The sequence below is a fragment of the Variovorax sp. GW821-FHT09B05 genome, from assembly GCF_059418265.1.
Genome location: NZ_JBWKPN010000009.1, coordinates 55,886 through 112,970, shown reverse-complemented (window position 1 = coordinate 112,970; position 57,085 = coordinate 55,886). Strand labels below are relative to the sequence as shown.

The 57,085-nt window shown below is 67.9% G+C and carries 49 protein-coding genes and 1 pseudogene (2 of these 50 cut by a window edge); 30 read left to right on the top strand and 20 right to left on the bottom strand.

What is annotated here, in order from left to right; all coding sequences use genetic code 11:
• The 5 genes in view from AC07RM_RS23335 to AC07RM_RS23315 are tightly spaced (at most 13 nt apart) and all read right to left on the bottom strand, a layout consistent with a single transcriptional unit that may run on beyond the window.
• Positions 1-123: the 5' end (the start) of a hypothetical protein gene (locus AC07RM_RS23335; protein WP_495336045.1), read on the bottom strand. The gene continues 231 nt to the left of window position 1, outside the view; 123 of the gene's 354 nt are visible here — the first part of the coding sequence; the start codon lies at positions 121-123; the stop codon falls past the left edge of the window.
• On the bottom strand, positions 123-494 hold the full coding sequence (locus tag AC07RM_RS23330; RefSeq protein ID WP_093345317.1) for a RidA family protein: 372 nt from the start codon (positions 492-494) through the stop codon (positions 123-125). Before AC07RM_RS23330 ends, AC07RM_RS23335 begins: the two co-directional genes overlap by 1 nt.
• Positions 491-1,993: an efflux transporter outer membrane subunit gene (locus tag AC07RM_RS23325; protein ID WP_495336044.1), complete on the bottom strand. Its 1,503-nt coding sequence runs from the start codon at positions 1,991-1,993 to the stop codon at positions 491-493. Before AC07RM_RS23325 ends, AC07RM_RS23330 begins: the two co-directional genes overlap by 4 nt.
• Positions 1,994-2,006: 13 nt before the next feature.
• On the bottom strand, positions 2,007-5,102 hold the full coding sequence (locus AC07RM_RS23320; protein WP_208513204.1) for an efflux RND transporter permease subunit: 3,096 nt from the start codon (positions 5,100-5,102) through the stop codon (positions 2,007-2,009).
• Entirely contained in the window at positions 5,095-6,234 is a 1,140-nt protein-coding gene (locus tag AC07RM_RS23315; protein WP_495336043.1) for an efflux RND transporter periplasmic adaptor subunit, read from the bottom strand. Before AC07RM_RS23315 ends, AC07RM_RS23320 begins: the two co-directional genes overlap by 8 nt.
• A 182-nt stretch (positions 6,235-6,416) precedes the next feature.
• Here AC07RM_RS23315 and AC07RM_RS23310 point away from each other — a divergent pair, with 182 nt between their 5' ends.
• The 7 genes from AC07RM_RS23310 to AC07RM_RS23280 all read left to right on the top strand — a co-directional run bounded on the left by AC07RM_RS23310 (position 6,417) and on the right by AC07RM_RS23280 (position 14,278).
• Positions 6,417-7,103, top strand: a complete 687-nt coding sequence (locus tag AC07RM_RS23310) for a response regulator transcription factor (protein ID WP_398495365.1) — start codon at positions 6,417-6,419, stop codon at positions 7,101-7,103.
• Positions 7,096-8,538 (top strand): sensor histidine kinase, encoded by a 1,443-nt coding sequence (locus tag AC07RM_RS23305; protein ID WP_398495364.1) that lies wholly within the window; start codon positions 7,096-7,098, stop codon positions 8,536-8,538. The genes AC07RM_RS23310 and AC07RM_RS23305 overlap by 8 nt, the downstream gene beginning before the upstream one ends.
• Positions 8,539-8,615: 77 nt before the next feature.
• Positions 8,616-9,614 (top strand): glycosyltransferase family 2 protein, encoded by a 999-nt coding sequence (locus tag AC07RM_RS23300; RefSeq protein WP_093345303.1) that lies wholly within the window; start codon positions 8,616-8,618, stop codon positions 9,612-9,614.
• The gene (locus AC07RM_RS23295; RefSeq protein ID WP_495336042.1) at positions 9,611-10,456 is read left to right on the top strand and encodes a ChbG/HpnK family deacetylase; all 846 of its coding nucleotides are present in this window, start codon (positions 9,611-9,613) and stop codon (positions 10,454-10,456) included. Before AC07RM_RS23300 ends, AC07RM_RS23295 begins: the two co-directional genes overlap by 4 nt.
• A 147-nt stretch (positions 10,457-10,603) precedes the next feature.
• Positions 10,604-12,169 (top strand): AMP-binding protein, encoded by a 1,566-nt coding sequence (locus AC07RM_RS23290; RefSeq protein WP_495336041.1) that lies wholly within the window; start codon positions 10,604-10,606, stop codon positions 12,167-12,169.
• A 13-nt stretch (positions 12,170-12,182) separates the two neighbouring features.
• Positions 12,183-13,163 carry a Bug family tripartite tricarboxylate transporter substrate binding protein gene (locus AC07RM_RS23285; protein ID WP_495336040.1) on the top strand — a complete coding sequence of 327 codons (981 nt, stop codon included), beginning with the start codon at positions 12,183-12,185 and terminating at the stop codon, positions 13,161-13,163.
• Between the two features lie 71 nt (positions 13,164-13,234).
• Complete coding sequence (locus AC07RM_RS23280; protein WP_495336039.1) at positions 13,235-14,278, top strand: AraC family transcriptional regulator; 1,044 nt, start codon at positions 13,235-13,237, stop codon at positions 14,276-14,278.
• Between the two features lie 2 nt (positions 14,279-14,280).
• Here the strand turns inward: AC07RM_RS23280 and AC07RM_RS23275 are convergent, their stop codons facing one another.
• Positions 14,281-15,402, bottom strand: coding sequence for a CaiB/BaiF CoA transferase family protein (locus tag AC07RM_RS23275; protein ID WP_495336038.1), 1,122 nt, complete (start codon positions 15,400-15,402; stop codon positions 14,281-14,283).
• A 152-nt stretch (positions 15,403-15,554) separates the two neighbouring features.
• On the opposite strand from AC07RM_RS23275, the gene AC07RM_RS23270 reads away from it, so the two are divergent.
• The gene (locus AC07RM_RS23270) at positions 15,555-16,550 is read left to right on the top strand and encodes an NADPH:quinone oxidoreductase family protein (RefSeq protein ID WP_495336037.1); all 996 of its coding nucleotides are present in this window, start codon (positions 15,555-15,557) and stop codon (positions 16,548-16,550) included.
• Between the two features lie 33 nt (positions 16,551-16,583).
• Here AC07RM_RS23270 and AC07RM_RS23265 read toward each other — a convergent pair whose 3' ends face one another.
• Positions 16,584-17,744 carry an acyl-CoA dehydrogenase family protein gene (locus AC07RM_RS23265; RefSeq protein ID WP_495336036.1) on the bottom strand — a complete coding sequence of 387 codons (1,161 nt, stop codon included), beginning with the start codon at positions 17,742-17,744 and terminating at the stop codon, positions 16,584-16,586.
• Between the two features lie 276 nt (positions 17,745-18,020).
• Between AC07RM_RS23265 and AC07RM_RS23260 the strand changes: the two genes are divergently transcribed.
• Complete coding sequence (locus AC07RM_RS23260) at positions 18,021-18,563, top strand: hypothetical protein (protein ID WP_495336035.1); 543 nt, start codon at positions 18,021-18,023, stop codon at positions 18,561-18,563.
• 77 nt (positions 18,564-18,640) lie between these two features.
• On the opposite strand, the gene AC07RM_RS23255 is transcribed toward AC07RM_RS23260, so the two are convergent.
• The gene (locus AC07RM_RS23255; RefSeq protein ID WP_495336034.1) at positions 18,641-19,921 is read right to left on the bottom strand and encodes a hypothetical protein; all 1,281 of its coding nucleotides are present in this window, start codon (positions 19,919-19,921) and stop codon (positions 18,641-18,643) included.
• A 556-nt stretch (positions 19,922-20,477) separates the two neighbouring features.
• On the opposite strand from AC07RM_RS23255, the gene AC07RM_RS23250 reads away from it, so the two are divergent.
• From AC07RM_RS23250 to AC07RM_RS23185, 14 genes and pseudogenes are all read left to right on the top strand, one after another.
• Positions 20,478-20,777 (top strand): hypothetical protein, encoded by a 300-nt coding sequence (locus tag AC07RM_RS23250; protein WP_495336033.1) that lies wholly within the window; start codon positions 20,478-20,480, stop codon positions 20,775-20,777.
• A 24-nt stretch (positions 20,778-20,801) separates the two neighbouring features.
• A complete protein-coding gene (locus AC07RM_RS23245; protein WP_495336032.1) occupies positions 20,802-21,464 on the top strand; it encodes a Crp/Fnr family transcriptional regulator in 663 nt (220 codons plus the stop codon).
• 158 nt (positions 21,465-21,622) lie between these two features.
• Positions 21,623-22,012, top strand: a complete 390-nt coding sequence (locus AC07RM_RS23240) for a hypothetical protein (RefSeq protein WP_495336031.1) — start codon at positions 21,623-21,625, stop codon at positions 22,010-22,012.
• A gap of 64 nt (positions 22,013-22,076) precedes the next feature.
• On the top strand, positions 22,077-23,576 hold the full coding sequence (locus tag AC07RM_RS23235; protein ID WP_495336030.1) for a GGDEF domain-containing protein: 1,500 nt from the start codon (positions 22,077-22,079) through the stop codon (positions 23,574-23,576).
• 91 nt (positions 23,577-23,667) lie between these two features.
• Positions 23,668-24,672, top strand: coding sequence for a helix-turn-helix domain-containing protein (locus tag AC07RM_RS23230; protein ID WP_495336029.1), 1,005 nt, complete (start codon positions 23,668-23,670; stop codon positions 24,670-24,672).
• A 197-nt stretch (positions 24,673-24,869) separates the two neighbouring features.
• Positions 24,870-25,808 (top strand): NAD(P)-dependent oxidoreductase, encoded by a 939-nt coding sequence (locus AC07RM_RS23225; RefSeq protein ID WP_495336028.1) that lies wholly within the window; start codon positions 24,870-24,872, stop codon positions 25,806-25,808.
• A gap of 9 nt (positions 25,809-25,817) precedes the next feature.
• Positions 25,818-27,176, top strand: a complete 1,359-nt coding sequence (locus AC07RM_RS23220; protein WP_495336027.1) for an MmgE/PrpD family protein — start codon at positions 25,818-25,820, stop codon at positions 27,174-27,176.
• On the top strand, positions 27,176-28,006 hold the full coding sequence (locus AC07RM_RS23215) for an NAD(P)-binding domain-containing protein (protein ID WP_495336026.1): 831 nt from the start codon (positions 27,176-27,178) through the stop codon (positions 28,004-28,006). The genes AC07RM_RS23220 and AC07RM_RS23215 overlap by 1 nt, the downstream gene beginning before the upstream one ends.
• Positions 28,003-29,166: pseudogene (locus AC07RM_RS23210) on the top strand (ABC transporter substrate-binding protein). Before AC07RM_RS23215 ends, AC07RM_RS23210 begins: the two are co-directional and overlap by 4 nt.
• A gap of 11 nt (positions 29,167-29,177) precedes the next feature.
• On the top strand, positions 29,178-30,050 hold the full coding sequence (locus AC07RM_RS23205) for a branched-chain amino acid ABC transporter permease (protein WP_093345272.1): 873 nt from the start codon (positions 29,178-29,180) through the stop codon (positions 30,048-30,050).
• On the top strand, positions 30,047-30,997 hold the full coding sequence (locus AC07RM_RS23200) for a branched-chain amino acid ABC transporter permease (RefSeq protein ID WP_495336025.1): 951 nt from the start codon (positions 30,047-30,049) through the stop codon (positions 30,995-30,997). Before AC07RM_RS23205 ends, AC07RM_RS23200 begins: the two co-directional genes overlap by 4 nt.
• A complete protein-coding gene (locus AC07RM_RS23195) occupies positions 30,994-31,779 on the top strand; it encodes an ABC transporter ATP-binding protein (protein WP_495336024.1) in 786 nt (261 codons plus the stop codon). Before AC07RM_RS23200 ends, AC07RM_RS23195 begins: the two co-directional genes overlap by 4 nt.
• Positions 31,766-32,467 carry an ABC transporter ATP-binding protein gene (locus tag AC07RM_RS23190; protein WP_093345264.1) on the top strand — a complete coding sequence of 234 codons (702 nt, stop codon included), beginning with the start codon at positions 31,766-31,768 and terminating at the stop codon, positions 32,465-32,467. The genes AC07RM_RS23195 and AC07RM_RS23190 overlap by 14 nt, the downstream gene beginning before the upstream one ends.
• Positions 32,468-32,489: 22 nt before the next feature.
• Positions 32,490-33,920, top strand: coding sequence for an aldehyde dehydrogenase family protein (locus tag AC07RM_RS23185; protein WP_495336023.1), 1,431 nt, complete (start codon positions 32,490-32,492; stop codon positions 33,918-33,920).
• Positions 33,921-34,045: 125 nt separating this feature from the next.
• Here the strand turns inward: AC07RM_RS23185 and AC07RM_RS23180 are convergent, their stop codons facing one another.
• On the bottom strand, positions 34,046-34,675 hold the full coding sequence (locus AC07RM_RS23180) for a TetR/AcrR family transcriptional regulator (RefSeq protein WP_296783919.1): 630 nt from the start codon (positions 34,673-34,675) through the stop codon (positions 34,046-34,048).
• Between the two features lie 84 nt (positions 34,676-34,759).
• Between AC07RM_RS23180 and AC07RM_RS23175 the strand changes: the two genes are divergently transcribed.
• Positions 34,760-35,731, top strand: coding sequence for an SDR family oxidoreductase (locus tag AC07RM_RS23175; RefSeq protein ID WP_495336022.1), 972 nt, complete (start codon positions 34,760-34,762; stop codon positions 35,729-35,731).
• Complete coding sequence (locus tag AC07RM_RS23170) at positions 35,728-36,825, top strand: alpha/beta hydrolase family protein (protein WP_495336021.1); 1,098 nt, start codon at positions 35,728-35,730, stop codon at positions 36,823-36,825. The genes AC07RM_RS23175 and AC07RM_RS23170 overlap by 4 nt, the downstream gene beginning before the upstream one ends.
• A gap of 21 nt (positions 36,826-36,846) precedes the next feature.
• Here AC07RM_RS23170 and AC07RM_RS23165 read toward each other — a convergent pair whose 3' ends face one another.
• Entirely contained in the window at positions 36,847-37,755 is a 909-nt protein-coding gene (locus AC07RM_RS23165) for a LysR family transcriptional regulator (protein ID WP_495336220.1), read from the bottom strand.
• A gap of 159 nt (positions 37,756-37,914) precedes the next feature.
• On the opposite strand from AC07RM_RS23165, the gene AC07RM_RS23160 reads away from it, so the two are divergent.
• The gene (locus AC07RM_RS23160) at positions 37,915-38,661 is read left to right on the top strand and encodes an SDR family NAD(P)-dependent oxidoreductase (protein WP_495319863.1); all 747 of its coding nucleotides are present in this window, start codon (positions 37,915-37,917) and stop codon (positions 38,659-38,661) included.
• A 127-nt stretch (positions 38,662-38,788) separates the two neighbouring features.
• Entirely contained in the window at positions 38,789-39,538 is a 750-nt protein-coding gene (locus AC07RM_RS23155) for an SDR family NAD(P)-dependent oxidoreductase (RefSeq protein WP_495336020.1), read from the top strand.
• Positions 39,539-39,730: 192 nt separating this feature from the next.
• Here AC07RM_RS23155 and AC07RM_RS23150 read toward each other — a convergent pair whose 3' ends face one another.
• The 9 genes from AC07RM_RS23150 to AC07RM_RS23110 form a co-directional block, all read right to left on the bottom strand.
• The gene (locus AC07RM_RS23150; RefSeq protein WP_495336019.1) at positions 39,731-41,026 is read right to left on the bottom strand and encodes an EAL domain-containing protein; all 1,296 of its coding nucleotides are present in this window, start codon (positions 41,024-41,026) and stop codon (positions 39,731-39,733) included.
• Positions 41,027-41,170: 144 nt separating this feature from the next.
• Complete coding sequence (locus AC07RM_RS23145) at positions 41,171-41,917, bottom strand: Crp/Fnr family transcriptional regulator (protein ID WP_093345249.1); 747 nt, start codon at positions 41,915-41,917, stop codon at positions 41,171-41,173.
• A 440-nt stretch (positions 41,918-42,357) separates the two neighbouring features.
• Complete coding sequence (locus tag AC07RM_RS23140; RefSeq protein ID WP_495336018.1) at positions 42,358-47,058, bottom strand: beta strand repeat-containing protein; 4,701 nt, start codon at positions 47,056-47,058, stop codon at positions 42,358-42,360.
• An 89-nt stretch (positions 47,059-47,147) separates the two neighbouring features.
• Positions 47,148-48,566 (bottom strand): CsgG/HfaB family protein, encoded by a 1,419-nt coding sequence (locus AC07RM_RS23135; RefSeq protein ID WP_495336017.1) that lies wholly within the window; start codon positions 48,564-48,566, stop codon positions 47,148-47,150.
• Positions 48,567-48,578: 12 nt separating this feature from the next.
• Positions 48,579-49,151 carry a hypothetical protein gene (locus AC07RM_RS23130; RefSeq protein ID WP_495336016.1) on the bottom strand — a complete coding sequence of 191 codons (573 nt, stop codon included), beginning with the start codon at positions 49,149-49,151 and terminating at the stop codon, positions 48,579-48,581.
• Positions 49,152-49,231: 80 nt separating this feature from the next.
• On the bottom strand, positions 49,232-50,008 hold the full coding sequence (locus AC07RM_RS23125) for a hypothetical protein (RefSeq protein WP_143129195.1): 777 nt from the start codon (positions 50,006-50,008) through the stop codon (positions 49,232-49,234).
• Positions 50,005-51,333 (bottom strand): EAL domain-containing protein, encoded by a 1,329-nt coding sequence (locus tag AC07RM_RS23120; RefSeq protein WP_495336015.1) that lies wholly within the window; start codon positions 51,331-51,333, stop codon positions 50,005-50,007. Before AC07RM_RS23120 ends, AC07RM_RS23125 begins: the two co-directional genes overlap by 4 nt.
• 535 nt (positions 51,334-51,868) lie before the next feature.
• Positions 51,869-52,072: a hypothetical protein gene (locus AC07RM_RS23115; RefSeq protein WP_490875650.1), complete on the bottom strand. Its 204-nt coding sequence runs from the start codon at positions 52,070-52,072 to the stop codon at positions 51,869-51,871.
• Complete coding sequence (locus AC07RM_RS23110; RefSeq protein WP_495336014.1) at positions 52,069-52,722, bottom strand: TetR/AcrR family transcriptional regulator; 654 nt, start codon at positions 52,720-52,722, stop codon at positions 52,069-52,071. The genes AC07RM_RS23115 and AC07RM_RS23110 overlap by 4 nt, the downstream gene beginning before the upstream one ends.
• Before the next feature lie 309 nt (positions 52,723-53,031).
• Here AC07RM_RS23110 and AC07RM_RS23105 point away from each other — a divergent pair, with 309 nt between their 5' ends.
• The 3 genes from AC07RM_RS23105 to AC07RM_RS23095 all read left to right on the top strand — a co-directional run bounded on the left by AC07RM_RS23105 (position 53,032) and on the right by AC07RM_RS23095 (position 55,455).
• Positions 53,032-54,090, top strand: coding sequence for an alpha/beta fold hydrolase (locus AC07RM_RS23105; protein ID WP_495336013.1), 1,059 nt, complete (start codon positions 53,032-53,034; stop codon positions 54,088-54,090).
• 156 nt (positions 54,091-54,246) lie between these two features.
• Complete coding sequence (locus AC07RM_RS23100) at positions 54,247-54,645, top strand: ester cyclase (RefSeq protein WP_495336012.1); 399 nt, start codon at positions 54,247-54,249, stop codon at positions 54,643-54,645.
• 60 nt (positions 54,646-54,705) lie between these two features.
• Positions 54,706-55,455, top strand: a complete 750-nt coding sequence (locus AC07RM_RS23095) for an SDR family NAD(P)-dependent oxidoreductase (RefSeq protein ID WP_495336011.1) — start codon at positions 54,706-54,708, stop codon at positions 55,453-55,455.
• 42 nt (positions 55,456-55,497) lie between these two features.
• On the opposite strand, the gene AC07RM_RS23090 is transcribed toward AC07RM_RS23095, so the two are convergent.
• Positions 55,498-57,085 carry the 3' portion of a prolyl oligopeptidase family serine peptidase gene (locus AC07RM_RS23090; RefSeq protein WP_495336010.1) on the bottom strand. The gene runs 461 nt beyond the window's last position, so 1,588 of the gene's 2,049 nt are visible here — the last part of the coding sequence; its start codon lies beyond the right edge, outside the window; it ends in the stop codon at positions 55,498-55,500.

Genomic DNA, 57,085 nt, shown 5'->3' with positions numbered 1-57,085 from the left:
GCCCAGGGCCTCGACGCGCCCGGTGCGCCAGCCGGCCACGAAGTCGGCATGGCTGGCCGCGAGCCCGGCGCAGCCGGCCAGCGCGAACAGGCACGCCGCCAGCGCGCCGCCGAGGCCGCGCATCAGCCGCGCGCTCCCACCGCGGCCGTGGCCTGGATCTCCACGCGGTACTCCGAATCGATCAGCCTGGCGCCCACGGTCGCGCGCGCCGGCGTGTGGCCCGCCGGCACCCATTCGTCCCACACCGCGTTCATCGCGGCGTAGTCGCCCACCGTGCGCAGGTAGATCGTGACGCTGACCAGGTTCTCGCGCGTGGCGCCCTCGAGGCCGAGCAGGTCGTCGATCTGGCGCAGGATCTGGCGCATCTGGCCGGTCACGTCGAGCGAGGGGTTCTCCGCCACCTGCCCCGACAGGTAGAGCAGGCGGGCGGCGCCGAGGTCGACGGTCACCATCTCGCTGAAGCGCGGGCCCATCTCGTGGCGGCTGATGTTCATGGCGTTGCGGTTGAAGAAGAAGAAGAAGCGACGGGAGCGGCCGCCGGCGGCCGTGGATCGGCGGGCGCGTTCCACCAGCCGCCGCCGAGCGCCTGGAACAGCGCGGCCGCGTCGGTGAGCCGCTGCGCGCGCGCCTGCACGAGGTTGATCTCGGCCTGCGCCTGCTGCTGCTGCGCGAGCAGCAGCGCCAGCGCACTGGCATCGCCCCACTGCAGCTGCGCGCGGGTGCGCGCGAGCGCCTGCGCGGCGGTGCGCTCGGCCCGCACCGATGCCTGCAGCGCGCGCGTGTCGGCATCGATGGCGGCCAGCGTGTTGGCCACGTCCTGGAAGGCCGAGAGCACGGTCGCGCGGTACTGCGCGGCCGCTTCGTCGAACGAGGCGCGCGCGGCCGCCTCGCGGTGGCCGAGCGCGCCGGCATCGAACAGCGGCTGCGCGACGCCGACCGCGACGGTCCAGAACATCGCGGGCGAACGGAACAGCTGCGACAAGGTGTAGGCCGAGGAACCGAGGTTCGCGCTCAGCGTCACGGCCGGCAGCCGCGCCGCCACCGCGACGCCGATGGCCGCGCTCGCGGCCTGCAGCTGGGCCTCGGCGGCGCGCACGTCGGGCCGGTGTTCGACCAGCAAGGCGGGCAGCGCGAGCGGCAGCTCGGTGGGCAATGCCAGCGTGTCGAGCTCGAAGCGCGCGGCCACCTCCTCGCTCGGGTAGTGGCCGCCGAGCACCGCCAGCTGGTTGCGCTGCTGCGCGAGCTGCTTGTCGAGCGCGGGCACGGCGGCCTCGGTCGCGGCCAGCAGCGCGGCCTGCGCCTCCACGTCGGCCTGCGCGACCTGCCCCAGCGCGAGCTGGCGGCGGTAGGCCTGCAGCGCCTGCGACTGGCTCTCGGCGATCGCCAGCGTGGCACGCCGCTGCGCGCGCAGCGAGGCCTCGGCGATCGCGGCCGCCACCACGTTGCTGCTGAGCGTGAGCCGCGCGGCGAGCAGCTGGAAGCGCTGCGCCTCGGTCTGCGCCTGCGCGCCCTCGACCTGCCGGCGCGTGGCGCCGAACACGTCGGGCGCATAGCTCACGTTGAGCTGCGCCGTGTGCAGCGTGTAGAGGCTCGCGTTCGACGACACCGGGCTCGCGACCGCATTCGCCACGCGCTGGCGCGTGGGCGCCAGCCCGGCCGTCAGCACGGGCCAGAAGGCCGCGCGCTGGGCCGCCTCGTTCTCGCGTGCCGCGCGCAGCGCCGCGTCGGCGGCCTCCACGCCGGGATTGCCGGCCAGGCTCTGCGCCACCAGCGCGTTCAGCGGCTCGTTGTGGAAGGCGGCCCACCACTGGGCCGGGATGTCGAGGCCGGGCGACAGCCGCGGCAGCGGCACGCCCTCGCCGGCCTCGGCCAGCGGCGGCGCGGCCGTGTAGCGCGCGGGCAGGTCCAGCGGCGGGCGCGCGTAGTCGGGACCGGCCGCGCAGCCGGCCAGGCACAGCGCGACGGCCAACGCGGCGGAGATGCTCTTGTTCATCGTTCTCTCCCCTTCAGCGATCGCGCCGCGAGCGCACGCCCCAGCCCTTGCGCTCGAACAGCCGCTCCATCGCGTAGTAGAAGGCCGGCAGGATGAACAGCGTGAGCAGGGTCGACACCACCAGGCCGCCGACCACCACCGTGGCCAGCCCGCGCTGCACGTCGGTGCCCACGCCCGTGGCCAGCGCCGCGGGCAGCATGCCGACCGAGGCCACCGAGGCCGTCATCAGCACCGGGCGCAGCCGCTCGGTCGCGCCCTCGAGCACCGAGGCCCGCAGCGCCAGCCCCTCGCCGCGCACGCGGCGGAAGTTCGCGACCATGATGATCCCGTTCTGTATCGACACGCCGAACAGCGCGATGAAGCCCACCGCGGTCGCCATGTTGAGCGTCTCGCCCGCGAGGTGGACCGCGATCAGCCCGCCGAGCGTGGCCATCGGCACCACGCCGAGGATCAGCGCCACGTGCCGGATCTTGCCGAACTGGAAGAACAGCAGCACCGCCATGATCGCGACCACGATCGCGAGCGATACGCCCAGGCGCGCCTGCGCGCGCTGCTGGTTCTCGAACTGGCCGGCCCACTGCAGCCGGAACTTCGCGGGATCGAAGGGCACTTCCTTGGCGATGCGCGCGCGCGCCTCCTCGAGGTAGGAGGCCAGGTCGCGGTCGCGGTTGTCCACGCGCACCGTGATCTGGCGCTCGTTCATCTCGTGCGAGATGGTGCTCTCGCCGGTCTGCAGCCGGATGTCGGCGACCTGCGCGAGCGGCACCTTCGCACCGTTGGCGCCGTTGAGCAGCAGCGCGCCGATGGCCTCGGTGCCGCCCTTGGCGCTGGCCGGCAGCTTCACCGACACGTTGTAGGTGCGCGCACCCGCATACACCGTGATGACGGGCGCGCCGCCGATGCCGGTCTGCACCAGGCCCGCCACGTCGGCCGCGCTCACGCCCAGCCGCGCGGCCGCCTCGCGGTCGAGCCGGATCACCACCTGCGGGATCGGCGGCTCCTGGAACAGCGAGGCCGAGGCCGTGCCGCGCACCGTGCCCAGCAGCTCGACGATCCGGTTGCCGATGCGCCGGCTCTCCGCGAGGTCGTCGCCGTAGATGCGCAGCACCAGCGGACTGTGGGCGCCGCCCACGGCGTCGTTCACCCCGTCGATGATCGGCTGGCTGATGCCCACGTCGAAGCCCGGCATGCGCGCGAAGCGCTCGCCCAGCATGCGCACGAAGTCGGCCTTGTGCATGCCCGCGGGCCACTCGGCATAGGGCTTGAGGCCCACCGGCACCTCCATGTGCGAGGGCGTCCAGGGGTCGGTGCCGTCGTCGTTGCGGCCCAGCTGCGTGACCACGTAGGAGACCTCCGGGTACTCGAGCAGCACGTGGCGCAGCTCGGTGGCCATCTCGCTGGCCTTGTCGAGCGACAGGCCCGAGGGCAGCTGCACCTGCAGCCACAGCGCGCCCTCGTCGATGTCGGGCAGGAACTCGCGCCCGGCCGTGGCGCCGAGCACGGCCACCGCCAGCAGCGCGGCCACGCCCAGGCCGTAGGCGATGGCGGGCATCCCCAGCAGCAGGTCGAGCGCGCGCCGGTAGGCCGCGGTGAGCCACAGCAGCGGCCGGTTGACGAAGGGACGCCGCGGCTTGCGCAGCGCCACGTAGGCCAGGCTCGGGATCAGCGTGAGCGCGCACAGCAGCGCGCCGACCAGCGCGTAGCCGACCGTGAAGGCCATGGGCCGGAACAGCTTGCCCTCGGCGCGCTCGAAGGCGAACAGCGGGAAGTAGGCCGTGATGATGATCAGCGTGGCGAAGAAGATCGGCCCCGACACGTGGCTCACGGTCTCGAGGATGTTGCCCTCGGTGAGCGTGGCGTTCGGCTCCTCCTCGCGCCGCCGCAGGATCGCCTCCATCACCACGATGGCGCCGTCCACGATGATCCCGAAGTCGATCGCGCCGAGCGAGAACAGGTTGGCCGGCATGCGGGTGAAGTGCATCACGATGAACACCGTCACCAGCGACATCGGGATGGCCATCGCCGCGACCACCGCGCTGCGCGGGCTGCCGAGGAACAGGATGAGCACGAAGCACACCAGCGCCATGCCCTCGAGCACGGTGTGCGTCACCTTGTCGACCGTGAGCTTCACCAGGTCGTCGCGGTCGATGTAGGGCACGATGCGCACGCCCAGCGGGGCCAGTTCGGCCTGCAGCGCGTCGATCTTCCGGTGCACGCCCTCGAGCACGCGCGAGGGGTTCTCGTACTTGAGCATCAGCACGATGCCCTCGATCGTGTCGGGGTCGGTGTTCTTGCCCAGGATGCCGCCGCGCTCCTGGTGCCCGAACTGCAGCCGCCCGAGGTCGCGCACCAGCACCGGCGCGCCGCCGCTGTTCGACACCATCACCGCGCCCAGGTCGTCGAGCGAGCGGATCTGGCCGATGCCGCGCACCACGTAGCTCTGCTCGCCGCGCGCGATGCGACCGCCGCCCGCGTTGGCGCTGCCGTTGTTGATCGCCGACACCACGTCGTTGAGCACCAGCCCGTGCGCCTGCAGCCGCGCGGGATCGAGCTCGAGCTGGAACTCGCGCGTGAAGCCGCCGAAGTTGTTGACGTCGACCACGCCCGCCACCTGCTTGAGGGCCGGGATCACCTTCCAGCGCTGCAGCTCCGACAGCTCCATCAGGTTCATGCGGTCGGACTCGAGCGTGTAGCGGTAGATCTCGCCCGCCGGCCCCGCCACCGGCCCGAGCGCGGGCTGCGCGCCCGCCGGCAGGCTGACCTGCCCGATGCGCTCGGTCACGCGCTGGCGCGCGAAGTAGTCGTCGGTGCCGTCCTTGAAGGTCAGCGTGATCAGCGACAGGCCGAAGGTGCTGCTCGAGCGGATCGAGGCCAGCCCCGGCGTGTTGCTCAGCGCGCGCTCCAGCGGCGTGGTGATCTGCTGCTCCATCTCCTCCGAAGCCAGGCCGTTGACCTGCGTCGTCACCTGCACCGTGACGTCGCCGAGGTCGGGATAGGCCTCGACGGTCATCTGCGTCCACGACCAGGCGCCGAACAGCACCAGCGCGACCGACAGCGCCCAGGCCAGGTGCCGGCGGCGCAGGAACTGGGAAATGACGAGATTAATCATTGAGCAGCACGCCGCCACGGACCACCACGCGCTCGCCGGCCGCGAGGCCGCCGCGGATGCGCACCCGGTCGCCGTCCTCGCGCCCGAGCTCGACCGCGCGCCGCTCGAAGGTCCATGGCTGCACCTCGACGAACACGCTCACGCTGTCGTTGTTCATCAGCAGGGCCGAGCTCGGCACCTGCGGCTGCGCGGCCTGCGGCAGCTCGAGCGCGGCGCTCGCGTACATGTTGGGCTTGAACACGCCCTCGGGGTTCGCGAAGACGATCCGCGCCCGGGCCCGGCGCGTGTCGGCATCGAGTGCCGCGCTCACGAAGGCGACCTGGCCCGCGAACCGGCGCCCCGGCTGCGAGGCCAGCGTCACCGTCGCGTTCTGGCCCGCGGCGACCAGCCCCAGCAGGTCCTCGGGCACGCCGACCGTGACCCAGACGCGCTCGAGGTTGGAGACGGTCATCAGCGCCGCGTTGGCGTCGTTGAGCACCGCGCCGCTCGCGGCATTCAGCGCGGTGACGGTGCCGGCCATGGGCGCGACGATGCGCAGCACCCGGCCATCGCCGGCGCTCGCGCCGATGCCGTGCAGGCGCGCCTCGCTGCGCCGCAGCTCGGCCGTCTGCTGCACCACCGCGCTGCGTGCCGCCTCCACGTCCTTGGCCGCGTTGGAGCCGGCCTCGTTGACGCCCTGCGCCCGCGCGAGCGCGCGCTCGGCCAGCGCGAGCGCGTCGCGCGCCTTCTGCGCGTCGGCCACGGCCTGCGCGAGATCGGGCGAGGCCATCGTCGCGAGCAGTTGTCCGGCGCGCACCGCATCGCCGAGGCGCACCTTGAGTTCGAGCAGGCGCCCGGCCAGCGGCGGCAGGATGTTGACGGTGCGCGCCGGGTCCGCCTCCACTGTCGCGGGCAGGCTCAGCACGTGCGAACGCGCGCCCTCGGTGGCGGCGGCGACCTGCAGCCGCTCGCGCAAGGGGGAGCCCGCGGGCACGCTGAGGCGGTGGCCCTCGCGCACCAGCAGCGGCGCGGGCGCGGCCGCGGCCTGGGCGCCGTGCGCGGCGGTATGGAACCAGACCGCGTACAGGGCCGCGCAGGCCAGCACGCCCGCGGCGGCGGGCGCGAGGAGGGTCTTGTGCAGGGAGTTCTTCATGACAGTGGATGCGTCGCGGCGATGCGGCCCGTTGCCTTCGCCGGTGCCGCAGCGTAGAAAGGCGCGGCTGAAGAACGCCCGAAGAAATCCTGAAGACGTCTTCAGGTTCGCGACCGCGACGCATCGATGCCACGCGCACCGTGGGCAGCGGGCAGTCAGGTAGCGGCGGGATGATCCGCGCCATGCGAATCCTGTTGATCGAAGACGACCGCAAGGCGGCCCGGCTGCTCGCGCGCGGCCTCGAGGAGGAAGGCTTCGTCGTCGATGCGGTGCACACGGCCGAGGCGGGCGACGAGAAGGCCTTCGTCCAGACCTACGACCTGCTGATCCTCGACTGGATGCTGCCGGGCCGCGACGGCCTGGCCCTGTGCGGCGACCTGCGCCGGCGCGGCTGCGGCACGCCGGTGCTGATGCTCACGGCGCGCGATGCCCTGCAGGACCGCGTGGCCGGCCTCAACACCGGTGCCGACGATTACCTGACCAAGCCCTTCGCCTTCGACGAGCTGCTGGCGCGCGTGCGCGCCCTGCTGCGGCGCCCGGAGAGCATGCGGCCCGTGATCCTGTCGCTGGCCGACCTGAGCCTCGACCCGCAGCGCCAGAGCGCGCGGCGCGGCGGCACGGCGCTGGACCTCACGCGCAAGGAGTTCGCGATCCTGCACATGCTGCTGCGCCATGCCGGCGAGGTCGTGAGCCGCGCGCGGCTGGCCGAGCAGGTGTGGAAGGACGACCTGATCGGCATCGACAACCTGATCGACGTGCACGTGGGCAACCTGCGCCGCAAGGTCGATGCGGCGCCGGCGGTGCCGCTGATCCAGACCGTGCGCGGGCGCGGCTTCCGGCTCGCGGCGGCGGACGGCGCGCATGCTTAGCCTGCGCCGGCGGCTGGTGCTGGTGCAGGTCGGCGTGACCGTGGTGGTGATGGCCATCGCGGCCTTCGGTGCCTACGCGGTGTTCTCGCGCAACGTGCACCGCGAACTCGACGCCGCGCTGCTGGCGCTGGCCGAGACCGAGCTCGGCATGCTGCTGTCGGCCGGCCCGGGCACCGCGGCCACGGTGCACGAGGCACCCTCCGGCCCCGGCGCGCCCTCCTTCGTGCGGCTCGACCGGTTGGTGCAGATCGTCGGCCCCGATGGCCGCGTGCTCGCGCGCAGCGCCAACCTGGGCGAGGCCCAGCTGCCGATCCCGCCGCTGCTGCGCGAGCGGCTCGCCGCGGGCGAGACCGTGTTCGAGACGCTCGAGGGTTTCGGCGAGGAGCCCACGCGCATGGTCTCGGTGCCGGTGCCCGGCCGCGACGCGACGCTGGCGGTGCAGGTGGCCGGCTCGCTCGACGACATCAACCGCACCGTCGCGATGGCCAGCGTGCTGTTCCTCGTGCTCGGCGGCACGCTGCTGCTGGCGCTTGGCCTGGCCGGCACGCTGATCACGCGGCGCGCCTTCCGCGCCATCGACGACGTGGTGCAGCAGGCGCATCGCATCAGCGACGCCAACCTCAGCGAGCGCCTGCCGGCCCCCGGAACCGCCGACGAGGTCGGCCGGCTCGTCGAAACGCTCAATGCGATGCTGGCGCGCATCGAGCACGGCATGGAAGCGCAGCGGCGCTTCACCGCCGATGCCTCGCACGAGTTGCGCTCGCCCCTGTCGCGGCTGCGCACCGAGCTCGAGCTCGCGCTGCGCCGGCCGCGCGAACCGGCGGTCTACGTCCAGACCCTGCGCTCGGCGCTCGACGAGGTGGAATCGCTCTCGCTGCTGGTGGAGGAACTGCTGGTGCTGGCGCGCATCGATGCGGGCCAGGAACGCGAGGCCGCGGAGACGGTGGCGCTCGATCAGTTGGCCGAGGAGGCGCTGCGCCGCCTCGAGCCGATGGCGCGCGAGCGCGGCGTCCGGTTGCGGCTCGAGCTGATGGAGCCGGTCGCGGTCCGCGTGGCGCGCGGTGCCGCGAACCTGGCGCTGGCCAATCTGCTCGACAACGCGCTGAAGTTCTCGCCCGATGGCGGCACCGTGCACGTGGACGTGTTCGCACCGCCCGGCGGCGGCGAGGCCGTGGTCCGCGTCGCCGACCACGGCCCGGGCATTCGCAGCGACGAACTGCCGCACCTGTTCGAGCGCTTCTACCGCGGCGCCGGCGCGCGTTCGGACGAGGCCACGCCGGGCCTGGGGCTCGGGCTCGCGCTGTCGCAGGCCGTGGTGCAGGTGCATGGCGGCCGCATCGAGGCCATGAACGCGCCGGGCGGCGGCGCGCGCTTCGAGCTGCGGCTGCCGCTGGCCGCGACGCCCGCGGAGCCGGTCATGCTGACCCCGCACTGACCGTGCTGAATGGGTCGCTTCGCGTGCATGGGATTGAGTGCTTTCCTATCCACGAGCCCTTAATCTCCAGCCCATCCATGAACGCTCCCCTGCGCGATCTCTCGAACCTGCAACGGCCCCGGACGGCCTCGGTCCCGGGCATCTCGTGCGTGGTTCCGTGCTTCAACGAGGCACGCAACCTCGGCGCGCTGCTGCCGGAACTCGACCGGATGCTGCGCGCCACCCAGTTGCGTTGGGAAGTGATCGTGGTCAACGACGGCAGCACCGACGACACCGATGCCGTCATCGAGCAGTGGTGCCAGCGGCCGGGCATCCGCTGCCTTTCGCTGTCGCGCAACTTCGGCAAGGAAGCGGCGCTGACCGCCGGACTGGGCGCGGCCCGGGGCGACGCGGTGGTGCTGCTCGACGGCGACATGCAGCACTCGCCCGCGCTGGTGCGCGCCATGATCGACCAGTGGCGCGCGGGCGCCGAGGTGGTCTATGCGGTGCGCCAGGACCGCAGCGACGAAGGGCCGCTCAAGACGCTGAGCACGCGCCTGTTCTACAAGCTGCTGAACGCCTCCGACCGTTTCGCGGTGCCCGAGAACGCGGGCGACTTCCGGCTCATGGACCGCAAGGTGGTCGATGCGCTGCTGAAGCTGCCCGAGCGCAGCCGCTTCATGAAGGGCCTCTACGCCTGGGTCGGCTTTCGCGCCGTGGCGCTGCCCTACACGCCGGCGCCGCGCGCCGAGGGGCGCAGCCGCTTCAACGCGCGGCGCCTGTTCAAGCTGGCGCTCGACGGCCTGACCTCCTTCACCACCTGGCCGCTGCGCATGGTCAGCGTGGCCGGCCTGATGCTCGCGCTGCCGGCCTTCGGCTACGGCAGCTACGTGGTCCTCGACTACATGTGCTTCGGCAACGAGGTGTCGGGCTGGTCCACCATCGTCGTGAGCCTGATGTTCTTCATCGGCGTGCAGATGATCTCCACCGGCATCCTCGGCGAGTACGTCGCCCGCATCTTCGAGGAGGTCAAGGGCCGGCCCGTCTACGTGGTGCGCGAGCAGCGCGGCCACGGGCTGGAAGCCGAGGAGCCATGATCGCGCCCGCGGCCCCAGCCGCGGCCAAAACGCAACGGCTGTGCATCTGTGCCGACGACTTCGGCATGAGCCCGGGCATCAACGCGGCGGTGCTCGACCTGATCGCGCGGGGCAACCTCTCGGCCACCGGCTGCCTGGTGCTGCGCGAAGCCTGGCCCCGGGGCCTGCCCGCGCTGCGGCGCGTCGATGCCGCGCGCGTCGACGTCGGCCTGCACCTGGACCTGACCCCGCCGCGGACACCGCGCGCCGGGGAGCCCGGCCTCGGCCCGCTGATCCTGCGCTGCTACACGCGGTCCGCGCCGCGGCGCCAGCTGCGCCAGACCATCGCCGAACAGCTCGCGCGCTTCGAGGACGGCCTGGGCCGCGCGCCCGCCTTCGTCGACGGGCACCGGCACGTGCACCAGCTGCCGATGGTGCGGGAGCTGCTGCTCGAGGAGCTGTCGCGCCGCTACACGGCCGCGCCGCCGTGGCTGCGCAACACGCGGCCCGGCGCCACGGCGCTCAAGCCCCGGGTCATCCACGCGCTGGGAGGCCGTGCGCTGGTGCACGAAGCCGCGCGGCGGTCGATCCCGACCAGCCGGGGGCTGCTCGGGGTCTACGACTTCGCGGGCGGGGTGACAGGCTACCGGCGGCGCCTGCTCGCCTGGCTGTCCGCGGCACGCAGCGGCGATGTGCTGATGTGCCATCCCTCGCTGGCCGAGGACGCCGGCACGCCGCACCACGAGGCGAGGGCGGCCGAGTACACGGTGCTGGCGGCCATGGCCTTTCCATGGCGCGATCCCCGCGGCGGGCAGGTCGAGCTCATGGCGTTGTCGGCGGGCGGCCTGCAGACGAGCGCCTGAGGTCCGGCCAGGGCGCCGTCGCCGCGCGTCATGCAGTTTGATCGGCCCGGTCATGCCGTGCGCCGACCCGGCTTCGTATCCTCGGACCATTGAACGAGAGACAAGGTCCGCGCCACCCCCGGTGGCCAGGGCCCCACGGAGACCGTCTTGCCACCGAAAGAACCCGTCCTTGACGGCCTGGCGCGCTTCGCCGCCGAGGCCCCCGCACGACCGGCCGCCATCCTGGCCGAGACCGACGAAACGCTGGACTACCGAAGCCTGCACGAACGCTCGGCGCGGCTCGCGCAGTTCCTCGCGGCCCGCCTCGAGGCCGGCGAGGTGGTGGCGATCCTGCTGGGCAACCGGCTCGAATACTTCGAGCTCACCTTCGCCGCGCGCCGCGCCGGCCTCTACTACGTGCCGATCAGCACGCACCTCACGCCGGGCGAGATCGACTACATCCTGCGGGACTCGGGCGCGCGCATCCTGCTGACCGAGACGGCGCTGCGGCCCTGGGCCGAGCGCTCGGCCTGGCCGGCGCCGCTCGAGGCGGTGCTCTGCATCGACGCCGACGATCCCATCGAAGGCGCCGCGAGCTACCGCGCGCTCGTCGCGGACGATGGCACGGTGCCACCGCTGCCCGATCGGCCCCTGGGCCTGGACTTCGCCTACTCCTCGGGCACCACCGGCCGGCCCAAGGGCATCAAGCACAAGCTCGAGGACCAGCAGCTGCGCAAGGCGCTCGCGGGCGACTGGCTCTCGTTCTTCGCCTTCGATCCCGCGAGCGTCTATCTCTCGCCCGCGCCGCTCTATCACGCGGCACCGCTGCGCTTCAGCGTGCGCTGCGTGGCCTTCGGCGGCACGGTGGTGCTGATGCGCCGCTTCGATGCCGAAGGCGCGCTCGAAGCGATCGCGCGCTGGCGCGTCACCCATTCGCAATGGGTGCCGACGATGTTCATCCGCCTGCTCGCGCTGCCGGCCGAGCGCCGCGCGGCCCACGACCTCTCGAGCCACCGGCTGGCGCTGCATGCGGCCGCGCCCTGCCCTCTCGAGGTCAAGCGCCGCATGATCGACTGGTGGGGCCCGATCGTCTGGGAGTACTACACGGGATCGGAGCGCGCCGGCGCCACCGCGATCTCGACGCCCGAATGGCTCGCGCATCCCGGCTCGGTGGGCCGCGCGAAGCAGGGCGTGCTGCACATCGTCGGCGACGACGGCGGCGAATGCGCGCCGATGGTCGACGGCCTGGTCTGCTTCGAGGGCGGCCCGAGCTTCGCGTACCACAACGATCCGGTGAAGACCGCCGAGACCCACACGCCGCAGGGCTGGGGCACCTTCGGCGACATCGGGCACGTGGATACCGAGGGCTACCTCTACCTCACGGACCGGCGCGCCAACATGATCATCTCGGGCGGCGTGAACATCTATCCGCAGGAGGCGGAGAACCTGCTGCAGGACCACCCGCTGGTGCACGAGGTGGCCGTCATCGGCGTGCCGCATGCCGAGTTCGGCGAGGAGGTGAAGGCCGTGGTCCAGCTCAAGGACCCCGCGCTCGCCGATGCGTCGACCGCGCAGCAGCTCATCGACCACTGCCGCGCCCACCTGTCGGCCATCAAGTGCCCGCGCAGCGTGGACTTCGCGACCGACCTGCCGCGCACCGAGACCGGCAAGCTGCTCAAGCGCGTCGTGCGCGACCGCTACCGCGCGCTCGCCGCGCCCGCTTCCCAACCGTGACGGAGACCCGACCATGACGATCGACATCGGACGCAGGCACTGGACGATGGCCCTGCTGGCCTCGCTGGCCGGCCTGCCCGAACTGGCCAGTGCGCAGCAGGACACCCGGCCGCTGACCTTGCTCGTGCCCTATGCCGCCGGCGGCGCCGCCGACCCCGTGGTGCGCCCGCTCGCGCAGCGCCTGCAGGAGGTGCTCGCGCGCACCGTGCTGGTCGACAACAAGGCCGGCGCCAACGGACTCATCGGCACGCAGTACCTGCTGCGCCAGCCGCCCGAAGGGCTGACGATGCTGTTCCACATCACGAGCCTGATCCAGAACATCGCGCTGTCGCGCGGCAAGCCGCCCTACGACTTCGCGAAGGACATCGAGCCGCTGGTGCTGCTGGGCCGCCAGGCGGTGGTGCTGGTGGTGCCCGCGTCGAGCCCCTACCAGAGCCTGGCCGACCTCGCGCGCGCGGCCAAGGCCAACCCGGGCAACTTCTCGTTCGGCTCCTATGGCGCGGGCTCGACCTCGCACATCTACGGCGAGCAGTTGCGCGCGGCCTGGAACATCGAGATGCCGCACGTGGCCTTCCGCGGCACCAGCCCGCTGCTGCAGGACATGCTGGGCGGGCGCGTGCCGATGGCCTTCGTCTCGGCCGCCACCGCGATCGAGCGCCAGGGCGACAAGGGACTGCGCTCGATCGCGGTGGCGCACAGCAAGCGGCTGACCGCGCTGCCGCAGGTGCCCACGCTGCACGAGCTCGGCTATGCGGGCTTCGACTACACCGGCTGGTGGGGGCTGTTCCTGCGCGCGGGCACGCCGGCGCCGGTGGCCGAGCGCCTGCGCAACGCGATCCGCGCCATCCTGCAGGAGCCCGACATGGTCGGCCGGCTGCAGCTGGCCGGCCTGGAGCCCAGCAGCGAGACGCCCGAGCAGATCACGGCCGCGATGCAGAACGAGTACCGCCACTGGGAAGCGCTGAGCCGGCGCTTCAACATCACGGCCGATTGACGCTGTCGCTCGTGCGGGCGGCGCGACAATGCGCAGCGCATGCCCGCGCTTTCCCCGCACCCGCCCGCTTCATGACCGCCGTCCCCGGCCCCTCACCGAGCGCCACGCCGCCGCCGATCGCCGGCTGGTTCGTGCAGCTGTTCCTGCGCAGCGCGGACCTGCCGCCGGCGCAGGCCGAAGCGGTGCTGCGCCGTTCGGGCATCGATCCGCTGCAACTGGACGAGCGCGGGCTGCGCGTCACCGAGCAGGCCTTCACACGCTTCCTGATCCTGCTGGCACGGCGCGCGCGCGACGAGGCCTGGGGCATCGCCTCGCGGCCGATTCCGCCGGGCACTTTCCACACCCTGTGCCGGTTGATCGTCAATTGCCGCACGCTCGGCGAGGCGCTGGTCGTCATCGGCCGCTTCTATGCGCTGGTGGTCGACGACTTCTCGATCAAGATTCGCCGCGAGGGCGGCGAGGCCATCGTCTGGCTCAAGCCGCTGCGCACGCTCTCGCCCGAGCGGCACGTGAGCCTGCATGGCGCGACCGTCTTCCTGCTCTACCAGTTCATGTGCTGGCTGGTCGACCGCCGCATTCCGCTGACCGCGGTCGAGTTCTCGTACCCGCGCCGGCCGACCAGCGCCGAGACGCTGCGCACCTACGACACGCGCGAGATCCGCTTCGAGCAGTCGTTCACCGCGCTGCGGCTCGAAAGCCACCTGGCCTCGCTGCCGATCATCGGCGGCGAGGAACGCCTGAGCCGCTTCCTCTCCGAGGCGCCGCGCACGCTCATCACGCGCTACTACGACCACAGCCGCGTGAGCGACCGCGTGAAGTCCATCCTGCGCGCGCAGGTGGGCACGCCGATGAGCCTGGACGACGTGGCGGCCCGGCTGCACCTGACACCGGTGACCTTGCGGCGGCACCTGGTCGACGAGGGCTGCGGCTTCTCGGAGCTGCGCGACGACGTGCGCCGCCGCGCGGCGCTCGACATGGTGCGCCAGGGCCATGTGAAGCTCGAGACCATCGCGCTGCGGCTGGGCTTCGCCGAGTACAGCACCTTCCACCGGGCCTTCAGGCGCTGGACGGGCACGGGGCCGACCGAGTACCGGGCCAACCCGCCGGCGTCCTGAGTTCAGGGTCCGGGGTTCGCAGGCCGTGCCCAGTCCGCGAGCCAGTGCGCATCGGCCACCACGGATGTCGCGGGCCGCGGCAGCGAAGGCGAGTGGCTGAAGCGCGGAGCCGGAGCCGGCTGCAGTTCGCCTTCGAGTTCGACGAAGGCCTGTCGTGCGACGAGGTGCGGATCGCGCGTGCTTGCGGCGAGGTTGTTGACGGGCGCCACGCAGGCGTCGCTGCCTTCGAACAATGCCTCCCAATGCGCGTGTGGCTCGCGCGCGAACAGCGCCTCGAGCGCGCGCGCCTGTTCGGGCCAGCAATCGCGATCGTGTTGCGCGAAGGCCTTGGCGTCCAGGCCCAGGCGTGCGAGGAACTCGGCATGGAACTGCGGCTCGATCGCGCCCACCGCCAGATGCAGCCCGTCCGCGCAGCGGTAGCTGCGGTAGTACGGCGCGGCGCCATCGAGCACGTTGGACTGCCGATCGTCGTGCCAGCGCGATGCGGCGCGCAGGCCATGGATCAGCGACAGCAGCGACACCGTGCCGTCGCAGATCGCGGCATCGACCACCTGGCCGCGCCCGCAGCGCGCCGCCTCGTGCAGCGCCGCGAGCACGCCCACGGCCAGGTAGAGCGCGCCGCCGCCATAGTCGCCGACCAGGTTCAGCGGCACGCTCGGGCCCTCGGCGGGACCGATGGGATGCAGCGCGCCCGCGACCGCGAGGTAGTCGATGTCATGGCCCGCCTGCTGGGAGCGCGGGCCCTCCTGCCCCCAGCCCGTCATGCGGCCGAACACCAGCGCGGGCCGCAACGCGAACAGCTCGGCGGGACCGAGCCCCAGCCTTTCCATCACGCCGGGCCGGAAGCCCTCGATCGCCACGTCGGCATGGCGCAGCAGCTCGCGCGTCGTCGCGAGGCCTTCCGCCGAGCGCAGGTCGAGCGCGAGGCGTTCGCGCCCGCGCATCGTGGCGCCGCGCTCCATCTGCACCGCGCCGGGCCGCTCGATGCGCACCACCCGCGCGCCCATGTCGGCGAGCAGCATCGCGGTGAAGGAGACCGGCCCCAGGCCCGCGAACTCGACGACCCGCAGGCCGCGCAATGGACCGGCGGGCGATGGGGATGCGTTCTTCGTCTCGTCGTTCATCGCCGCATGGTGCCGTCGCGCCTGCATGGCCGCGATGACCGTCGCGCTCGTTCCCCATGACCCCCGCGCGCCGCGCCATGCGGGTTGCGCGCGGCGGTCATGGCGCGGGCCGGACCGGCCTTTCATCATGGCGCCAACCAAAGGAGCCGAACATGAAAGCATGGGTGAGTCATCGCCCCGGGGGACCGGAGACGCTGGTGTGGCAGGAGCTGCCCGATCCGGTGCCCGCCGACGGCGAGGTGCTCGTGAAGATCGCCGCGGTGGGCGTCAACTATCCCGACGGCCTGCTGATCCGCGACCTCTACCAGGTCAGGCCCGAGCGGCCCTTCGTTCCCGGCAGCGAGTTCTGCGGCGTCGTGGAGCAGACGGGCCGGGGCGTGTCGGGCCTGCGCGAGGGCGACCTCGTCATCGGCCGCTGCGGCTGGGGCGCCATGGCCGATCGCATCGCCGTGGCCGAGCAGCGCTGCGTGCGCGTGCCCGCCGACACGCCGCGCACGCAGGCGGCCGCCTTCATGTTCGCCTATGCCACCGCCTACCACGCGCTGTGTGATGCCGCCCAGTTGCAAGCGAAACAGACGGTGCTCGTGCTCGGCGCCGCGGGCGGCGTGGGGTCGGCCGCGGTCGAGGTCGCGCATGCGCTGGGGGCCCGCGTGGTGGCCGCCGTGTCCTCGCCTTCCAAGCTGGCCTTCGCGATGGCGCGCGGCGCTTCGGGCGGCCTCGTCTACGAACAGCAGGTCGAAGGCAGGGAGGCACAGCAGGCGCTCGCGCGGCGCATCAAGGAGGCGGTGGGCGGCGACGGCTGCGACGTGGTGTTCGATCCGGTCGGCGGCGGCTACACCGAACCGGCCTTGCGCAGCCTGCGCCGCGGCGGCCGCCACCTGGTGGTGGGCTTCACCGCCGGCATTCCGAGCGTGCCGCTCAACCTGGCGCTGCTCAAGAGCCGCCACATCGTCGGCGTGGACTGGCGCAGCTTCGTGCAGGAAGACCCGAAGCTCAACGACCGCAACGTGCACTCGCTGCTCGCGATGTGGCGCGAGGGCCTGCTGCAGCCCGAAGTGACAGAGACCTTCGCCCTGGCCGATGCGCCTGCGGCCATCGCGCGGCTCGATGCGCGCGGCGCACTCGGCAAGATCGTCGTGGTCGCGTGAAGGCGGCGGCCGCCGGGGCCGCCGTCTTCTTCTTCAGTTCAGTTCGCCCGACAGGATCTCGCGCGCCATCACGATCTTCATGATCTCGGTCGAGCCCTCCATCTGCTTGCACATGCGCAGCAGGTTGTGGAAGTCGAAGAAGGGATAGTCCTCGATCGCGAGGCCACGCCCGCCCAGCACCTGCATCGAGCGGTCGATCACGCGCAGCCCCGCATCCACGCAGTAGGCCTTCACCATGGCCGCCTGCATCCGCGAGGCCGAGTAGCCGCCGCGCGCCACCATCCAGGCCGCGTAGTAGGTATTGAGGCGGATCGATTCGATGTCGTACTGGTTGTCGGTCAGCATCCACTGGATCGCCTGGTTGTCGCCGAGCGCCTTGCCGAACACCCTGCGCTCGCGCGCGTATTCGACGGCCAGTTCCTGGCTGCGTTCGGCCATGCCGAGCGCGGTGCCGCCCAGGCGCAGGCGGAAGCGGTTGAACTGGTGCTGGGCGATGGAGAAGCCCTCGCCCTCCGCGCCCAGCAGGTTCTCGGCCGGCACGATCACGTTCTCGAGCCGCACCTCCTGCTCCGTGCCCCATTGCCGCGCGATCACCGGGATGTCGCGCGACTTCGTGAAGCCCGGCGTGTCGTTGTCGACCAGGAACACGCTGATGCCCTTCGGCCCCTTGCTCGGGTCGGTGACCGCCGCGACCGCCGTGTACGACGCGAAGTGATGGCCGGTGCGCCACATCTTCGTGCCGTTGAGCACCCAGTGGTCGCTCTTTCGCACCGCCGTCGTGCGGATGCCCGCGAGGTCCGAGCCGGCCTCGGGTTCGGTGAAGCACATCGACCAGCCGGTCTTGCCCTCGAGCACCGGATAGAGGTACTTCTCGCGGATCTTCTCGGGCGCCTGGTAGAGCACCGGCCAGGGCGCGAACGGCCCGCCCGGCATGCGCCGCGGCGACCTCGAGAACTCGGCCAGCACGATCACGTCCTCCATCGGCCCCAGGCCCTGGCCGCCGAATTCCTTGGGCACGATCAGCTTGGCCAGGCCGTACTCGGCCAGCTTGCCCTTGAGGTGGGCGTTGAGCTCGGGGCTGTAGTCGCTGTTGGCGACCGGCCATTCGCGGTAGTGCGGCAGGACTTCCGTCCCGATGAAGCTGCGCGCGCGCTGCTGAAGATCGCGTTGCGCGGGGTTGAGTTCGAAATCCATGGTGTGCCTCTTGTGTTCGGACATGCGCCCGATGGCATGTCAACGCAATCGATTGGATCGGCGCGGGCGCGTGGCCTCCATGGCACCGTCGTTCAAACTGCATGACATCGCTGCCGTGACGCGGTGTCCGGAAAGCGGACGCCCGCTGTCCCCGGATCATCCGGATGCCGGCGCGACGGCGATCGCAAGTCGTTGATTTCAAAGGATCGCGGTGCTGGCACGTTGCGTGAGATGTCCTGGGGACATCCACCCACACAAGCTTCCGAGGACCTCCCCATGCCCCATCACCATCAGCCCGCCGAGCACGACGACATCTGGTCCGTCGAGGGCCGCTTCCAGCACCTGATCTACAGCCCCAAAGGCGGCATCGAAGGGCTGTTGATCGAAACCGAAGGCATCGTCACGCAGTTCGTGATCGATCCCGACGACGCCGCCAGCGTCGCCCAGTTGCTGAGCCTTCGTCGCGACCAGGCACTGGTCGTCGAAGGCCGCGAAGCCAAGCCTTCACCGAAGGGCGACGGCGAACACGTGGTCTACCACTTCGAGCGACTCGCCGCCGTCGACGGTCGCGCGACCCACGCGGCGGCACGAGAAACGCAGGTGAATGGAAAGGTCGTGCGCCTGAACTTCGCGAAGCATGGCGCCGCCAATGGCGTCGTTCTGGACAGCGGCGACTTCGTTCACCTCCGTCCGCAAGGCATGGAGCGCCTGCAACTGAAGCCCGGAGATCAGGTCCAGGCGGAAGGCGCGGCACATCCGCTCGTCACGGTCAGCGGATGGGTGATCGAAGCGCACAGCGTGAACGGCGAAGTGCTTTGAGCTTGCGCCATGGCCCGACAGTTGTCCTGTTGGGCATCGACTTGCCTGGCCGTGCGGCCGAGCGCGGCACCGCTGCCCTACTCCCGGTGCTCTTCCTTCTTCGGCTGTTCGACATGCTGGGGCGAAGCCGGTGGGTGCCCCGCCTGGACGTGCACAGGAGGTGCCGGACGCTCTTTCGGCATCGGCTCATGCATGCGCAAGGCCTGTTGCGCTTCCGATCGGCGTGGTGCATCGATCTGGCGTTCTCTCTCCACCGATGCGGGGGCAACGGATGGCGGGCGCTGCGGTCCGCTTGCCACAGGTTCCGCCCTTCGCGGCGCTTCAGGTGTCGGCCGAGCGGAGGCTGCGGCCGGCACGGCGGGCTCGACCACCCTGGCCGCAACAGGGGGTGGCGCGACCCGGGGATGCCCCTCAGCGGGTGCCACCTGGATCTGCGGCGGCACTGCGACGGTCTGCCGCGCAGGCTCGACAGGCCGGGGGGTGACGGGCGGATGCCCAGGCACAAGCGCCGCAACAGGCTTCGCGCTGTCCGGGACGGGGGCCATCGCATGCACCACGGAAGGCAGCGCGGCGGCCAGATGGGCACTTGCCGGAACTGCTGCTTCAAAGGCGCGGCCGCTGGCCGTAGCGCTGGCGGGCGCCACCACCGTGACCGTGCGCGTGTTGTTGATGTTCGTGACATTCGTGACGTTCGTCGTGGTGTTCGTCACGTTGTAGATGGTCGTGTTCTGCACGCGCATGCCGACGTTGGTCACCGGCGGCGCGCTGACGACCACCGCGGGTGGAGTTCCCACGGGTGCCGGCACGATCAGGCCGAGCCGCGAGCCGGGGGGTGCGGGAACGAATACGCCTTGCGGCCCGATGGGTGCGAGCCCGGCCACCACGCCTGCTGCCGCGGCTGAAACCACCAGGCCGAGACCCGGCGGCGGCGGAATGAACGCGACGCCCGGTGCCGACCAATGGCCGGTGATGAAGACCACCATGCCATCGCGATGCTCGTAGTACGGCTGCACCCAGCTATAGCCCGGTTCGGGTGGCGAGGCCCAACGTCCCGCGGCCCACACCCAGTTGCCCTGCCATGTCCAATAGCCGCCAGTCCAGACCGCCCCCGCGAAGGGAGGTGACGGCGGTCTCTCCACCAGCATGGGCGGCGGCGCCCATGCCACGGCAATCGGCGGAGGCTGATACAGCGGCGGATCGACATACACGCTGACGACACGCGGAGCAACGGATGCCACAGGCACGGGCTGGACCGTCGCATGAGACACCAGCGGTGGCTGCACGACACAGCCTGCGGCCAGGAGTGCCAAGGTCATTGCCGAAATTTTGACAATGGAGAATGAAGATGTATTGCTCATTGTTCTTCTCGATTAGCGTGCATCGCGGTACGGGAAGAACCTAACGGGCACCGAGAAATCGGCGCTGACAGCATTGAAGAGAATTTCTCTTCAACGCGGTTCTTTTCTTTTCAGTCGCGAACCGTCAGGTGGCACTCAGGCTATCGATACCTGTGTTGCACCGACTTGGGCGAAGTACCGGCGATTCAAGACAGAAGCTCGAAGCTTCTAAGGTGCGCATCCCGGCAATCAGCTGCTGGTCAACATCAGCCCGCTGACCGTGCAATTCCTGCGTTGCGCAATGGAGGGTGTCCGGAAAGCGGACGCACGCTGTCCCCGAATCATCCGCATGCGGGCGCGGAAGTGCCCGTAAGTCGTTGATCTCAAAAGATCTCGGCCTTGGCACGTTGCGTGAGATGTCCCTGGAACATCCACCCCGCAAAGAGCATCCCATGGCAGTCCGCACCCTCTTCATCGCCGCCGCCTTCTTGCTCGCAGGCGGCACGGCCTTGGCCCAGTCGGCTTCGCTTCCGTCGGGGCCCGATGCGGCGCCCAAGGTCGGCACGATCGTCACTGGTTGGACTTCCTCGCACCCGACATCGAGGGCGTCGTCGATCTCTTCCTGACGGCCTTCACCTCGGCACATTCGCCCGGAATGCACAACGCGCTTGCCATTCGAGCAGCGCGCTGCACGACGCCGACCGGGCCCGGTTCCCGAGCCATCGCGCCAATGCTCGACGACCCGGCATCGCGCAAGCGTCCTTCGAAGAAAGATTCAAAAAAGAATCGGCAATTCGCGCGCAATTCCTACAGCCGCGCCAATCCGCCGCATCCGTCATCCAGCCCTGAAGCCCATGTCGGGCCGATGAACCCGTGACTCAGCTCGATTCCGCTTGCACCCATGTATCTACACAGCCTGTTCAAACACCTTCCCACCACCGAGCGCGAGTACCTCGTAAGCCGCAGTGAGTTGAAGACCTATCGGCGCAATGAGAGGGTATGTGCGACAGATGAGCGAATCAAGAAAGTATGTCTGGTTGCCTCCGGCTTGCTTCGAGTGGTCGTGGACGAAGACGTTACGACAGACTTCGTTCGCGAAGGTGATCTCTACCTCCATCTCGAAGCAACCGAACCGACATACGTTCTCGTGGCCGCTCTGCCGACTTCCGTCTACTTCGTCCCGGCGGAGGACATCTGGACGATCTGCAGGGAGTATCCCCAAGTCGCGTTGGAGCTTCTCAGACTCACCAGCGAGCGCGTTGCAAATCTCAGAAAGCATTTGCAGCAAATTTCTTCGAATACATCGGAGGCTCGAATCGCCTGTGCCATGCATGAACTCACGCTTTTGGCACCCGGCAGAAATGGCGGCTATGACAAGCGCATTTCACAAGGAGTCATCGCGTCGTACACGGCACTTTCACGCGAAGTCGTCAACAGAGCCATGCGCGATCTGCAGGTTCGAGGCTTGTTGCGAAAAGATCGAAATGCCGTTCATCTGCAGATGGCTTCGAAAGCGGGAACACCAACTTCGCTGCGCGAAGAGATCGGGCCACCCAACTTGTGATCTCGATCACATTATTGATACGCCTTTGTGCCACACAACACATCCTCGATACGAAAAAGGAGAAGAACCGATTTCGGAGCGGATCCTTATCTATAGTACGTTCTTCTACACATTGCTTCTTTGCTCGCACAGGCAAAACCAGCTGACTTTCGTACCGTATGAGCAGCCCTGGAGAGCAAGACCCGCCACCCGAATTGACAGATGGGCGTCGGGACGATGGCGAGCCGCAGGCCTCTGCAGGTCATGGCACGGTACTTTGTCGATTCAGCCTCCCCTTTCAACTGAGCGAATTCCGTCGCTCCTCTCATCCGGCGAGTGCTTTGTTCCGCCTCGCATCCAGGGAGGAGGTCGACTCCTGGCTGCTGAAGAAGGGGCGATCTTTCAGAACGGACAGAGACCTCGTTCTACGCTATTCGCTGGAACTGCGCGATCTTCGCCATGAAGACGAGCCTCCCATGTGCTTGAAGAGCATCGTCGCCGATGAGCGAGCGGCGGCCATGATCGCAGCGGTATTTCTCAGCACATTGCAATTCAGCTGCGAGTCTTGAGCAGGCGATGAGCGCTTCCCGCTCAGGCATGACCGGCCCTCTGAGGAAGTTCAGCAATTAAAAAATGAAGCGCGATCTTCGCCTGGCCAAGTTTCTGCTATTGACCGTCGTAGTTTCAGTGTCGTGCGCCACCATTTGGCAAATCTGGGCAACGCGCCAGCGCACCCTGAATGAGATCAATACCAACAGCCTCAATCTGGCACAGGCATTGAGCACTTACGCCGAAGGCATCTTTTCTCAAAGCGCCATGTTGCTGAGTGTGGTCGAGAACCTGGAGGCCGAAGGTCGCGCCCCTAAAAATCTGCAGCGCATGCAGTCGCTCGTCAGCCGCCGGGAAGGACTGCTCGATCAACTCGACAGTGTCTTCATCGTCGACGCTCGAGGCCATCGCCTGATGCCGACCCATTCAGACGACCAGAGACCGACCGACAGCAGCAAGAACACCTACTTCGTTCACCATCGAGACAACGCCACCCATGACATCTTCATCAGCTCGGCGGCTCGCAGTCGCCCGGGCAGCGAATGGGAGCTCACTGTCAGTCGTCGCCTGCAGGACAGCGACGGAAACTTTGCCGGCGTCGTTGTTGCAACGCTGGACATTGGCGACTTCCTGCAACCATTCGGCGCCATCGATATTGGAAAAAGCGGCGCCATCAGTCTCAGCACAACCGATGGACAGTTGCTGCTGCGGTACCCTTCGCGGGTCGAAGACATGGGCCGCAACCTGTCGGGATCGCCCAACTTTCGGCGTTACTACAGCGAAATTGCCACCAGGGGGACCGCGTCTTTTCGCTCCCAATTGGATGGGACCCATCGGCTCTACGCCTTTCGAAAGGGCGACCACTATCCGATCGTGACGACCGTGGCCCTCGGCAGGGATGAAATGCTCTCTGCCTGGCGACACCAGTCGTTGCTGACATTGTGCGTCGTGGGCGCATTGCTGGCCGCCGTGACGACGGCGGGCTTACGGCTGATCGTCAACATCAACGGTCGCGTCAGCGCGGAATCCTCACTGGTCATGGCTCGGGAAGAACTATTGCAGGCCAATCGCCGCCTGGAGGTCCTGGCGTCACAGGATTCGCTCACCGGCCTGGCCAACCGTCGGGTTTTCGAGCAAGCGCTGGAGCTCGAAGCGCGACGGGCAGAACGCGAGAACACGCCCTTGTCGTTGCTGCTTTTCGATCTCGACTATTTCAAACGATTCAACGACACCTATGGCCATGTGGCCGGGGATCAATGCCTGAAGATCGTCTCCGACACATTGGCCTACAACGTTCACCGCCCGGGTGATCTGGTCGCTCGATATGGAGGCGAAGAGCTTGCGATCATCTTGCCCCATACCGAACTGAAAGGGGCATGCGAGCTGGCCAACGCATTGCTCGATCGCATCCGCTCCCTGAACATCCCGCACAGCGCCAGCCCCCATGGGCGCGTCACCGCCAGTGCCGGCGCGGCCACATTCAATGGCATGGACTCCGCCAATTGGAAGCTGCAACTCATCGAAGCAGCGGATCGCTCGCTCTACAAGGCCAAGGAAAGTGGGCGCGACAAGGCGATGGGTTGAGTGACTCGAGGGCGGCCCTGTTAAGCTTTTTGCCGAAGAGACGACAGACACACCTCGGCAGCCACGCGGTACGAGGTAATTGGAGCCCCGAATGACCCTGCCTCAGACCGTGCCGGATTCGCTTGCCTTGATGCGGGCCGTGCCCACCGAGCGCGCCTTCGAACCCGAGCCGCTGAGCACCAACGTCTTCAGCCGCTGGGGCGAGACGATGTCGTCGAAGATCCTCACGCTGCAGGCCCAGAATCTCCAGCCTTCCGAGCACTTCTCGGGGCAGGCCTGCATCGCGCGCTTCCACCGCTGCGTGGTGGCGGACATCCACAGCAGCGCGCACCGCGTCATGCGCACGCGCGCCCTGGCGTCGGAGGATCAGGACCGCTACTTCAAGGTGATCTGGCAGATCCAGGGCCGCAACCTGATCGAGCACAACGGCCATTCGGTGACGATCGATCCCGGCCAATGGACGATCTACGACACCTCCCGCCCCTACTCGGTCGAAACCTCGAACGGATCGCGCTTCATGGTGCTGCTGGTGCCCGTCTCCGAGATGGGACGCTGGAACCCGGGCATCGAGTTCGTCACCGGGAAGGTACTGCCGACACGCGGAACCGCGGAGATCGCACGCTCGGCCCTTTCGGGCATGTTGTCCGGCTTCGTCGAGCTCGAGCAGCAGGGCGCCATCGTGATGCAGGACTCGATCAGTGCGTTGATCGGCACCGCGGTGGCGCAGATCCACGGCAGTTCGCCGAAGCAGGACGGGGCCATCTCCCAGCGGCTGCAGAAGGTGCAGGCCTTCATCGAGGGCCGGCTCACCGAGCCCGAACTGAGCCCCGAACTGGTGGCACGCGAATGCGGCATGTCGCGCCGCAGCCTCTACGCGGCCTTCAACGCCCTCGGCCAGACGCCCAGCAGCTACATCATGAACCGGCGCCTGGCCGTGGCGGCGCAGCGGCTGGTCGAGCAGTCCGAGCGCACGACCATCACGCAGGTCGCCTTCGAACTCGGCTTCTCGGACGCGGCGCATTTCTCGCGCGTGTTCAGCGAGAAGTTCGGCCAAAGCCCGAGCCGCTGGCGCAACCAGCAGATCGCGGGTCACTGACGCGCGTTCACTTCGGCCGGCGCTCGCCGGCCTCAGGGTAAATACCCGGGCGCTTGTGCACGGTCAGCCAAGGCGCCGCATCAAGGTGCAAGCCCGTTCGGCCTCCTTTTCATAACCTCGATCCATCATCGACGGAGCTCGGGCATGACTGGCGCATCGCCAGCATCCGACTCCGCGAAGCTGATCTCGAGGACCTTATGGAAACAGCTGGCGAGAGTTTGAATGTGGGCTTCATCGGCCTGGGCGTGATGGGATCGCCGATGGCGACGCACCTGGCGCATGCCGGCCATCGGCTGACGCTCAACGATGCGAACCTGGAAGCCGCACGGGAACTGGCACGCACGCTCGGCGGCGAGGCGGTCGCGGTGGCAACGCCCAGGGAGGTTGCGGCCCGCAGCGACATCGTGATCACGATGCTGCCCAACGGAGAAGTCGTGCAGGCGGTGGCGCTCGGCGAGAACGGCCTGCTGGCCGGCTGGCGGCCCGGCACGCTGTTGCTCGATACCTCTTCCTCGCAACCCTGGCTGACTCAGCAGACCGCGAAGCAACTGGCGGCGGCCGGCATCGCGATGGTCGACGCCCCGGTGTCGGGCGCGCAATGGGGGGCGCAGGAGGCCGCGCTGGTCTTCATGGCCGGCGGCGCGACCGAGGACCTCGAGCGCGTGCGGCCCTTGCTCGACCGCATGGGGACCTCGGTGTTTCATCTGGGCGAGGTGGGCTGCGGCCATGCCATGAAGTGCATCAACAACCTGATCACGGCCATGACCTTCAGCGCCACCTGCGAGGGCTTGACGATGGGCAAGCGCTACGGCCTCGACCCGGCCGAGATGGTGCGCGTGCTCAACGTCTCCACCGGCATGTCGTGGATCAGCAAGACCCACATCGAGCAGCGGATCCTGAGCCGCGCTTTCGACGATCCCTTCAAGCTCGAGCTGATGCTCAAGGACATCGGCATCGCCAACGCGCTGGCGCGCGAGACCGAGACCTCGGCGCCGATCTCGGCGCTGGGTCAGCAGCTGTGGATGGCGGCTTCGCGCTTCGCCGGACCGGGCGCCAGCGTGAGCGAACTGGGCCGCTGGGTCGAGCAGCAGTCCGGCACGGTGATCGAGCCCGGTGCCACGCCGCGCCAGGCCTGAGGTGGCGCGATGAAGCTGGAACGCCGACTCGCCGAGTTCGTTGTCACCTTGCGCGCCGACGAGGTGCCCGAGGACGCGCGCCGCATCCTGCGCTGGATGGTCATGGCGGTGACCGGCACCGGTATCGCGGGCGCGGCCGAGGACGGCATCGAGGCCCTGCGCGCGGTGCTTGCCGAGTCCGGCGGTACGCCGCAGGCGACCGCGCTGGTCTACGGCGATCGCCTGCCCGCGAATGCCGCGGCCCAGTTCAACGCCACGATGTGCCGTGCGCTCGACTACTGCGACGCGATGGCGCCCGGCCCGCACATCGGCTCGGCCCTGCTGCCGGCGGCCTTCGCGGCCGCGGAGCTGGCCGGTGGCTGCAGCGGCTCGGAGTTCCTGGCCGCGCTGGCGGCCGGTGCCGAGCTGAGTTCGCGGCTCAACCTCAGCGAAGCCCAGTACGACGGCTTCGATCCCACCGGCATCGCGGTCGTGTTCTCGGCCGCCGCGGCCGCCTCGCGCATCCTCGGGCTCACGAGCGAGCAGACCCTGCATGCACTGGCGCTGGCATTCAACCGCTGTGGCGGCAGCTTCCAGAGCCATGTCGATGGCTCGCTGGGCGTGCGCGTGGTGCAGGGCTGGGTCGCGCAGGCCGGCGTGCAGTGTGCCGAGCTGGCGCGCCGCGGTGTCACGGGGCCGGTCAATTTCCTCTCGGGCCACTACGGCTACGGCCACCTCTATGGCCGCGGCACGCTGGACCTCGACGCCGTCGGCGAAGGACTGGGCACGACCTGGCGCCTGCACCGCATGGTCTTCAAGAAATACCCGAGCTGCGGCGTCACGCAGGGCGTGACCGAGCTGGCGCTGTCGCTCCTCGAGGACGGCGTCTCGGCCGAGGACTTGCGCGCGGCCGAAGTGCGCTTGCCGCCCTACGCCTTCCGGCTGGTCGGCAAGCCCTTCGATCCAGGCACCAACCCGCGCGTCGACGGCCAGTTCAGCGCCGCCTACTGCGTGGCCAACGCCTTCGCGCGGCGCGCGTCGAAGCTCGCGCACTTCGCACCGGAGCAGGTGCTCGATCCCGCGCTGCGCACGCTGATCGACCGCATCACGGTCGTGCCCGATGCCGCGCTCGATGCGCGTGGCCATACCGCGGTCGACCTCACTGTGCACACCACCGATGGCCGCAGCCTGCGGCGCTCGCTCGACATCGCGCCGGGCTTTCCAGGCGCCGACCTCGACGAGACGCAGCACCGCGCGCGCTTCGACGACTGCCTGGCCTATGCGCCACGACCCGTAGCGGCGGAGCGCATCGAACAGTACCTGCGGGCGCTGCGCGCCTTGCCCGAAGTCGCCGACGTACGCAGCCTGATTCCGCTGCTGGTCGCCTGATGGACGCGGGCGTGATCGGTTCCGGCGCGGCGGTCGGTTTTGACGGCCTCGACGGCGTGGGATGGGCGCTGGCGTCCAGCCTCGCGCGCGCCGGCCATGCGCTGGTGGTGCACGACGACGACGCCGCGCGGGCCCGCGCCTTCGCGCAGGAGTTCCAGTGCCGCGCGGCGAACGATCTGGCCGGGCTGTCGGCGTCCGGCCTGTTGCTCTTCGCGCCGCCGGGCTTCGCGGTACGAGAACGGATCGCGTCCGTCTCGCAGGGCCTGCACCCGGGCGCGATCGTGGTCGATCTCGGCGCTGCCGATCCAACGCTCACCCGCAGTCTCGGCGCACGACTCGCGCAGCGCGGCATCGTGCTGATCGACGCGCCCCTGTGCGGCGACGCGCAAGACAGCGCTGCCGCCGCCATCGTTCATGGCTGCGACGACGACTCCGCGCTCGACGTCGCACTGCCCGTGCTGCGCACGCTGGGCCACGAGCTCGTTGCCGGTGGCGCGCTGGGATGCGGCCAGGCGCTGCGCCTGGTCGAGGCCCACGTGCATGCCGACGTGCTGGCGGCCAGTGCCGAAGCGCTGTTGGTCGGCGACCGCATCGGGCTCGCGCCCGCCGGCCTTCGCGCCCGCGTCGCGGCCGCGATCCGCCGCGGCGCCGAGCGCGAGGCGCTCGAGCAGGCCGGCAGCTCCGGCCAAGGCTTCGCGACCGGACTGGCGCTCGGACTGTTCGCCCAAAGCCGCGCCGGCCAGCTGGCAGCGCCTTCCTCGGCACCGGGCCTCACGCGCCTGCTCATCGAATTCACCACCCCCGCCAACGACAAGGAGACAGTTCCATGAAAAGAATTTCCGCGCGCCTTCGCCACCTGGCGCTTGCCATCGCCCTGCCCCTGGGCCTCTCGGCCTCGGTGCAGGCGGCCGAACCCATCCGCATCGGCTCCGTGCTGTCGGTGACGGGCGCGGCTTCCTATATCGGCGACCCCGAGGCGAAGACGCTCAAGCTCTATGCCGACCGGATCAACGCCGCCGGCGGCGTGCTCGGGCGGCCGATCGAACTGGTCACCTACGACGACGCGGGCGATGCCAACAAGGCCCGCACCTTCGCCCAGCGCCTGGTCGAACGCGACAACGTGGTGGCGATGGTCGGCGGCTCCACCACCGGCACGACGATGGCGATGATCCCGGTGTTCGAAGCGGCCAAGCTCCCGTTCATGTCGCTCGCCGGCAGCGTGAACATCATCGAGCCGGTGCGCTAGCACGTCTTCAAGAGCCCGCACACCGACCGCATGGGTTGCGAGCGCGTGTTCTCGGACATGAAGAAGCGCAACTTCACCTCGATCGCGCTGATCGCCGGCACCGACGGATTCGGCACCTCGATGCGCGAGCAGTGCCTCAAGGTGGTCGACAAGTACGGCATCAAGATCCTGATCGACCAGACCTACGGCGCGCAGGACACCGACATGACGCCGCAGCTGGCGAAGATCAAGGCCACGCCGGGCGTGCAGGCCATCCTCAACACCGGCGCCTCGGGCCAGGGCCCGGCGGTGTTGACGCGCAACTACGGCCAGCTCGACATGAAGAGCATTCCGCTCTACCAGAACCCCGGCGTGGCGTCGAAGAGCTACATCGAGCTCTCCGGCGCCGCCGCCGAAGGCGTGCGGCTGCCGGCCGCGGCGCTGCTGGTGGCATCGAAGCTGCCGGCCAGCGATCCGCAGAAGCCGGTGGTGACGGGCTACATGGCGGCCTACGAGAAGGCCACGGGCCAGCCGGTCTCCACCTTCGGCGGTGGTGCCTACGACGGCCTGATGATGGTGGTCGAGGCGATCAAGCGCGCCAACAGCGCCGACCCCAGGAAGATCCGCGACGCACTCGAGCAGACCCGCGGCTTCGTCGGCACGTCGGGCGTGGTGAACATGACGCCGCAGGACCATCTGGGCCTCACGGTCGAGGCCTTCCGGATGCTCGAGGTCAAGAACGGCGACTGGCTGCTGATCGACTGACGAAGCACTCCATGTCGCAGTTTCTCCAGTTCGTCTTCTCCGGACTCACGGTCGGCGCCGTCTACGCGGTGGTGGCGATCGGCTTCACGCTGATCTACGCCGCCTCGGACGTGGTCAATTTCGCGCAGGGCGAGTTCGTCATGCTGGGTGGCATGACTACCGTGTTCCTGATCGCCATGGGGCTGCCGGTATGGCTGGCGGCCGCCTCGGCGGTGGCCGTCGCGGTCATCGTCGGCATCCTGCTGCAGAAGCTCGCCATCGAGCGCGCCCGCGATGCCTCGCCCGTGACGCTCATCATCATCACGCTGGGCGCCTCGATCTTCATCCGCGGCGTGGCCGGGCTCCTGTTCGACAAGCAGTTCCACAACCTGGCGCCCTTCTCGGGCAACACGCCGATCGCGGTCGGCGGCGCGAGCGTGCTGCCGCAGAGCCTCTGGGTGCTGGGCAGCGCGATCGTGATGTTTCTCGCGCTCTGGCTCTTCCTCGACAAGACCCTCACCGGCAAGGCCCTGCGCGCGAGCGCGGCCAACCGGCTGGCGGCGCGCCTGGTGGGCATCAACATCTCCTTCGTGCTGGTGCTCGCCTTCGGCCTGTCGGCCGCGCTCGGTGCCATCGCAGGCATCCTGGTCACGCCCGTGACGCTGACGCGCTACGACATCGGTGCGCTGCTGGCGCTCAAGGGCTTCTCGGCCGCGATCTTCGGCGGCCTCGGCAATCCGGTGGGTGCGGTGCTCGGCGGGCTGCTGCTGGGCCTGCTCGAAGCCGGCGCGGCCGGTTACGTGACGTCCGTCTACAAGGACGGCGTCGCCTTCGTCGCGCTGATCCTGATGCTGCTGGTGATGCCCAACGGCCTGCTCGGCAGCAAACTGGTGGACCGCGTATGAAAGCACTTCGAGCTTCCAACGCAGGCTGGCGCGCCCTGGTGCTGCTGGTGCTGATCGTGGCGCTGCTTCCCGTCGTGGCGGGCTCCAGCTACGTGATGCGCATCGCGGCACTGGTGTGGATCATGGGGCTGGCCGCCGTCGGCCTGCACATCCTCATGGGCATGGCCGGGCAGATCAGCCTGGGCCATGCGGGCTTCTTCGGCATCGGCGCCTATGCCAGCGCCGTGCTGCCGGCGCGCTACGGCGTGCCGGTGGTGGTGGCGGCGGCCGGCGGCATCGTCCTGGCGGGCTTGATCGCCTACCTGGTCGGCAAGCCGATCCTGCGGCTCAAGGGCCACTACCTCGCCATCGCGACGCTGGGCTTCTCGCTGCTGATCGGGCTGGTGATCACCAGCGAGGTCGCACTCACCGGCGGCCCCGACGGCATGGACGTGAAGCGCCTCGGCATCGCCGGCTTCGCGCTCGAATCGCCGAGCACCTGGTACTGGATCAGCGCCGCGCTGATGGTCGCGGGCGTCGCCGTCGCGATGGTGCTGCGCGACAGTCCGACCGGCCGCGCCCTGCGCGCGATCCTCGACAGCGAGGTGGCGGCCGCCAGCATGGGCGTGGACGTCGCGCGGCGCAAGCTCCAGGCCTTCGTGATCGCATCGGTCTATGCGGCGGTGGCCGGCAGCACGCTCGCGCTCATGAACGGCTTCATCACGCCGGACCTCGCGGGCTTCATGACCTCGGTGGAGTTCGTCGCGATGGTGGTGATCGGCGGCGCCGCGACGCCTTTCGGCGCGCTGGTCGGCGCGGCACTGCTGACCCTGTTGCCGCAATTGCTCGCATCCTTCCATGACTACCAGGACATCGCGGTCGGGCTGATCATCATGCTGTCGATGATCTTCCTGCGCCAGGGCATCGTGCCCACGCTGGGCCAGCTGCTGCGGAGGGCCAGCAAATGAGCGCGGCACTCGAAGTCAGGGACCTGGGCATCGCCTTCGGCGGCGTGGTCGCGGTGGACGGCGTCTCCTTCGATGCGCCGACGGGCGAGATCCTGTCGATCATCGGACCGAACGGCGCGGGCAAGACCACGCTCTTCAACATGGTGTCCGGCCTCTACATGCCGCGCTCGGGCAGCGTACGCATGGGCGGCGAGGACGTGAGCGGCCTGCCGCCGTTCAGGCTGGCCCGCAAGGGCATGTCGCGCACCTTCCAGAACCTGCAGGTGTTTGCACAACAGACCGCGCTCGACAACGTCATGGTCGGTCGCGCTCGCTGGGAAAGCACCACGCTGCTCGAGGATCTGCTGCGCCTTCCCTCGGTGGGCCGGCAGAACCGGCAAAGCCGCGAGCGCGCCATGGCGGCGCTGGAGCGCACCGGCCTCGCGGCCCATGCGAACGCGGTGGCCGGCAGCCTCTCCTATGGCGTGCTCAAGCGCCTCGAGATCGCGCGCGCACTGGCCAGCGAGCCCAAGGTGCTGCTGCTCGACGAGCCGGCGGCCGGTTGCAACGCCGTCGAGACCGAGGAGATCGAGCACATGCTGCGCGGCATCGCGGGCGAGGTGTCGGTGGTGCTGATCGAGCACGACATGAAGATGGTGATGCGGCTCTCCCACCAGGTGCTGGTGCTGAACCAGGGCCGCATCCTGGCCCAGGGCACGCCGCAAGAGGTGCGCGAGAACCCGGATGTGATCGCGGCCTATCTCGGTAGTCACGCAAAGGAGCTGGCCCATGCTGAGGGTTGAAGGCCTGTGTACCGCCTACGGGCGGGTGTCGGTGCTCAAGGACGTGACGCTCGAGGTGCACGCCGGCGAGATCGTGGCGCTGCTCGGCGCCAACGGCGCGGGAAAGACCACCTTGATGCACACCATCTCGGGCCTGCACTCGCAGCTCGGTGGCAGCGTCTGGCTCGAAGGCGCGAAGCTCGACGCGATGAGCCCGCACCGTCGCGTCGGCATGGGGCTGGGCCATGCGCCCGAAGGGCGGCAGGTGTTCAAGCCCCTCTCGGTGGCCGACAACCTGCGCCTGGGCGCCTACCGGCGCAAGGACGCCGAGATCGCGGCAGACACCGACATGGTCTATGCCATGTTTCCGGTGCTCGGCGAGATGCGCCGCCGCGTGGCCTCCGATCTCTCGGGGGGCCAGCAGCAGATGCTGGCCATCGGCCGCGCGCTCATGAGCCGGCCCAAGCTGCTCCTGCTGGACGAGCCTTCGCTCGGCCTCGCGCCCCTGCTGATCGACCAGATCTTCGAGGTGCTGGTGCGACTGCGCGCACAGGGCGTGACCATCCTCGTGGTCGAACAGAACGCCGCCGCCGCACTGACCGTGGCCGACCGCGGCTACGTGCTCGAGACCGGCCGCATCGTGCACAGCGGCACCGGCCGCGCACTGCTCGCGGACCCGGCGGTTCGCAACGCCTACCTGGGCGTCTGAAAAACATTCACCGGAGAAGTCATTGAAATCCTTCACGAACACCGTCGACGGCCGCGCCGTCCCCTCCGCCCGGACCTTCGAATCGAAGAACCCCGCCAACGGCGAGGCGATCGGGCTGGTGCCGCACTCGGAGCCGGCGCAGATCGCGCAGGCGATCGCGTCCGCGAAGGCGGCCCAGCCGGCGTGGGCCGCGTTGCCCGATGGCAAGCGACGCGAGCACCTCGAGCACGTGGCCGACGCCCTGAAGCGCAACGCGACCTACTTCGCCGAATGGGTCACGCGCGAACAGGGCAAGCCGCTCGGCGGCCTGGGGCCGGACCAGGTGCCCGGCGCGCTGTTCGAGCTGGCCGGTTGCGAGGCCTGGACCCGGGTGCCCGCCAGCCTCGAGCTGCCGGTGGAGACCGTGTTCGAAGACGATGGCCGGCGCTACGAAGTGCACCGCAAGCCCTACGGCGTGATCGCCGCCATCGCGCCGTGGAACTGGCCGTTGCTGATCGCCATCTGGCAGATCGTGCCGGCGCTGCGGGCCGGCAACACGGTGGTCATCAAGCCTTCCGAGTACACGAGCATCGGCACGCTCGAGATGGTGCGGATCATGGCCGAGCACCTGCCGCCGGGCGTGCTCAACAGCGTCAGCGGTCCGGGAGAAGTCGGCGCCGCACTGGTCGACAACCCGCAGATCGACAAGATCATGTTCACGGGCTCGGGTTCGACCGGCGCCAAGATCATGGCGATCGCGGCGCGCCATCTGACGCCGACGACCATGGAACTGGGCGGCAACGACGCGGCCATCGTGCTGGCCGACGCGGACCCGGCCGCCATCGCCATGGGCCTGTTCTGGGGCGCCTTCATCAACATGGGACAGACCTGCGCGGCCATCAAGCGCCTGTACGTGCCGGAATCCTTACACGACGCGGTGGTGGACGAACTCAGGAAGATCGCAACCACGGTGCCGATGGGCGACGGCTTCGGTGCCGGCGTGGTCATGGGGCCGGTGCAGAACCGGATGCAGTTCGACAAGGTGAGCCGCCTGGTGGAGGCATCGCGCCGCGACGGTGGCGAGATCGTCTGCGGCGGCCAGGCGCGCGAAGGCGCCGGCAACTTCTATCCGCTCACGCTCGTGACCGGCCTGGCCGATGGTGCCGCGCTGGTGGACGAAGAGCAGTTCGGCCCCGTGCTTCCCATCATCAAGTACCGCGAGCTCGAGGATGCGATCGCCAGCGCGAACCGGCTCGACGTCGGACTCGGCGCCTCCGTGTGGTCTTCCGACGTGGCACGGGCGCGCGCGGTTGCCGTGCGCCTGCAGGCCGGCACCGTGTGGATCAACCAGCACGGCGCGATCCATCCGATGGTGCCCTTCGGCGGCGTCAAGGGCTCGGGTTGGGGCGTGGAATTCGGTGCCGAGGGCCTCAAGGCGGTCACGCAGCCACAGGTGATCAGCATTCCGAAGTAACGGGGCGCGCACTCCGTCCTTGGCATCGCGCGGCATGCTCGGCGCTACGAGCAACGCGAGCCTTCAACCAATCGGGCGGGCTCGAGCCTGAAGAAGCCATTGGCGGCCTGCCTCGAGGTGCGCCGTCAAAGCTCCGTTCGCAGGCTGTCGAAGGCCTCCCGCAGAAACCTGGCCACCGGCTTTCGCGGGCCGGTCTGGTCTCTCCAGGCTTGAAGCGCCAATCTCATCGCACCGGTGGACACCATGGCCACCATCCGAAGCGACGTACGGCGCTCGGGCTGCCGCCAGACTTCGCACAGCGTGCTGAAGAGCGCCTGCTCCTGCTCCACGTAGTGCGTCTGCTTGCGCGCAAGAAGCGCTTCGCTCGATCGCATGAGATTGTCGAGCGCCGTCATCTGCTCGGTCGTGTAGAGCGAGATGTGCTTCACCATGACATCGCGGACCGCATCGAGCGGCGGCACATCGGGCGATGTCTTCAGCAGATCGGCATACAGACTGGCCGATCCGGTCTGCTGCCAGAACACGATGATCTCGTCCTTCGACTTGAAGTACGAAAAGAAAGTCCGGCGCGAAATACCGGCTTCCGCCGCAATGGCATCCAGCGTGGTGCTTTCGTAACCGTTGGCGAGGAACAGGCGCTGGCCGACCTCGGCGATGCGCTGACGTGTCTCACGGCGCTTGCGTTCCCGCAGGCCCTCTGTGGGCACCGTGCCCGCGGGCGAGGGATTTCCTGGCATTTCGATGGCCTCTTGCATAGCTGCACGAAGTGCATTAAATTATGCACTCAGTGCTGTTTTATATGCACTGATTCTACCGTCCCCCTCTTCCCCAGCTAAGACATGGCCCACTGGACAGCTTCCGACATTCCTTCCCAGCGCGGCCGCACCGCAGTCGTCACCGGCACCGGCGGCCTTGGGTTCCAGGACGCGCTGGCGTTGGCCCGTGCAGGTGCGAACGTCGTCATTGCAGGTCGCAATCCGTCGAAAGGGGCGGCGGCAGTCGACCTCATTCGCCAAAGCGTTCCGGACGCGAAAGTGGTTTTCGGGGCGCTGGATCTCGCGAGCCTTGATTCCATCGAGGCTTTTGCCGAGCGCCTTCGGAGTTCGCACGACCGGTTGGACCTGCTGATCAACAACGCCGCGGTGATGGCACCGCCCAAACGCCTGGCGACTGCCGACGGATTCGAGATGCAGTTCGGCACCAACTACCTGGGCCACTTTGCCTTGACCGCCAGGCTCCTCCCCTTGCTGCGCCAAGGCAACCAACCGCGCGTGGTCAGCCTGTCGAGTGTTGCCGCCCGAAGCGGCGCGATCAACTTCGATGACCTGCAGGCTCGGCACGGCTACAGGCCGATGCCGGTCTACGGTCAATCGAAACTCGCGTGCCTGATGTTCGCCCTCGAGTTGCAACGCCGCAGCGATGCCGGGGGCTGGGGCATTCAGAGCATCCCTGCCCACCCCGGCGTTTCGCGCACGGATCTGTTGCCCAACGGCGCGGGCGCATGGAGCGCCGCGGGCATCGCTCGCCGCTACATGTGGTTCCTGTTCCAGCCGGCCGCGCAGGGCGCGTTGCCCACCCTCTTCGCCGCGACCTCGCCGCAGGCGCGAGGCGGCGCCTACTACGGCCCGGACAAGTTCGGCGAAACGCGCGGCTATCCGGTCCTGGCCAGGATCCCGCCTCAGGCGCTGGACAAGAGCGTCGCCGCGAAGCTGTGGCTGGAGTCGGAGGCGCTGACCGGTGCGGTGTTTCCCAACAGCGATGGTCGAAGGTCCGCGGAACCGCTCGATGTCATCCAGCCCTCGCGCGCATGAAACATCGCAACACGCCAGACATGCAGATGAATCTGAGCCGGCGGCAAGTCAATGCCATGTTGCTGTGGGCTGCGCTGGCCTCAGGCCCGACGAAAGCGATGGCGCAACCCACCGAGCCGCCCTATCGGGTGATGGATTTCGACTGGATCGACCAGGCGCGATCCCGCCCGGTGCCAGCGCGCCTGTACTGGCCAACGGTTGCGACGTCCGAAGCGTCGGTGCCGTTGGTGGTGTTCTCGCACGGGATCGGCGGTTCGCGGCAGGGCTACAGCTATCTCGGAAAACACTGGTCGACCCGTGGTGTCGCCAGTCTGCATGTCCAGCATGTCGGCAGTGATGCGCAGCTTTGGCGGGGCAACCCGTTCGGCGTGGTGGGCCGCCTGCAGGCTGCGGCGCAGGAAAAGGAGGCCATCGCGCGTGCCGCCGATGTGCGCTTCGCGCTCGACCGAATGCTCTCCGACGAAACGGGCGGTCTTGGCGCTGCGGTGAACCGCCAGCGCCTTGTGGCGGCGGGCCATTCCTACGGCGCGAACACGACGCTCCTGACGATCGGCGCGCAGATCGTGAGGAACGGCCTGACGCTCGACTGCCTCGATTCCCGCTTCTCGGCGGCAGTCGTCATCTCTGCGCCGCCGTTCTATGGCGAACCCGATCTGGCGGCAGTGCTGGGCAAGGTGTCGATTCCCACCATCCATGTGACGGCGACCGAGGACGTGATCGAGATCCCGGGCTACCGCTCAGGCGTGGACGATCGACTGGCCGTCTTCGATGCAATCACCAATCCCCACAAGCTGCTGGCCGTGTTCCAGGGCGGCTCTCATAGCATGTTCACCGATCGTTCGCTGACCGGCGGTCCATCGCTCAACCCCAAGGTCAAGGTCGCCACCGCGGATCTCGCACTGGCATTCTTCGACCTGATCTTCGAGCACGACGGCACGGCGCTCGCACGGTGGCAGACGACCTGGCAGTCCATCTTGGCGCGAGCCCCCAGGCCCGACAGCGCACAAACCGTCAGGATGACGCGCGCCCGCACGAGTCCGAGCCTGGCCTTCCGGGACGTCGTACCGGACTCGACCCAAGACCGCCCGGCATAGCCTTTCGAGCGCCAACTGATCTCACGATGCCGCGGCGGACCTGTCCGCTGCCCTCGCCACCAACTCTCCCAGCCTGGAAACAAACAGCTGGAGCGCCGGCGACGCATTGGACTTGCTGTACCCCACCACCAGATCGATGGTCGGCACCTCGCCTGCCAGTGGACGGCTGACGACCGACCAGGGAAGCAGGTTCTCGACATAGTCGGGAATAAGGGCCAGGCCACGTGTCGAGGCGACCAGTGACATCACCATGGCGGGGTTGTCCACGCCTTGTGTCGGCGTGATCTTCACGCCCGAGCGCAGCAGGTAGTCGTCCACCACGGCCTGCAGCGCCCGCGCCTTGTTGGCCATGCCGATGAACGGACTGCCGACCAGGTCCTGCGGCGTGACGGCGGCCCGAGCCGTCAGCGCATGATCACTGGGCATCAGGACCACCAAAGGCTCTCGGCCCACGGTTCGGTAGCTCAGGTCGAAGCCCGGCTCGGCGCGCAGAAAGGCCAGGTCCAGCTTGCCGCGTGCCACGGCATCCGCCAGATCGGGGGAATAGTCGCTGGAGACCGTCACGTCGATGTTCGGCAACTCGTCTCGAAGCAGATGCATGGCTCGGGGCAACCAGGTCATTTCCTGCCCCGTCAGGAAGCCCAGCGCGAAGCGCTGCTTCGAAGGCAGCGCGGCCCGCCGAGCCGCTTCGACAGCCGCGTCGACCTGGGTCAGCGCCAGCCGCGCATGGTCGATGAACGCCTTGCCGGCCGCCGTCAACTCCACCCCGCGGGCGCTTCGATGCAACAACGCCACCCCGACCTGGTCTTCCAGGTCGCGGATCTGTCGACTCAGCGACGGCTGCGAGGTATGCAGGCGCCGCTCGGCCGCGACGGTCAGGCTGCCCGTCTCCGCGACCGCGATGAAATACCTCAGATGTCGCAGTTCCACGTGCATCCCCATGCTTCACAGGCATGCCCACCAGCCCACAAAGTCTTTTTAAAAGTTGCGCCGAATCCCTAGATTCTCCCCTATGGAGACGCGACCGGCAGCGAAGTGGTCAGTCGAGCCGTCCATGCTTCCATCGTCATGCCCATAGGATTTTTCATCATGAACCAACCCGTTGTCCTCATCACCGGTGCCCTCACCGGCATCGGCCGTGCCACCGCCCTGGCATTCGCCCGCACCCATGCCCGCCTCGTCGTCTCCGGACGCCGCGTGCCGCAAGGCAAGGCGCTCGAAGCCGAACTCCATGCGCTGGGTGCGCAGGCCTTCTTCATCGAAGCCGACGTGCGCAACGACGCCGAGGTCGGCCAATTGGTGGACCAGACCGTCGCCCGCTTCGGCCGCCTCGATGTCGCCGTCAACAACGCCGGCACCGAAGGCCAGCCTGGCCCGATCGTCGATCAGACGGCGCAGAGCTACGCCGCGACCTTCGACACCAATGTGCTCGGCACGCTGCTGAGCATGAAACACGAGCTGCGCGCGATGACCGCGCAGGGCAGCGGAAGCATCGTCAACATCTCCTCGACCTATGGCCATGAAGGTGCTGCCTACGCCTCGATCTACGCGGGCAGCAAGCATGCCGTCGAAGGGATGACGAAGTCGGCCGCGCTCGAAGTCGCGGCCTCCGGCGTGCGCGTGAACGCCGTGGCTCCCGGACCGACCGACACCGGCATGCTGGACCGTTTCACAGGCACGCCGGAGAACAAGGCGGCCCTGGCCGCGGGGGTGCCCCTGGGCCGTGTCGGCAAGCCGGACGAGATCGCTGCCGCCGTGCTCTTCCTGGCCTCGGAAGGGGCCGCCTTCGTGACGGGCCAGATCGTCACGGTGGACGGCGGCAAGACCGCCGGCTGACTCTCTACGAACCGCACATGCAGGAGTTCCACCATGTCCGACCGTCCATCGCTCAGCGATCGCAGCCAAGCCTTCGCCGACGCGCATCGTTTCCCGCTCGAAGCCGTTGCAATCTGAGGAGCACGCCGTGAACAACACCCTTTCCGGCAAGACCGCCCTGGTCACGGGCGCATCGCGCGGCATCGGACGAGCCAGCGCTTTGGCCCTGGCTCGCGCCGGGGCCCAGGTACTGGTTCACTACGGCAGCGGCGAGAAGGAAGCGACCGCCGTTGTCGACGAGATCCGCGGTGCAGGGGGCAAGGCGGAGAAGGTCGCGGCCGACTTGCGCTCGCCCACCGGACCGCATGACTTGGCGCAGCGCGTGCGCAACATCATCGGCGGCCGCCTCGATGTGCTGGTGGCGAACGCCGGCATCTCCAAGGCCGCCTCGATCGAGGACACGACCGTGGAGGACTTCGACCATCTCTTCGCGGTGAACGTGCGCGCGCCGTTCTTCCTGGTGCAGCAGTTGCTGCCGGCGCTGTGCGAAGGCAGCAGCATCGTGCTGGTTTCCTCGCTGGCCGCTCGCGCGTCGGTCGGCACCCTGTCTGCCTATGCCGCGAGCAAGGGGGCCATCGACACGCTCGTGACGCATTTCGCCACGGCACTCGGCGAGCGCGGCATTCGCGTCAACGCGGTCGCACCGGGCGTGGTCGAGACCGAGATGTCCAGCTTCACCAAGACGGACGCCGGACGCGCTGCCACCTTGGGCATGCAGGCACTCAAGCGCCTGGCTCAGCCGGAGGACATCGGCGATGCCGTGGCGTTCCTGGCGTCCGACGAGGCTCGCTGGGTCACCGGCCACACCTTGCACGTCGACGGCGGCTCGAAGCTCTGAAGCTGCGCTGTCCATTCCTCCATCGCTCGCATGCATGTTGCTGGCTGAAAAAGGGCCTGCCCCTTCCGCTGCCCCGATCGATCCGGATGGGGGGCGAACAGCATTCAAGCCAGCAACAGCAGCAGCTCGGCGACCGCAGGCGGATCCGTGAGCTGCGCCAGTGCGCGTTTTCCAACAATCGGGGTGCGCTGGCTAGCTCCCATCCATTCGTGCGTGACGAACCCGGGCGATCAATGCCTCGAGCGGCGTAGGCCGCGCCAGGTAGTAGCCCTGCACCAGCGAACAACCGAGCAAGCGCAGGTGCTCGAGTTCTTCGAGCGTTTCCACGCCCTCGCCCACCACCTCCATGCCCAGTGCGTTCCCGAGGTGAATGATCGAATCCACGAGCAGCATGCGCCTGTCGGACCGGTGGAATTCCGATATCAGCAGTCGATCGATCTTGATCTGCTTGACGTACTTGTCGCCCAGCATCGCCAGCGACGAATAGCCGGTGCCGAAGTCGTCCACCGCGATGGCGATCCCGGCCGCCGCAAGCGCTTCGAGCTGCCCCGAAGACGACAGGCTGTCCAGCGCGCTTTCCTCGGTGATCTCGATCCTCAGATGCCGAGGGGCGATGCCCTCGCGCAGCAAGGTCCTCAACACGATGTCGCTCAGGGGAAGATCTCCGATCTCACGGGGCGACACGTTCATGGCCACCGGAACCTTCTCGAACCGGGGGTCCGCGTCCGCCAACGCGTGCAAGCCGTGGCAGACCTCCTGCAGGATGTGCTGCAACAGCGTTTCGCCCATCCCCATGACCGCGGCCGCGTGAACCACCTCCTCCGGTGAAGTCCATCCTTGCCTCGGATGGTGCCAGCGCAACAGCGCCTCCAGGCTATGGAGGCTGGCTCCATCGCTCGAGAGGATCGGCTGATACCAGAGCCCGATCTCCCGTGCCTCGATGGCACAGGCCAGATCCTTCTCGATGTCCTGGCGGCGCAACAGGCGTCGATGCATCGCCTCGTCGAAGCGATAGCCCCATGCCCCCACCGAGCGCGCGGACGCGTGAAGCGCCTCGCTCGCGAAGGTCAGGAGCTCATCGATCTGGCGTGAACCGCTGTCGCAGAAGCCGATGTGCAGGCGCGTCAGGTCCGCTTGCCTGCCGAGACTCGATCCCAGCCCGAGGGACCCGAGGCTCGCGCGGTGGATATCGCCGGGAAAGGCCTCGGCGCCGCGCGGCTCGTAGAGCACGACGAACTTGTTGCCCGCCCACCGGCCCAGCACACACCGGGCCGGATCGAACTTCGATGCCAGCCATCGAGCCACCTCCTGCAGCACCTTGTCTCCCCATGCCAGCCCTTGTGTCTCGTTGATGATCGACAAGCCGAAGACTTCGAAGATCACCAGGCGCTGGCGCGGCCGCTTCTCCGATCCGAGCCAATGCGAAGCCGCATCGACGAAGCTCTGGCGAGCGAGCAAGCCCGTGAGCGGATCTTGGACACTCTTCATCTTTCCCTCTCTGATTCCCGACGGCATCCATCCTGAAGATCCGATCCGTGACATCCATCCCTGTGTTTTTCTCGTAGTGATTGCGTGTCCCCTCCGCGCTTCGTGGGCGCGCTCTTTGGTGTGAAGGGGAACGGTGCCATGGCGTCAGGAGCCTCGACGCGAGCGGTGCCTGTCGGAAGGGTTCTGCAGCTTGGTGTCCGATGCGTCCTCGTTGTCGCCTTCGAGTTCCAGGGCGCCGAAATCGGTGGAAGCAAACTCCGGAGGCACGTGCACGCCCTCGTCGTCGCGCCGGACGAGGCCGCGGTTCTCGAGTTCGCGCATCGCCTTGTTCACCCCCTCGCGCGAGAGCCCGGCATACGAAGCAATCACGGCCTGCGTGATCCGCTTGTCGTAGCCGCCGGGGCCGGCAGGTGCCAGGTGGGTCAATTCATGAAGCACCCGGCCGACCAGCTCGACAGGCGGGAGCGAAGAAATTCGCCTGAGCTGGCCATGCACCATGGAGACCCGCTTGACGGCCGACTCCAGCAGGCCCACGGCGACCTGCGGGAAAAGCGTGCAAAGCCGCCGCAGAACATGGATCGGGATGAGGTAGACAGAAGAAGGAAGCGCCGCGATCAACGTGGACTGCGCCACATAGCTGTCTTCCTTCAACGAGGGGCTGAAGAAGAAGTCGTCCTTGCTGACGAAATCGGTGGTGACGCCTTCGCTGTCGCCACCGCTGCCGTGTACCACGACACGCAGCAGTCCAGTGGCGACGCAGTAAACATGTTCGGATGTCTCGTCGACGGCGAGTACGACATCGTTGCGGCGATAGTTTCGGAACTCGGTGCTTTGAACAAGCAACGCGCGCTCGCTGTCGGGCAGCGTGGCAATAAGTGGGTGCAGATACATGCTGGAACGGACGCGGTCTCCTCCTTCGTGCTCCAGCTCATCCCCCAAAAAAAGGGACCTGTATCGCTGGCCGTCAGGGTCCCGGCTTTTCCGTGATTGATGAAATGAAGTTGATAAAAACTGAAGCTGTTCTCTCTCTTTGCAGCAGTTGTGTGAAAGGCTGAAAGTGATAAGTCGGCAGGACAACGCGTGCGCCATCACGTGGCGAGCCGTCGTTGGCGGGGCCGTATGCCTTCACTCGGTGCGCCAGATCCACCGCGTTCGAGCGCGTCGAAATCGAGGCTGCGCAGCGGCTGCGCGCGACTTCGAGGTGATGGGCTCTGATGAGAATGCAGGGAGTCAAGAGAAGAACCGGCGAATCAAAAGGCTCAAACCGCCGAAGCGGTTTGAGCAAAAGTCCCCGGCAGCAAACCGTCCGCCGGGGGAGGGGCGAAACTAGATCACCGCACCGACGCGATCGTCGACACGGCGGAGTTGCCCACGGCCGTGGCGCTGACCTGGTTGCCGGCCGCGCGCAGCGTGCTGCCCGTCGCCGCGCCAGTGACGCCGATGCCGTAGTTCACGCCGGTGGCAGTCGCCACGACCGTGCCGCTGTTGGTCTGGAAGTTTCCGACCGCAGCCGTCGGACGGCTGGCGCTCGGCGCACTCACATTCACGCGGTTGGTCGCGGTGTTGCCGTACGCTTCGGCGGCGGTCGTGTTGCCGGTGACGGCCACGGTGCTGCCGCTCACGCCAGGCACGAGCACGGGAGCCGTCGCGTTCAGGGCCACCTGGTAGCTGGCCGTCGCGAACGAGCTCACGTTGCCCGTGTTGCCCTGGTTGTTGAGCACGGCGGCGGCCGCTTGCGAGGCGCCGACGGTGCTGCCGGCAACCGGTGCGGGCGTCGCGTAGCTGCTGCCAGCCGACACGTTGAGCACGTTGCTTGCCGCGTTGCCGCGAGCCAGCGCCGTCGTGCTGTTGCCGTCGATGGTCAGCCCGCTGTTGAGCGCGGCGGTCGCTGCCGGCACGCCACCCGCCAGGCTGAAGCCCGCGGCGGTGGTCGAGCTCGCGTTGACGGCGGCGCTGCTGGTCTGCGCATTGCTCAGGCCGGCGTTGCTGCCTTGCAGCGCGGCGCCGGAGAGCGTCACGCTGTTGTCGGCGCGGTTGGCCGAAGCCTCTGCCGTGGTCGCGTTGCCGGTGATCGAGAACGTGCTGTCCGCCAGGCCCGTGGTGGCCGTGGCCACGCGATCCTGGTTGTACAGGCGCGTGCTCGCCGTGCTGGAGACCGAGGTGGACGCGGCCTGGCTGTTGCTGAGCACGTGGTCGCCGGTGGCGCCCGCCGCGTTCAGAACGGCATTGGTCGTGGCACCGACCGGCGTTGCGTTGCCCGCGGTGACCGTCAGCGCGTTCGTGGCATCGTTGATCACGCCCAGCGAGACGTTGCGGTTGTTGGCCAGCGCCACCGACGAGCCCGACACGGCGCCCGGTGCGTACAGCTCCGCGTCCGAGCTCGCGGCGACCGAGGCGGTGCTCGATTGCTGCGAGGCCAGCGCGGAAGTCGCCGCCAGGTTGGTGGCGGTCACGCCCAGGGTGTTGGTGGCCGTGTTGGCCACCGAGCTTGCGCGCTGGCTGTTGTTGGACACGCTCACCGTGGAGTTGCCGATGGCCGAGCCGGCCACGGTATCCACCGCGAAGCTGCCGTACACGTTGCTCACCAGCGCCGAGTCACCGGTCACCGATTGCAGGTTCGACAGCGCGTTGTCCGCCTGCGCGCCCGAGCCGGTCACCAGGGCACCCGCGGTCGCCACCGTGCGGCCGCTGCCGGCTGCGACGGAGTTGCCGGTGACGCTCGTGGTGTTGGTCGCGCTGTTGCCCGTGACCGAGCCGGTGTTGCTGTTGCCGTTGACGGACAACTGCGAGCCGGTCACGGCACCCGAGACGGCCAGGATGACGCCGCCCTGGTTCGGGACGCTCGGCGTGGCCGGCGTGCCGGGGATGAGCCCCGACAGCACGGCCGCGCCCCCGTCCACGATCGCCGAGTAGGCCGACAACGAGATCGTGCCGAGCAAAATCGCCGAACCACTGACGTTTCCGCCCGACTGCGTCCAGCCGTTGCTGGTGAGATAGCTCAGTTGCGCCGGCGAGAGGCTGGATGCCAGCACCGTCAGCGTACCGCCCGTCAAGGTCAGGGTCGCGCCGGAGCCCGAAACGGTCAGCCCGCTTCCCGTGGCACTGAACGTGAAGGGCTCGGGTGCGGTACCCGCGCTTCCCGCCACGCCCGCCTGGCCGATCAGCGCATTGACGCTGGCACTGGTCGTCTGCGAGTTCTGCAAGGCGGTGGTGGTCGACAGGCCGTTGCCCGACAGGCTCAGGCTGTTCGTCGCGGCGTTGCTGGTCGCCGTGGCGGTGGAGACGTTGTCGTTCGAGGCGATGCTCGAGCCGGTCACGTTGCCACCCACGGCGGTCAGCACGCCAGCGGCGGTGCCACCGACCAGCGCTCCGTCACGCTGCGTCGCGGTGACCGAGCCCGCGCCCGATTGGGCGTTCTGCACGCTGAAGGCGGCGTTGGTCGTGAGCGTGCCGGCGTTCGAGGTCGCGCCGGTGAGCGGCGTGGCCGATGCGGTGTCGATGCCATTGCCCGATGCGCTCAGGCTGTTCGTGCCGCGGCTTCCGAACGCCAGGGCCTGGATCTGGTTGCCGGAGGTTGCAACCGTCGAGGCCGAGACGTTGTCCTGGATGGCGGTGGCAATAACGGCGCCGCCGGTGGCGGTTGCCGAAACGGCACCGCTGGCCGTCTGTGCGCTGGTGACGTTGGCGATCGATGCCGCGCCCGCTGCGTCGACACCGGTGCCCAGGCTCACGCTGCCGGCGTTGCTCGCGTCGTTGCCGTAGGCGGCCGCGACGAAGGCATTGCCCTGGTTGGCGATCTGGCTGCGGGTGGCGTTGCCTTCCAGCAGGACCGTCAGCGCGCCCAGCGGACCGCCGAAGCCGGTGGCTTGCGCATCCACGTCGCCGAGTGCCGACTGGTTGTTCAGCAGGCCGTAGGCGGCGGTGACCGTGCCGCCCAGGCTCGGGGTGCTCGACAGCGTGGACGCCGGGGCCACCGAGGTGGGCACGGTGGCGCCGTTGGCGGCAACCGTCAGGGTGTTGCCGGTCGAGTTGCCGTAGGCGATGGAGCGCTGCAGGTTGTCCGACAGGCTCAGGCTGGTGTCCGTGATGTGCGTGCCGGCGTAGACCGCGGCGGCCGAGCCGCCCAGCACGGTGCTCACCGGCGAGGCTGCGTCCACCACCTGGATGTTCGCGATGCCTGCGCCCGAACCGATGCTCGTGCCAGCGAGCGACAGCGTGTTGGAAGCGCTGTTGGCCAGGCCGACGGCTTCCTGCGTGTTCTTGCTGGCGCTGACCGTGCTGCCGGTGATGGTGTCGCCGCCGGTGCCGCGCGAGTCGACATACGCGCCCACGTACGAGCCACCCAGCGTGGCCGAAACCGGGCTGGCGTAGTTGCTCTGCAGGCTGGTGATCGTGGCGGCGCCGCTGGCCGAGACGTTGCCATCGGGCGTGCGGCCACCGCTCAGGACGGTGGCGCCGGCGCCCAGCGGCAAGGCGTTGGCGGCCAGCGAAAGGCTCTGGGTCGCGCTGTTGCCGTAAGCGGAAGCCGCAGCGCGGTTCTGCTCGACGGCCACCGTGCTGTCCTTGGTGGTGCCGTTTTCCAGGCCGGTTGCCGCGCCAATGATCGACGGTGCGGTGACGGCCGAAACGCCGCCGCCGAAGTTGCTCTGCTGGTTCGCGAGCGCGGCGGTGGCGGAGAAGGTCGCACCGTTCTGGCCGGTCGCAATCGCGCTGGAAACGGCGTTGCCGGTGGCCGCGGAGGTGATCGCGTTGCCAGCGACGGTCGCTGCGCCGCCGTCGATCGACTGCACGGTGGCGGTCACGCTGGCGGCATTGGTGGAGCCTTGCAGCGCCACGCCGACATTGCCCTGGGTGTTCAGGATCGCGAGGTCCGCACCGAGCTGCGAGCTCTGGCTGCCGGCACTGTAGGTGCTGCTGTTGACGGTCGGGCCGCCCGAACCGGCGACGGAGATGCCGTCGGCCAGCACGATGCGGTTGCCGGCGACGCCGGCGGCACCCAGGGCTTCGTTGCCCGTGGCAGCGCTGGAGATCGTGTTGCCTTGAACCGACAGGGCGCCGTTCAGCACGTTGGTGGTGCCCGTGCCGTTGCTGCCGATCGTGGCATCGATCGAGGTGGCGGTGTTCGACGCGTTGTGCGTCACGCCCACGCCCTGGTTCAGCTGCAGATTGCTCACGACGGCCGAGCCGGCGAAGGTCGGTGCGCCGCCGGCCTGGATCGAGGCGGTGTTGGTCGCCGCGTTGCCTTTGAGCGTGGCGGAGACGGTGTTGCCGTCGAGCGCGGGCGCCGAGCTCACGGCGTTCGCGCCGTCCGCGGTCAGATCGAGCGTGACGGCATTGCCGCTGGCGCTCGCGGACGATGCGGGGCCGGTGCCCTGCTGCGCCGTGGTGACCACGATGCTGCCCGAGGCCTGGCTGCTGTTCGTGGCGGCCGAATGCGTGCTCGTGGTGATGCCGGGGGCATTGGAGACGTAATCGACCGGAACGGTGCCCGCCACCGAGGAGGCACCGCCATTGATCACGGTGTTGGCCGAGATCGTGTTCTGCGTGTTCGAGGCGCCGCCCGAGGAGAAGCCATTGAGGTTCACGCCCACCGAGTTGCCGGTCGCGTTGCTGGAGATGGCGCCGGTGTTGGTCTGCACGCCCAGCGATGCCGCGCCATCGAGCGCGATCGTGTTGCCGGTCAGGGACAGGTCGATCGCGTTGGAGAACTCATTGGCCTTGGCCGTGGCGTTCACCGTGTTCTGCGTCGTGGTGTTCGACGTGCCGGTCTGCACGCCATCCACCGTGATGCCGATCTGCTGGCCGGCGGCGGTCGCCGACACCGGCTGCGACTTCGTCTGCACCGAATCCACGGTGAGGAAGCCCGAGGCGGTGGCGGTCGAGGTGGTCGCGTTGATGGTGGTGGTCGCGCCCAGTTCGGGCGGTGCGGCCATGGCGCCGCCGGCAGCCAAGCTGGCGAGCACGGCGAGGCCGACGCGGCTGAGTGCCGGCGCCTTGATGGCACGCGACTGGAGATTGCGAGTCTTCTTCATGGAAGTTCCTTGGGTATTGATCAAAAGTTCCGAAAATTCGGTGGATCCGGAGGATCGATGTGGTGGTGGCGTTCAGCTTTCAGTGCGGTTTAGCTCCCTCGTCGTGTGTTCTCCTCTCGGGCTGGTTGAACCGGCCCGCCCTTGCCCGAGCCCGCGCCCTGGACGCGCAACTTGGCGACCTCTTGCAATCCCGGACCGTCGCGATGGATGGCCGTGTCGGCCTTGTCGGGCCGCCAGCTCACGCTGATGCCGCCAGGGGCGATCCCGCGCGAGATCAGCGCCGATGTCACGACGCCGATGCGCTGGTCCGTCAGCAGATCGCGTTTGCCTGCGTCCCAGTTCTCGGTGTCGCGCGCCACCAGCACCACTTCGGTGGGTGCCTTGGCGGCGGCCGCCGCGATCTGGTCGAGCAGATTCAAGGTGCCGCCGGTCAGTGCCGCGGCGCCGAATTCGAACGGGATCTGCACGCTCGCGCCGTCGCCTGTGCTGACGGACGATGCGTTGCTGGCCGCGTTGACGGCCTCGCCCGTGAGCACGCGCGCGCCGCTGGAGTCGACGATCGGGTTGGGAACCTTGCGAAGCGACTCCGCCGACTGGCGCGGCAGTTCATCGAACACGCGCATCCCGAGGCAGGGCTTCGGGTCGACCTTGGTGACGGCGGCGACCAGCCGGACCACGGCCTCTTCCAGCGCCGCGCGAATGCCCAGCTGCACCGGCTCCTGGCCCTTGGCACCGACGTCCACGTCGAACAGGTCGTTGCGGAAGAAGCGGAAGACGTTGAAGCCGACCTCGTAGCCGTTGAACTGCTTGGTCAGGCTGATGGTCTTGAGGATCATCAGCGTGCGGGTGTCGACGATGCGCAGGTCCACGCCCACCGACTGGCTGAAGGTCCTGGCCTTGATGCCGACCTGGTTGACGGCGAACTCGGCACCGCCCGAGTTGATGTTGTAGTTGAGCTCGGTGATGCCGCCGACGATGAAGTAGTCGGACTTGTTGATCGAGCCGCCGAAGTAGGGCAACCAGGGCACCACCTGGTTGCCGGTCGGTCCCGCCAGCTGGTGCGAGCGACCGTCGCCGAGCTGCCGGCGGTCGGCATAGCCGAGCTCGCGCTCCGCGATGACCGGATCGAAGCGCTCCGCGACCTGGACCGCGCCGCCCATCTTGCCCAGGGCCGAATACACCATCAGCGCACCGCCCTGCGTGATGGCGTTGCCCTCGTTGATGCTGTACTTGCCGGTGTAGTCCTTCACGTCTCCCACGGAGACCACGATGGGAGGCCTGGAAGTGGCGGCGACGTGATCGCCATAGCAGGCGAGCACGGCCTCCATCGGCGTCACGTTGTCGCGCACGGCCGGTCCGAGAACGATGGGGGCTTCCTTGGGCGCGGCACGTTCCTGCGGGGCGGTGACGCAGCCCGCGAGTGCGGCGAGTGCAACGGCCGCACCGAGCGTGCGTACCGCCGCGGTGGGCATCGGGCGTGGTGGTCGAGCGAAAGTGATCGATGTCATGACTGGATTCCGTCAGTTGAGCGTTCCGTAGGCACAGGCGGTGCTGCCGCTGACGCTTGCGCTCTGGCTGCCGCTGTTGGTCTGGTTGGAGTTGAGTGCCTGGGCTGCCCAGCCCTGCACCCCGGTGGTCGTGGAGCCGTTCACCTGGGAGCCGACGGTGCCAGCGTTGGCCTGGCCGGTGCTCACCGTGCCGCTGCCGCTCCAGCCGGTGTTGTCGTTGCCGGTCGAGGTGGCCGCGGCGCCGCTGGTGCTCGGCGAGTTGGCAACGGTGCTGTTCGAGCCCTGGTTGCCCTGCGCGGTCGCGCTGACGTCGCAGTTGAACTGGCGCTGGATGTAGGTGTTGTTGGTGGTGCTGGCGGCACCGTAGCTGCCGGCCTTGCGCCGCTGGACCATGTCCTGGATGGCGGCCTGGTTGGCCTTGTCGGCCGAGGTCTGGAACTGCCACGCGGAGTTCTCTCCGACGTTGTTCGCCATCCCCTGGCCCGCGCAAGCGATCAGGCAGGCCGCGACAAGACCCTTCTCGAGCGATCGGGTGATGTCGTGCACGCGCCAGAGCTTTGGGTGGGAATGAGGTGAAGTGGTCATGAGGTGTCCGTTTGCTTGTGGAGTGCGGTGGGAGGGCCTGGGCGAAGGGCCGCCGGCGGAGACGGCAGAAGGCAACGCGCTCATGTCGCGCCGCCCGTGTGCTCTGTCGAGGAGGCGCGGATGTCCAGGTGCAGAGCGATCTGCGACTTGTCGCTTCGTTGCGAGTGACGGGTCTTGGAAACGCCGGGCCGACGCCGAATCTGGCGCGGGAGATCGCCGCCTTCATCGACGTAGACGCTGCCTGCCGCGGACGTGCGCAGCGGAAGCAGATGGCCATGCGTGCGCATGCGCCGACGCAGGCGGCCGATGACCTTGGTGTGCAGCAGATCGATCGACGTTTCGCCCTCCTCCGCGTCCTCATCGCGACCGGGAACGAAGGCACCGGCGACGTCAACAACCGAGGTAGCGAGCGAGCGATTGAGTTCCCGGACCTCGTGCGGCGCCAGGAACTGGCTCGGCGCATGAGCCACCCGCAACAGCAGCGAGCGTTCCTGAGGCCGCAGTCGTACCTCGAAACCCTTCTCATCGGCCACGAGTCGCCAGCCATTCATCGCGAGCCGCCAACTGCTCGAGCCCAGCGAGACCTCTGCCGCGGCGGCGGGCGGCGCCGCGGGCCGGCCGGGACGCAGCTTTTCGCGGACCTCGCTTCTTCGCTGCTGGCGGATGGCCTCTTCGAGCGCCAGATACTGGGCATCGGTCGCGCTGTCGGCATCACTCGGCGCGGGCTTCGTGGCGGGCGGAAGCTGCACCCGGTTCCGGTTCGACTCATTGCAAACGAGCAGGTCACCCACGGTCTCCTGCAGCTGTTCCAGCAGAAGGCCCATGCGCGCGAGAAGAATGTGCATCTCGCCGTTCACGCGTACGCCTCCCCTCGCCCGAGCTTCGCGCTCTCGAGAAAGGAGCCCTCCAGCCACTGGGCCCCCGCGCGCAGCGCCAAGTGCATGTCTTCTTCGCGCTCGATGCCATCGACGACTGCATAGGTCGCCAGGTGGCCGGCCAGCGACACCATCTCCTGCAGCCCTTCCAGTCCGAACTCGCCGCCGCGGGCTCGACGCAAGAAGGACGGATCGACCTTCGCGATGTCGGGACGGCAGGCGTGAACGATGGCGAGGTCACCGTCGCGGCATCCGAGGTTGCGAACTGCAATGCGGCAACCCAGGCCTTGCAGGCGGCTGCAGAACTTGCGCATGGCCTCGAGTGCGCAGACAGCGCCGCTCGCGCTGAACTCCACCACCAGGCGCGAAGCGAGCATCGGCTCGGTCTGCAGCGCGGCGAAGAGGGAGGTCCACCAGTGATCGCAGTGCGCGCTTTGCGTCGAGAGGCGCACGCCGAGACGCAACGCCGGGCGCTGGCGCAGGATCGCCAGGGTCTTGCGCATCGCATGGCGATCCCACAGCCGCGCCAGGCCGAGTCGCTCCAAGCACGGCCCATAGAGGCTGTCGCGGACTGCGTCGGCGCGGCTTTCCTCCGGCACCGGCCCCGCGCTTGCAACGAGCGAGTGATACAGGGAGGTCGAGCCGCCATACACGCCGACCACCGGGCGCCAGGACATGCTGAGGAATCCTCGGGACAACGCGTCGGCCACCCGCACGGCGACGTCCATGTCGCTGCGGTATCGATGGCGCCAGCCATCCAGCTCCATCGGCTCGAACTCCGCGCATTGCTGGGCCGTCCATAGCGCGAGCTCGACGTCCGTGCTGTCCATCTCTGCAGGAGGGCGTACGTCGATCCAGTCGCTGTGCAGTTGCACCAGCGCTGCGATACCGCGGTACACGATCGGACGCTTGGCCACATGCGCGAGCAAGGACTCGAGGCGTTCGCAAGCCGAAGTCAGCGAGGAGTCAACCGGAACGGGGAAACTTTCGTTAGACCACAGCAAGTAGCAGTCATCACGCAGAAAGGCGAAGTCGGTGCTCTCCGTGCGAACGAACGAGAAACAGAGTCGGCGGCGGACCTCGCGACTGACGGCCATCGCGAAGTCGATGCCGTATGCCTGCGAGAGCTGTGGAAGATTCCCGATGAAGACGTATGCGCACGCACGTTGCTGCAACTGACTGGCAGTTGCATCGGTGCGGTTGTGAGCGCTCGCGATCGAAGAGATCAGCGTACGAGGCGAAACCGTCGTGCGGGCATGAAGTCCAGCAAAGAAACGATGTCCCCCGCTGGGCGATAGGGCAAGCATCCAAAACTCTCCAGAGTCTTGTTTCGAAAACGTCGACCTCGGGCGAGGCAACGTCGGTTGTTTTTCGAACGGCAAGACTCATCCCTCCCGCGGCACGCGGGTCTTTGCATGGAGTCCGGCTGTTTTCGCGCAGGCGCACCCATCCATACGAGCCGAAGCGGCTCGTTGAGCGAATGGGGCGTCTGGGGTCGTGGGCGAGTCGTCTACGTTCTGACGACCGGCTACCGCTGTGGGCGGTTAATGCTCGAGTGGTGCGCTAGGGCGAGCTGTCGAGATCCCTGGCGGCACTGTCTAAGGTGAGCTGCCTATAGCACGCGCGATCGTCATCGTTATCTCCGTTGCAAGCTGTAGTACGAATGGATACTACAGATAACGGTAGGAAACAGGTAGGTGCGCAGAATGAGTATGTGAATGCATTCACTTTTGGGAAACATTTCGCAGTAACGCGGCCCCGCATCCGGCGCGCTGTTTTCCCCACGCAACGATCTCGGGCTTCTACCGTATTTGTGGGATAGGCCACACGCGGAGATGCATGCTATTTGTCGCTCGCGATGAGCGTGCATTGGCCTGGCTTTGCGCGGATCGGAATTGCCTGTTGTTCTAGATCCGGCGTGCCAATGGGTGCAACAAAAATGGCAATGCGTTCACTCCTGGTGATCGCCCGCGCGAGCCGCATCGGCACGTGATGCTCACGCAAGACCGGCGGCAATTCGACGACAACCTGGGCAGGCGCAATCACCCCTGGCCATTCGTTCGAGCATCCCAACCCAGCATCGCGATCTCGATGATGCCCTCGAACTCCTCGCGGGTCGCTCCGTCGCGCGCCAGTATCGACATGCCGCTTTGCACCGTCTGTACGAAGCGTGCGAGCGCATGGATATCCGTGGTGCTCGCGATCTCGCCTTCTTCGACCGCTTGTCGAAGGCGATCCTCGAGTCGCTGCAGACCGACCCCGCGCGCCGATCGAAGTTGCTCGGCCAGCTTCTCATTGCCGACGCCCACCGATGAGAGCGCCACCATGCATCCATTGGAGTGCTCACCCGGCGATCCGCTCAGGAAAACGGCGGTATCCATCAACAGCCACCTGACCGCATCGCGGGCTTTCGCGGCCGCCTGGAATCCATTCCAGAAATGCGGCTCCTGCGTTTCGCCGTAGTGGCGAATCACCTCGGCATAGAGCGCCTCCTTCGAACCGAACGCAGCGTAGAGGCTCGGGGATGCGATCCCCATGGACTTGATCAGGTCGGAGATCGAGGTGGCTTCGTAACCCTTGGCCCAGAACAGTCGCGTTGCTTGCTCCAGGGCTTTGGCGCGATCGAACTCGCGCGGCCGTCCTCGGCTGCGTTCGATCTTCGAGGACTCGGCTTCCGTGCTGATCGATTTCTTCATCGCTCGATACATATAAGACAAATTTTCGAGCAGCGCTTGCCGGATCTCTCCGAGTCAGGACGACCTGCTTCCGTGGCATCTTATCGCACCGTTACAGATAGATGACACGTCGATGCGATGAGACCTCCCTGGTATCCAGGTCTGGCTGGCGGTTGAATCTCCACATCTTTCTAGCGGACGGTTGCAATACTTTATCGATCACCACATAATTCGGCCGTTCCAGGTCGCTTTCACCTTGCGAGGCCCAAGTGAAGACCGCGCCCTGCTTGAACGTCTTGTGGTTCGGCAACCTGCAACGAAAGGAATTCGATGGGACTCGCGCAAACACGGCCTTCGGGCTTGATGGCATCGGCACGCTGCAACCTGAGCGCCGTCCTTCTTGGCTTGAGCCTTCTTCTGCCAGCGGCGGCATCGGCCCAGACCACCGACAAAGGCAATCCCTACGCTTCGATGGATGTCTCCGATGAAGCCCTCGTGCGCGAGCTGAAGGGCTTCAAGAACGGCTTTGCCGATGTGAACGGCACCCGGCTGCATTACGTCGAAGGCGGGCAAGGCACGCCGGTCATCTTGATGCCGGGCTGGCCGCAGACCTGGTGGGCCTTTCACAAGATCATGCCGGCGCTGGCACAGAACCATCGCGTCATCGCGGTGGATCTTCGGGGCATGGGAACGTCGAGCAAGCCCGAAGGTGGCTACGACAAGAAGAACATGGCCGTCGACATCCGCGAGCTTCTCAAGAGCCTGGGCCATCAACGCGCGCACATCGTCGGGCACGACATCGGCTCGCATGTCGCCTACGCGTTCGCCGCTCAATTCCCGGAGGCGACGCTTTCCACCGTCTATCTCGATGTCTCCGCGCTTCCTGCATCCGTTGCCGACCTGAAGATGGTGCCCGCGAAGCCGCTGTCGGGCCCCTTCAAGGATCACTTCTTCATCTGGTGGTTCGCATTCCACCAAATGGATCAATTGCCTGAAGCGCTGATCGAAGGGAGAGCGCATATCTACCTCGACTGGTTCTGGAAGAACCTGCTCTACAAGCAGGATGCGCTCACGCAACGCGACCGTGCCGTCTATGCCAATGCCTACAACACGCCGGACGGCATACGCGGCGGGAACGGCTGGTACAAGGCCTTCCCTCAGGATCTCGAGGACAACGCTGCCTATCCGAAGCAGATCGACGTTCCCTCATTGGGGATTGGCGGCCTCGGCAATCCCCTGCTGGTCGATTTCATGCAGGCCCGCATCGTCAACCCGCAGATGGTCCACATTCAAGAGAGCGGCCACTACATCGCCGAGGAAGCGCCCGATCAAGTCGCCGATCTGACGCTGAATTTCTTGCGATCCACAGAGCGTCAAGGCCGCCGCTGACAGATGGCGAGCGAGATGGACGAAATGAATTCTCCAAAAGGACGACGCGACTTCGTGTGGCAGACCACCGCACTGGGTGGCGCATTGGCACTCATGCATGCAGGCGCGGCGTTCGCTCAGTCCCCGATCTCAACCCACACCCGAGGAGGCACGGCGATGTCCAGAAGCGAACTCAAGGCATTCTTCGAACGATACATAGCCGCGCTCAATGCGCACGACATGGATCGCATGACGGAGTTCGTCCATGAGCGGCTGACCCAGCACGGAAAAACGATCACCCGCGATGACGTCATCGCGTCGTTGAAGGGCCACATCGAAGCCGTGCCCGACTTCAAGTGGCGGGTCGTCGATCTCGCGATCGACGGAGATACCGTCGCCGCCCGGCTCTACAACATCGGCACCCCGGCGAAGCAATGGCTGGGACTCCAACCCACCGGAGTCACGGTGGAGTACGGCGAGTTCGCATTTCACAAGGTGCGCGACGGGAAGTTCTACGAACAGAACTACGCGATCGACGTGCTCGAGGTTCAGCGGCAGCTTGCCGGCAAGAAGTAGACAAAGTCGACGCGAGCCCCGCATCCCACATCCACAGCAATCAAGACCAAGGAAATCTTCATGATGGAACTCTCCAACAAGACCGCACTCGTTGTCGGCGGCAGTGGTGGCATCGGCGCGGCCATCGCGCTCACGCTGGCGCGCCAAGGCGCCGACGTCGCCATCACCTATGCGCGTTCGGCCGAACGTGCTCAATCGGTGATCGAACAGGTACGCCAGGCCGGTCGCAAGGGCTTTGCCATTCAGGCCGACGCGCTCGAACGTGGCGCGACCGCGCGTGCTGTAGAAGCGGTCGTTTCCGAATTCGGGAAGGTCGATATTCTGGTGTCCGCCGCCGGCGTGTTCGACGCCGCGCCCATCGATGAACTGGATGGTCATCGCTTCGACGCCACTTTCGACATCCATGTGCGCAGCGTTTTCGAAGCGGCGAAGGCTGCGGTTCCCCACATGCAGGACGGCGGCACGATCGTTGCCATCGGCTCCGCCTTCGGGCAGGTGGCCAATTTTCCCGGGCTCTCGATCTATACCGCGTCGAAAGCGGCGGTGGCGGGACTCACGCGCGCCTTGGCGCGGGAACTCGGCAGCCGTGGCATTACCGTGAACACGGTCAATCCCGGACCGACCGACACCGAAATGAATCCGGCGGATCCGGACCGGAATCCGCACTCGGTCGCGCATGCCAGGATGATGGCCATCGGACGTTACGGCAAGCCGGAAGAAGTCGCCGCGCTCGTCGCGTTTCTCGCATCGGAGCACGGCCGTCTCATTACCGGCCAGGCCATCAACGCCGACGGCGGATGGACTGCGTGACGAAGCACGCCTGGCCGGCAGCGACCAGCGCCACGGTCGCCTCTACTTCAGCCCCGTCCAATGCGCGGCGAAGGCCCACTTGTCGGCCAGCTCGTCGATCACCTTCGTCATTGGTTTACCGGCACCATGGCCCGCGCGGGTCTCGATGCGCACGAGGTGCGGCCGCGACCCGGTGTCGACGGCCTGGATCGCCGCGATGTATTTGAAGGTGTGTGCGGGCACCACGCGATCGTCGGTGTCGGCCGTCGTGGCGAGGATCGCGGGATAGCGTTTGCCGGCGGCCACGTTGTGATACGGCGAGTAGGCCAGCAGGGTCTCGAAGTGCGCCGGGTCTGCCGGATCGCCGTACTCGCCCGTCCACAGGTGGCCGCCGGTGAATTGGTTGAAACGCAGCATGTCCATCACGCCGACGCCCGGCAAGGCGGCCGCGAACAACTCGGGGCGTTGATTGACGACCGCGCCCACGAGCAGGCCGCCGGCGGATTCCCCATGGACTGCCAGGCCATCCTCGGATGCGATCCCGCGGTCGTGCAGATATTCGGCGGCGGCGATGAAGTCGTCGAAGCTGGTCTGCTTCCTGTCCATGCGCGCGCCGTTGTGCCAGGCCTTGCCGTACTCCCCGCCACCGCGGATGTTGGCAATGGCCAGCACGCCGCCCTGCTCGACCCACGCCAGCTGGTCGGGTGAATAGAACGGAACCATGCTGATGCCGAAGCTGCCGTAGCCATGCAGCAGCGTGGGCGCCGCGCCGACCGCGTCGTCGCGCCGCACGATGAACATCGGCACGCGGGTGCCGTCCTTCGCGTCATGGAAATGCTGCTCGACCACGATGCGTTCGAGATCGACACCCACCTTCGGTGCTGCCCACACGGCCTGCGTGTTGGCGGCCACGTCGTAGCGGTAGATCGTGGTCGGCGCATTGAAGCTGGTGAAGACGAAGAAGGCCTCGTTGTCGTCGCGATGGCCCTGGAAGCCGCCCGCGCTGCCGATGCCCGGCAACGCGATCGTGCCGTCGGGCCGGCCGTCGAGCGTGTAGCGCCGGATCTCGCTCTTGACGTCGACGAAATAGGTGGCCATCAAGCGCCCGCCGACCAGCCAGGCATGGCTCAGCACCGCGGTGTCTTCGGGCACCAGTTCGACCTCGACCGGATTCTCGGCCGCGAGGTCGAGGGTCACGATCCTGCGGCGCTCCGCCGCATGGCTGGTCAGCACATAGAGCGTGCTGCCCCTGTCGCCGACCACCGTCCACTCGTTCTCGAAATCGCCGACCAGCGTGCGCGTCTCCCAACCGTCGCTGGCGAGGTCCACGACGGTCAGCGAATTGGTCTGGGAGCCCGGCGTGGAGTAGATCAGCGCATGCCGGCCACCGCTGGTGACATCGGGAAAATGCAGCAGCTCGGGCCGCTCGGGCGTCGCGTACAGCAGCCGGTCTTCCGACTGCCGCGTGCCGATCGCATGAAAGTAGACCGCGTGGTTGGCAAGGGCCGCCTGTGACGCGGCACCGTCGCCGGGCTCGGGATAGCGTGCATAGAAGAAGCCGGAGCCGTCGGCGGCCCACGCGATCGCCGTGAAACGCACCCACTCGACCTTGTCTTCGAGCACCTCACCGGTGGCCACACCGACGATCTTG

Coding starts and splice junctions, on each gene's coding strand:
- AC07RM_RS23330 (WP_093345317.1), bottom strand. CDS start 494: ATGAACATCAGCCGCCACGAGATGGGCCCGCGCTTCAGCGAGATGGTG.
- AC07RM_RS23325 (WP_495336044.1), bottom strand. CDS start 1,993: ATGAACAAGAGCATCTCCGCCGCGTTGGCCGTCGCGCTGTGCCTGGCC.
- AC07RM_RS23320 (WP_208513204.1), bottom strand. CDS start 5,102: ATGATTAATCTCGTCATTTCCCAGTTCCTGCGCCGCCGGCACCTGGCC.
- AC07RM_RS23315 (WP_495336043.1), bottom strand. CDS start 6,234: ATGAAGAACTCCCTGCACAAGACCCTCCTCGCGCCCGCCGCCGCGGGC.
- AC07RM_RS23310 (WP_398495365.1), top strand. CDS start 6,417: ATGCGAATCCTGTTGATCGAAGACGACCGCAAGGCGGCCCGGCTGCTC.
- AC07RM_RS23305 (WP_398495364.1), top strand. CDS start 7,096: ATGCTTAGCCTGCGCCGGCGGCTGGTGCTGGTGCAGGTCGGCGTGACC.
- AC07RM_RS23300 (WP_093345303.1), top strand. CDS start 8,616: ATGAACGCTCCCCTGCGCGATCTCTCGAACCTGCAACGGCCCCGGACG.
- AC07RM_RS23295 (WP_495336042.1), top strand. CDS start 9,611: ATGATCGCGCCCGCGGCCCCAGCCGCGGCCAAAACGCAACGGCTGTGC.
- AC07RM_RS23285 (WP_495336040.1), top strand. CDS start 12,183: ATGACGATCGACATCGGACGCAGGCACTGGACGATGGCCCTGCTGGCC.
- AC07RM_RS23280 (WP_495336039.1), top strand. CDS start 13,235: ATGACCGCCGTCCCCGGCCCCTCACCGAGCGCCACGCCGCCGCCGATC.
- AC07RM_RS23275 (WP_495336038.1), bottom strand. CDS start 15,402: ATGAACGACGAGACGAAGAACGCATCCCCATCGCCCGCCGGTCCATTG.
- AC07RM_RS23270 (WP_495336037.1), top strand. CDS start 15,555: ATGAAAGCATGGGTGAGTCATCGCCCCGGGGGACCGGAGACGCTGGTG.
- AC07RM_RS23265 (WP_495336036.1), bottom strand. CDS start 17,744: ATGGATTTCGAACTCAACCCCGCGCAACGCGATCTTCAGCAGCGCGCG.
- AC07RM_RS23260 (WP_495336035.1), top strand. CDS start 18,021: ATGCCCCATCACCATCAGCCCGCCGAGCACGACGACATCTGGTCCGTC.
- AC07RM_RS23255 (WP_495336034.1), bottom strand. CDS start 19,921: ATGAGCAATACATCTTCATTCTCCATTGTCAAAATTTCGGCAATGACC.
- AC07RM_RS23245 (WP_495336032.1), top strand. CDS start 20,802: ATGTATCTACACAGCCTGTTCAAACACCTTCCCACCACCGAGCGCGAG.
- AC07RM_RS23240 (WP_495336031.1), top strand. CDS start 21,623: ATGAGCAGCCCTGGAGAGCAAGACCCGCCACCCGAATTGACAGATGGG.
- AC07RM_RS23235 (WP_495336030.1), top strand. CDS start 22,077: ATGAAGCGCGATCTTCGCCTGGCCAAGTTTCTGCTATTGACCGTCGTA.
- AC07RM_RS23230 (WP_495336029.1), top strand. CDS start 23,668: ATGACCCTGCCTCAGACCGTGCCGGATTCGCTTGCCTTGATGCGGGCC.
- AC07RM_RS23225 (WP_495336028.1), top strand. CDS start 24,870: ATGGAAACAGCTGGCGAGAGTTTGAATGTGGGCTTCATCGGCCTGGGC.
- AC07RM_RS23220 (WP_495336027.1), top strand. CDS start 25,818: ATGAAGCTGGAACGCCGACTCGCCGAGTTCGTTGTCACCTTGCGCGCC.
- AC07RM_RS23215 (WP_495336026.1), top strand. CDS start 27,176: ATGGACGCGGGCGTGATCGGTTCCGGCGCGGCGGTCGGTTTTGACGGC.
- AC07RM_RS23205 (WP_093345272.1), top strand. CDS start 29,178: ATGTCGCAGTTTCTCCAGTTCGTCTTCTCCGGACTCACGGTCGGCGCC.
- AC07RM_RS23200 (WP_495336025.1), top strand. CDS start 30,047: ATGAAAGCACTTCGAGCTTCCAACGCAGGCTGGCGCGCCCTGGTGCTG.
- AC07RM_RS23195 (WP_495336024.1), top strand. CDS start 30,994: ATGAGCGCGGCACTCGAAGTCAGGGACCTGGGCATCGCCTTCGGCGGC.
- AC07RM_RS23190 (WP_093345264.1), top strand. CDS start 31,766: ATGCTGAGGGTTGAAGGCCTGTGTACCGCCTACGGGCGGGTGTCGGTG.
- AC07RM_RS23180 (WP_296783919.1), bottom strand. CDS start 34,675: ATGCAAGAGGCCATCGAAATGCCAGGAAATCCCTCGCCCGCGGGCACG.
- AC07RM_RS23175 (WP_495336022.1), top strand. CDS start 34,760: ATGGCCCACTGGACAGCTTCCGACATTCCTTCCCAGCGCGGCCGCACC.
- AC07RM_RS23170 (WP_495336021.1), top strand. CDS start 35,728: ATGAAACATCGCAACACGCCAGACATGCAGATGAATCTGAGCCGGCGG.
- AC07RM_RS23160 (WP_495319863.1), top strand. CDS start 37,915: ATGAACCAACCCGTTGTCCTCATCACCGGTGCCCTCACCGGCATCGGC.
- AC07RM_RS23150 (WP_495336019.1), bottom strand. CDS start 41,026: ATGAAGAGTGTCCAAGATCCGCTCACGGGCTTGCTCGCTCGCCAGAGC.
- AC07RM_RS23145 (WP_093345249.1), bottom strand. CDS start 41,917: ATGTATCTGCACCCACTTATTGCCACGCTGCCCGACAGCGAGCGCGCG.
- AC07RM_RS23140 (WP_495336018.1), bottom strand. CDS start 47,058: ATGAAGAAGACTCGCAATCTCCAGTCGCGTGCCATCAAGGCGCCGGCA.
- AC07RM_RS23135 (WP_495336017.1), bottom strand. CDS start 48,566: ATGACATCGATCACTTTCGCTCGACCACCACGCCCGATGCCCACCGCG.
- AC07RM_RS23130 (WP_495336016.1), bottom strand. CDS start 49,151: ATGACCACTTCACCTCATTCCCACCCAAAGCTCTGGCGCGTGCACGAC.
- AC07RM_RS23120 (WP_495336015.1), bottom strand. CDS start 51,333: ATGCTTGCCCTATCGCCCAGCGGGGGACATCGTTTCTTTGCTGGACTT.
- AC07RM_RS23110 (WP_495336014.1), bottom strand. CDS start 52,722: ATGAAGAAATCGATCAGCACGGAAGCCGAGTCCTCGAAGATCGAACGC.
- AC07RM_RS23105 (WP_495336013.1), top strand. CDS start 53,032: ATGGGACTCGCGCAAACACGGCCTTCGGGCTTGATGGCATCGGCACGC.
- AC07RM_RS23100 (WP_495336012.1), top strand. CDS start 54,247: ATGTCCAGAAGCGAACTCAAGGCATTCTTCGAACGATACATAGCCGCG.
- AC07RM_RS23095 (WP_495336011.1), top strand. CDS start 54,706: ATGATGGAACTCTCCAACAAGACCGCACTCGTTGTCGGCGGCAGTGGT.